Origin of the sequence: uncultured Bradyrhizobium sp. (assembly GCF_936943645.1) — a bacterium.
In the GTDB taxonomy this organism is placed as follows: Bacteria; Pseudomonadota; Alphaproteobacteria; order Rhizobiales; family Xanthobacteraceae; genus Bradyrhizobium.
In genome coordinates, this window is the sequence record NZ_CAKZJO010000050.1 from 54,589 (window position 1) to 109,339 (window position 54,751).

Genomic DNA, 54,751 nt, shown 5'->3' on the forward strand with positions numbered 1-54,751 from the left:
TCGCCTCCAGCGTGGTGAAGACGTCGGCGCGGTTGCCGATGTCGATCACCTGCAGCGCGCTCATGGCATCGATGACCGCGCCCGGCCCGACCGGCATGCCTGCAGAACGCAGCGCGCGGGCGAAGCCGACGATGTTGTCGGCGAACTGCTCGGTTTGCTCAGGAGCAAGGTGGTTAATGGCCATGGTCGTTCCCATCTTCCCGTCATTCCGGGGCGCCGCGCGAGCGGCGAGCCCGGAATCCATAACCACGATCGGGAGTATGGATTCCGGGCTCGCGTTACGCGCGCCCCGGAATGACGGGAGAAATTGTGAGGCGCGTCAATTCTCGCTCGTCGCTTCCTTCAGCACCTTCTGCAAGGTGTCGCCCTGCATGCGGGTGATGTCGTCCTGGTACTTGAGCAGCGCGCCCAGCGTGTCGCCGACCACTTGCGGGGTGAGCGAGCGGGCATCCAGCTCCGACAAGGCGGTCGCCCAGTCGATGGTCTCGGCAACACCGGGCGACTTGTAGAAGTCCTGGTTGCGCAAAGCCTGCACGAAGCGCACGACCTGCTGCGACAGTTTTGCGGAGATGCCGGGCACGCGCGTCTTGACGATCGCAAGCTCGCGCTCGGCCGCGGGATAATCGACCCAATGGTAGAGACAGCGCCGCTTCAGCGCGTCGTGAATTTCGCGGGTGCGATTGGACGTGATGATGACGATCGGCGGGCTCGGCGCCTTCACCGTGCCGAATTCGGGGATGGTCACCTGGAAGTCGCTGAGGATTTCGAGCAGGTAGGCCTCGAACGCTTCGTCCGCACGGTCGAGTTCGTCGATCAGCAGCACCGGCGGTCCGGCGACGTCGGGCTCGAGCGCCTGCAGCAGCGGCCGCTTGATCATGTAGCGGTCGGCGAAGATGTCGGAGGAGAGTTGGTCACGATCGGTGTCGCCGGCGGCTTCCGCCATTCGGATCGCGATCATCTGCGCCGCGCTATTCCACTCGTAGACCGCGGAGGAGACGTCGAGGCCCTCGTAGCACTGCAGGCGGATCAGCTTCCGCCCCAGCGCCGCCGACAGCACCTTTGCAATCTCGGTCTTGCCGACGCCGGCTTCGCCTTCCAGGAACAGCGGCCGGCCCATGCGCAGCGAGAGGTATGTCACCGTCGCCAGCGATCGCTCGGCGAGATAGCCGCGCGACGTCAGGAGTTCGAGCATCGCATCGACCGATGCCGGCAAAGCGCCGGAAGAATTGGTCGCTGAAGTCATGAAAAAGCCAGTCTCGCTACGCCCTCACCGGGACAGGTTTTGCCGTGGCGTGAGGTTCACTCACTCCTTGGCATTGGCGGCGTCGAGGGCACGCCGCGTCAGCACCCCGATGAGATGCGCGCGGTATTCGGCGCTGCCATGGATGTCGCTGTTGAGACCTTCCGCCGGCACGTCGATGCCTTCGATCGCTTTCGACGCGAAACGCTTCTTGAGGGCTTCCTCGAATGCCTCGACGCGGAACACGCCCTCGGAGCCGGCGCCGGTCACGGCAACCCGCACGTCCGACGGACGCCGCGCCACGAACACGCCGACCAGCGCATAGCGCGATGCCTGGTTGCGGAACTTGATGTAGGCCGCCTTCTTCGGCAGCGGGAACATCACCTTGGTGATGATCTCGTCAGCTTCCAGCGCGGTCGAGAACAGGCCCTGGAAATATTCCTCGGCCTTCAGGCGGCGCTTGTTGGTGACGATGGTCGCGCCGAGCGCGAGCACGGCCGCCGGGTAATCCGCGGTCGGATCGTTGTTGGCGAGCGAGCCGCCGATCGTGCCCTTGTGGCGCACGGCGGGATCACCGATCTGGCTCGCGAGATTCGCCAGCGCCGGGATGGCTTCACCGACGATCGCGGAGCTCGCGACCTCGGCGTGCTTGGCGGTGGCGCCGATCACGAGCGAACGGCCCTTCATCTCGATCGTGTTGAGCCCCTCGATATGGGAGAGGTCGACCAGATGGGGCGGGCTGGCGAGACGCTGCTTCATGACGGGAATCAGCGTGTGGCCGCCGGCGATCACCTTGGCGTCTTCGTTCTTCACCAGGAGATTGGCGGCCTGCCGCACGGTCCCGGGGCGATGATATTTGAATTCGTACATCTGAATGTCCTGGTCGCGGGAGGCGCGTTACGCGAGATCGGATTTCGCCATCGCCTTGGCGCCGGCGGAGATCGAGGTGACGATGTTCTGGTAGCCGGTGCAGCGGCAGAGATTGCCTTCCAGTTCTTCCCGGATCGTATGGTCGTCCAGCTCGTGGCCCTTGCGGTGCACGATGTCGATCGCGGTCATGATCATGCCTGGCGTGCAGAAGCCGCACTGCAGGCCATGATGCTCGCGGAAGGCTTCCTGCATCGGATGCAGCGGCGCGCCGTCGGCGGCCAGTCCCTCGATCGTCTTGACCTCGTGGCCGTCGGCCATCACGGCAAGCGTGGTGCAGGACTTCACGGCCTTGCCGTCGAGATGCACGACGCAGGCGCCGCACTGCGAGGTGTCGCAGCCGACATGGGTGCCGGTCAGGTGCAGATTCTCGCGCAGAAACTGCACCAGAAGCGTGCGGGGATCGACGTTGGCCGTGACAGGATTGCCGTTCACGATGAGGGAGATTTTTGCCATAAGCACTCTCTATCAGCACCCCGACGGGTCCCGTCGAAGCGGTTCTTATAATTATTCCAACCCATCATATGGGCCATTATGCCCCGGGGCAACATCGCCCGGGATGCAAGGCGCCATGCCGAAGGCGCCGTGCTAAAGCTATTGGACCTTCAGCTCTGTACGGCCTTGGCGAAGTTCGTGAAAAACTCGTCGGCCAGCTTCTTGGCGGCGCCGTTGATGAGGCGCTGGCCGAGCTGCGCCAACTTGCCGCCGATCTGCGCCTCGACCTCGTAGGAGAGCAGCGTGCCGCCGTCCTTCTCCGCGAGCTTGACCCCCGCGCCGCCCTTGGCGAAGCCGGCGACCCCGCCCTCGCCCTCACCGGAGATCTTGTAGCCGTTCGGCGGGTCGAGATCGCTGAGCGTGACCTTGCCCTTGAAGCGGGCCGACACCGGGCCGACCTTCATTTTCGCGGTCGCACGAAAGCCGCCATCGTCGGTCTTCTCGAGCTCTTCGCAGCCGGGGATACAGGCCTTCAGCACCTCGGGATCGTTGAGCTTGGCCCACACGGCCTCGCGCGACGCCGCAAGCTGGACTTCGCCGTTCATCGTCATGGCCATGAGAATGCCTCCCGGATCGCGTAACTATAGTGCTGATCAAGTAACGCAGGGACGCGGCAAAGGAAAGGGCGGCGCCCGGCCACGTGCAATGCATATTCGCAACTGCAAAAAGCCGTGTGCGGGCACTGGGGGATTGGCACGGCCCGGCCATGATGATTAGGTCGCGCGCAACATGAGCACATCCCTCTCTCCCCTGCTCGCACCGATGCTGTCGAGCGCCGCCATGCGGGCGATCTGTGACGACCGGTCTACCCTGCAGAACATGCTTGATTTCGAGGCAGCCTTGGCCCGCGCCGAAGCCGCCACGGGTATGATTCCCGCATCGGCCGTGGGGCCGATCGAGGCCGCGTGCAAGGCCGATCACCTCGACATGGCCGCGCTGGCCGAGGCCGCGACACGATCGGGCAATCTCGCGATTCCGCTGGTCAAGATGCTGACCGCCGCTGTCGGCAAGGCCGACAAGGAGGCCGCGCGTTACGTGCATTGGGGCGCCACCAGCCAGGACGTGATCGACACCGCGACCATGCTCACGCTGCGCGCCGGCATCGATGCGCTGGACGCCGATCTCAGCCGCGCGATCAAGGGCTTTGCAGCGCTGGCGCGCAGCCATCGCAATACTGCGATGGTGGCCCGGACCTGGCTTCAGCACGCGCTGCCGATGCCGTTCGGCCTCAAGGCCGCCGAATATGCCTCAAGCCTCGCCCGCGCCCGCTGCCGGCTGCGACGGCTGCGGCGGGAGGGCCTCGCGCTGCAGTTCGGCGGCGCCGCCGGCACGCTCGCCGCCCTCGGCGACAAGGGCCTTGCCGTGGCGGAGCGCCTCGCGCGGGAGCTCGACCTGCCGCTGCCGGAAGCGCCCTGGCACACCCATCGCGACCGGATCGCGGAAGCCGCGTCCTGCCTGGCGATCCTGACTGGTAGCTGCGGCAAGATCGCGCGCGACGTCTCGCTGCTGATGCAGACCGACGTCGCCGAAGCGTTCGAGCCGGCGGGCGAAGGCCGCGGCGGCTCCTCGACCATGCCGCACAAGCGCAACCCGGTCGCCGCCGCAAGCGCGCTCGGCGCGGCCACGATGGCTCCGCAGCTTGCGGCGACGATCTTCGCGGCCCAGGTGCAGGACCACGAGCGCAGCGCCGGCCCCTGGCACGCGGAATGGCCGACGCTGCCGCAGTTGATGCTGGTCGCCTCCGGCGCGGTGGCCGCCATTGTCGACATCGCCGAGGGCCTGGACGTCGACGCCGCGCGCATGCGCAGCAATCTCGATGCGACGCACGGGCTGATCATGGCGGAGGCGGTCACCTTCGCGCTGGCGGAAACAATCGGCAAGAGCGATGCGCATCATCTCGTCGAAGCCGCCAGCAAGCGCGCGGTCGCGGAGAAGAAGCATCTGCGCGAGGTGCTGTCGGCTGATTCGCAGGTCACCGCGCAGCTCTCGCCGGAAAAAATTGCGGCATTGTTCGAGCCGATGGCCTATCAAGGGGCTTCCCAAGCCCTGATCGACCGGCTGCTCGCCAGCCTCGACCGCGAATAAGAACCGCACAAGACGACGGAGACGCCGCATGCCCATGATCGATGCCGACGGATGCCTGCTCAACGTCTCCGTCGAGGGCCGCGACGGTGGACCGACCCTGATGCTGTCCAATTCGCTCGGCTGCACGTTGCAGATGTGGGAGCCGCAGATGAAGGCGCTGACGCAGGTGTTCCGTGTCATCCGCTACGACCGCCGCGGCCACGGCAAATCCCAGGTGCCGCCCGCCCCCTATACGATGGAGCGCTTCGGCCGCGACGTGCTCGCGATCCTCGATGATCTCAACATCGAGAAGGTGCACTGGTGCGGCCTGTCGATGGGCGGCATGGTCGGGCAATGGCTCGGCGCCAATGCCCCTGAAAGATTCGGCAAGCTCATCCTCGCCAACACCTCCTGCTATTATGCCGAGCCGACCAAATGGCTGGAGCGCATCGACGCCGTGAAGAAAGGCGGCATCGCCGCGGTCGCCGACGCCGTGATCGCAGGCTGGCTGACGCAGGATTTCCGCGAGCGCGAGCCCGACATCACCGCGAAGATGAAGTCGATGCTGCTCGCCTCGCCGGTCGAAGGGTATCTCGCCTGCTGCGAGGCACTGTCGACGCTCGACCAGCGCGCGCTGCTGCCCAAGATCAAGAGCCCGACGCTGGTGATCGCCGGCCGCCACGACATGGCGACACCGATCTCCGCGGGAGAGCTGATCCGCTCGAACATTCCCGGCGCCAGCATGACCATCATCGACGCCGCGCACATTTCCAATGTCGAGCAGCCGCACGCATTCACCGACGCGGTGGTGGGCTTCTTGACGCAGCGCTAGCAGCAACAACCGTCATTGCGAGGAGCCCGCGTCAAATTGCGAAGCAATTTGCGCTGGCGACGAAGCAATCCAGAAATCCCTCGGCGGAAGCACTCTGGATTGCTTCGCCACGCTCGCAATGACGGAGAGGAGGATAGAATGGACGACCAGAAGCGCCGCGATGCCGGCATGAACGTTCGCCGCAAGGTGCTGGGGAATGCCTGGGTCGACAAGTCGATCGCGAACCGCAATGCGTTCAACACCGACTTCCAGGACCTGATCACGCGCTATGCCTGGGGCGAGATCTGGACCCGCCCCCATTTCGACGAGCGCACGCGGCGGGTGCTGGTGATCGGCACCATGGTCGCGCTCGGGCAATGGGACGAATTCCGCCTGCACGTTCGCGCGGCACTCGCCGAGGGCGGCTTCACGCCCGAGGACATCAAGGAAATCCTGCTCCAGCAGGCGATCTATTGCGGCGTGCCGGCTGCCAACCACGCCGTGAAGGAAGCCTCAGCGATTGTGCAGGAGCTCGGCCTGCTCAAGAGCTAGCGGCTGAAGACTTGCCGGCTGAAGACTTGCCGGGTGAAGACTTGCCGGCGCAGCGGCCTCGACGGTCTTCGGCGTCGCCACCGGCTTCTCGATCACGAGCACAATAGCGGCACCGAGCAGCAGCAGCAGCTCGGTGGCGTGCAGCCGAAGCGCAGCCATCTCGCCGACCTTCGAGGCCATCACCATGCTGGCAAACGAGAGCAGGCTGCCGATCGCGAGCGCAATGCCGAGCGCCTCGTCGCTGCCGCCATTCTTCCGCGTGCGGGGAATGCAGAGCAGCGCGAGATAAATCACGAAAAACGCCACCACGGTCAGCCGTCCCAGTGCCAGCAACCAGGCGGCGCGCACTGTGTCCATCCCCGCCATCTGGAGATGATCGCTGAGGTAAAGCGCAACGGCGACGCTCGGCCGCTCGTAGAGCCCGTGCACCGGTGCCACGATGATATTGAAGGCGACGAGGGTCCAGACGGGAATGAAATAGGCTGCCAGCAGCGCGCCGTTGACCGAGCCGATCCGCCAATTCCTGAACATGCCGCTTCCCGCTTGATCTGGCCGAAGGCCTTCGACGGAAGGCAGCGGCTTCGCCGGAGCTAACTCGCATCAGACTGTGGCGGCAATTTAAACCCTTTGTTTACCTTAACCGGGCCCCGGGGACGCCATCATTCCGGGATGGTGCGTCAGCCCCCGGAATCTCGAGATTCCCCAGGGACGGCTCCTCAAGCCGTCCCGGAATGACGCAGTGAGACGCAAAAGAAAAAAGGCCCCGCCTTTCGGCGGGGCCCGTCACCCTCATCACTCCTGGGCTCCCAAACTAATTGTCCTGATCGCGCTGGCCGCCCTGCTGCTGGCCGGGCTTGTCGCCCTGGCGCATCGGGTCGTTCTGCTGCTGCTGTCCGGGTTTCTGACCGCCGCCCTGCTGCTGCCCGGGGCGCTGCTGGCCGGGGTTCTGACTCTGCTGGCCCGGATTCTGGTTCTGCTGCTTCGTCATGCGGGGAACTCCCTTGTTGGACGTCAGAGACGAGATAACTGCCGCCATCCATATTGGTTGCCCCAGGGAACCCTGTTCCTCGCAGATGCGGAACCGAAAGCGCCAAATGACCTCTGTACAAGACCTTCTGCCGAGGCGCTGACCTGTTGCAGCCGCCAGTTCCCTCCTGTTACAAAACCGCAAGAATGCTTAGGGGCTGCCGGGGCCCAAGAAACTGCCCAATAGACCCACTCTCCTAAGAGCTCTCCCTTTTGAGCCCGCCTCAGGTTTGGTACGGCAGCCCATGGATTATTTCGCCCAGCAGCTCATCAACGGCCTCGTGCTCGGCTCCATCTACGGCCTGATCGCGATCGGCTATACGATGGTCTACGGCATCGTCGGCATGATCAACTTCGCCCATGGCGACGTCTTCATGATCGGCGGCTTCATCGCCCTGATCACCTTCCTGATCCTGATCTCGCTTGGGCTGACCGCAATCCCGCTGATCCTGCTCGTGGTGCTTCTGGTGTCGATGGCGATCACCGCACTCTATGGCTGGACCATCGAGCGCATCGCCTACCGGCCGCTGCGCCATTCGTTCCGCCTCGCCCCGATGCTGTCGGCGATCGGCATGTCGTTCGTCCTGACCAACTATTCGCAGGTTGCGCAAGGCGCGCGCGTCAAGCCGATCCCGCCCTTCATCACCGGCGGCTACACGCTGCATGAGAGCACGGACGGTTTCGTGATCCAGCTTTCCAACATCCAGATCATGGTGGTCGTCACCACCATCGTGCTGCTGGCGCTGTTCACCTGGCTGGTGTCGAAGACCCGGCTCGGGCGCGACATGCGCGCCTGCGAGCAGGACCAGACCATGGCGGCGCTGCTCGGCGTCGACGTCGACCGCACCATTTCCATGACCTTCGTGATCGGTGCGGCGCTCGCCGCCGTCGCGGGCCTGATGTACCTGCTCTATTACGGTCTCGTCGATTTCTTCATGGGCTTCGTCGCGGGCATCAAGGCGTTCACCGCCGCCGTGCTCGGCGGCATCGGCTCGCTGCCCGGCGCCATGCTCGGGGGCCTTGCGATCGGCCTGATCGAGACATTCTGGTCGGCCTACTTCTCGGTCGAATACAAGGACGTCGCGGCGTTCTCGATCCTGATCGTCGTGCTGATTTTCATGCCGACCGGCCTGCTCGGTCGTCCCGAAGTCGAAAAAGTCTGACGGACGCGCGCGTGAAAGCTCCCTCGACCCATACGGCCAAAACTGCAACGGGCATCCCCGCCCTCCTCAAGACCGCCTTCATCAACGCCCTCGTCGCGCTGGTGCTGTTCTCGCTGATGGTCGGCATCCGCACCGAGGCGGGCGCCTCCGGCCAGCTCACCTATTGGACGCGCTTCGGCGATCTCGCCTCCCTCGTCGCGGCGGTGTTCGGCGGCTCGATCGTGATCGAGCTGCTGCGGCAATGGATCGGCCCGATCGGCGCCGAGAAACTGGTGCCGCCGGCGGTGCGGAGCGGCATGTCGTTCCTCGGCCGCTTCGTCGCGCCGGCGCTCCTGATCTTCACGCTGCTGGTGCCGGTGATCTTCTATAACCAGCGCTACATTCTCGACCTCGCGATCCTCGTGCTCACCTATGTCATGCTGGGCTGGGGATTGAATGTCGTGGTCGGGCTCGCCGGCCTGCTCGATCTTGGTTACGTCGCCTTCTACGCGGTCGGCGCCTATTCCTATGGACTGCTTGCGACCAATTTCGGCTGGTCGTTCTGGATCTGCCTGCCGCTGGCCGGCATCCTCGCCGCATTCTGGGGCGTCCTGCTCGGCTTTCCGGTGCTGCGCCTGCGCGGCGACTATCTCGCCATCGTGACTCTCGCCTTCGGCGAGATCATCCGCCTCGTCATCATCAACTGGCAGGATCTGACCGGAGGCCCCAACGGCGTCTCCGGCATTCCCCGCCCGTCCTTCTTCGGCATCCCGCTCGACAACAGCGACGACGGCCTCGCCGCCAAGCTCGGCATCGAGTATTCGCCGACCCACCGCATCATCTTCCTGTTCTATCTGATCCTGGCGCTCGCGCTGCTCACCAACTGGGCGACGATCCGCCTGCGCCGCCTGCCGATCGGGCGGGCCTGGGAAGCCTTGCGCGAGGACGAGGTCGCCTGCCGCGCCCTCGGCATCAACACCACGACCACCAAGCTCACGGCGTTCGCGACGGGTGCGATGTTCGGCGGCTTCGCCGGCGCGTTCTTCGCCACCCGCCAGGGCTTCATCAGCCCGGAATCCTTCACCTTCCAAGAATCGGCGCTGGTGCTCGCCATCGTCGTCCTCGGCGGCATGGGCTCGCAGCTCGGTGTCGCGCTTGCGGCACTCGCCATGATCGGCGGCTTCGAATTGTTCCGGAGCCTCGAGGGCTATCGCATGCTGGTGTTCGGCATGGCCATGGTGCTGATCATGATCTGGCGGCCGCGCGGCTTGATCGGCCATCGCGCCCCGACCGTCTATCTGACCAAGGCACAGGCGATCTCCTCCGACCTCGTCAAGGAAGGTCACGGATGAGCGGCGACAAAATTCTCAACGTCGACCGGCTCACCATGCGCTTCGGCGGCATCGTCGCCGTGCAGGACCTGTCATTCTCGGCGGCGCGCAAGAAGATCACCGCGCTGATCGGACCGAACGGCGCCGGCAAGACCACGGTGTTCAACTGCATCACCGGCTTCTACAAGCCGAGCGGCGGCACCATTCGCCTCACCCATGACGACGGCCGGACGGTCGCGCTGGAGCGCCTGAACGATTTCCGCATTGCCAAGCAGGCCAAGGTCGCCCGCACCTTCCAGAACATCCGGTTGTTTCCCGGCATGACCGCGCTGGAAAACCTGATGGTGGCGCAGCACAACGCCCTGATGCGCGCCTCCGGCTTCACCTTCCTCGGCCTCGTCGGTGCGCCCGGCTATCGCGACGCCGAGAAGCGCGCGATCGACCTGGCCACCGACTGGCTCAAGCGGGTCAATCTGCTCGACCGTGCCGACGATGCCGCCGGCAATTTCGCCTATGGCGACCAGCGCCGGCTCGAGATCGCACGCGCGATGTGCACCGAGCCTGCGCTGCTGTGCCTGGACGAGCCCGCCGCCGGCCTCAATGCGCGCGAGAGCGCGGCCTTGAGCGAGCTCCTGCTCTCGATCCGCGACGAGCTTGGCACCTCGATCCTCCTGATCGAGCACGACATGTCGGTGGTGATGGAGATCTCCGACCACATCGTGGTGATGGATCATGGCGTCAAGATCGCGGAAGGCACCCCGCGCGAGGTCCGCGACGATACCAAGGTGATCGCCGCCTATCTCGGCGCCGACGAGGAAGAGGCGGCCGCTGTGATGGAGGGCGGTTCGTGACGTCCGCGCCCTCTCCTCTGCTCGCGATCCGTGGCCTGCGCGCCGCCTACGGCAAGATCGAGGCGCTGAAGGGCGTCGACGTCGAGATCAACTCCGGCGAGATCGTGGCGCTGATCGGCGCCAACGGCGCCGGCAAGTCGACGCTGATGATGACGATCTTCGGCAAGCCGCGCGCCCGCGCCGGCCAGATCCTGTACGAAGGCCGCGACATCACCGACGTGCCAACCCACGAGATCGCGCATTTGCGCATCGCGCAATCGCCGGAGGGCCGCCGCATCTTCCCGCGCATGAGCGTCGCGGAAAACCTGCAGATGGGGGCGGACGCCACCGAGTGCACCGAGGCCGAACGCGAAGCGACGCTGCAGCGCGTCTTCACGCTGTTCCCGCGGCTGAAGGAACGCTACGCCCAGCGTGGCGGAACCCTGTCCGGCGGCGAACAGCAGATGCTGGCGATCGGCCGTGCCTTGATGAGCCGTCCCCGCCTGCTCCTGCTCGACGAGCCCTCGCTGGGCCTCGCCCCGCTGATCGCCCGCCAGATCTTCGATGCGATCCGCACCCTGAACCGGCAGGACGGGCTGACCGTGCTGATCGTCGAGCAGAACGCCAACCACGCCCTCAAGCTCGCCCACCGCGGCTATGTCATGGTCAATGGCCTGATCACGCTGGCCGGCACAGGTGCCGAATTGTTGCAGCGCCCCGAGATACGCGCCGCCTATCTGGAAGGCGGCCGGCACGGCTGACCGAGCGGCGGGCCTCCCCGCATGCGGCCGAATGTGGCGAGATATCTGCGCCAATGCCCGTATTTTGCCGGTGACTTCTCCTCGAATTCATTCAAGAATGGCGCCGGTTTGAACCGGGCATGCCCGGCAATGTCCACAGGCGACCACCCGCGAGGTATCTCATGAAATCACTGAAGCTCATCGGTCTGGCATTCGGCGCATCGCTCGCACTGTCGAGCGCGGCATTCGCGCAGGATGTCACCGTCGCAGTCGCAGGTCCGATGACCGGCGGCGAGTCCGCCTTCGGCCGCCAGATGAAGAACGGCGCCGAGATGGCCGTGGCTGATATCAACGCCGCCGGCGGCGTCAACGGCAAGAAACTCGCGCTTTCCGTCGAGGACGACGCCTGCGATCCGAAGCAGGCGCGCTCGATCGCCGAAAAGATCGCCGGTGCAAAAATCCCGTTCGTGGCCGGCCACTATTGCTCATCGTCGTCGATCCCCGCTTCCGAGGCCTATGCCGACGGCAACGTTCTGCAGATCACCCCGGCCTCGACCAACCCGCTGTTCACCGAGCGCAAGCTCTGGAACGTGGCGCGCGTCTGCGGCCGTGACGATCAGCAGGGCCTGATCGCGGCGCAGTACATTGCCAAGAACTTCAAAGGCAAGAACATCGCGATCCTCAACGACAAGACCACCTACGGCAAGGGTCTTGCCGACGAGACCAAGAAGGCGCTCAACAAGGCCGGCGTCACCGAGAAGATGTACGAGTCCTATAACAAGGGCGACAAGGACTTCAACGCGATCGTCTCCCGCCTGAAGCGCGACAACATCGACCTCGTCTATGTCGGCGGATACCATCAGGAGAGCGGCCTGATCCTGCGTCAGATGCGCGACCAGGGTCTCAAGACCGTGCTGATGGCCGGCGACGCGCTCGCCGACAAGGAGTACGCCTCCATCACCGGCCCCGCCGGCGAAGGCACGCTGTTCACCTTCGGCCCCGATCCGCGCAACAAGCCGACCGCGAAGAAGATCGTCGAGGCCTTCAAGGCCAAGAACATCGATCCCGAGGGCTATACCCTCTACACCTACGCGGCGATGCAGGTGTGGTCGCAGGCGGCCAAGAAGGCCGGCACCACCGACGCCAAGAAGGTCATGGAAGCGATGAAGGCCGGCAAGTGGGACACCGTGATCGGTCCGATCGAGTATGACGCCAAGGGCGACATCAAGCAGATCGACTACGTCGTCTACAAGTGGGACGCCAAGGGCGGCTACGCCGAGATCAGCGGCAACGGCACCTGAGCGCGGCGCAGGGCCTCGGGCCCGTCATGCGAACCTCGTCAACGCCCCGGCTTGCCCCGGGGCGTTTTCGTTCGCGGCAGGATCAGACGGCTGCGGGCAGCTCGCCGGCGGCCGCGGCCTGGGCCTTGCGAAGCGCCTGCAGGAGATCGTTCGGTCGAAACGGCTTTTGCAGGCAGATCACGTTGGCGAGGTGGGGCGACTGTTCCATGAAATCCAGCGCCGTCATTCCGGACACCGCAACGATGGGAAGCCCCGGCGCGCGCTCTCGCAGGGCAGCGATGACGTCGACGCCGCTGATGTCGCCCAGGAAAATATCGACGATCGCCGCGTCAAACGGGCTTTCCGCGAAGGTTTTCAGCCCGGCCGCGCCATTGTCGGCCTCGGCAACCTCGTAATGGTTGACCCGGAGCACGATGGCGACCATCGCGCGCACGTCCTTCTGGTCGTCGATGATGAGAACGCGAGGCATGGGAACAACTCCCGCAGATCGCTCAAATGGTATGATTCAAACCTGGAACCCGGCACCATGGCAGGGCATTATGACACCGCTAAGTAAAGCGCATCTTACCTGATCCCTATTCCGCGTTCCCATCCAAATTAAGTAAGCTGTAACCTTCGGTTGAGTCGTCGCTGCAACATTTCACGACACGCGCCCGGAACGGGCTACCGTGCAGGTCGTGGAGGTCGAGACTACCGTTGGAACTGCGGAGATGCTCAAAACGGGTCTGCACGAGATGAATGCGCCTGCGATTGACCGAAGCACCTTTCTTTCGACCCTGCCGGCTACGCCGGCCGACCGCATCGCGGCCTTCTGGATCGTCGGCATTTCCTCGATCCTCTTTGCATTGGCCGTCCCGTTTGCCGGTATCCCGTTACTTCCAGTCCCCGCCTTTGTCGCGAGCTATCAATCGGCCTTGGCGGTCAGCGACATCGTCACCGCCGTGCTGCTGCTGTCGCAATTTTCAGTGTTGCGGACCCATGCGCTGTTGTGGCTGTCGAGCGGCTACCTGTTCACCGCCGCAGCGGCGCTGGTGCACGCCCTCACCTTCCCCGGTCTGTTCACGCCGACCGGCCTGTTTGGCGCGGGTAGCCAAACCACCGTGTGGCTCTACATGATCTGGCACGGCGGCTTTCCGCTCTTCGTCCTCGGCTACGCCTGGCTGAAGGAAAAGGACGGCGGCCCCAGGGTCAGAGGTGCGACGCGGAACGCGATTTGCGCCATCGTGCTCGGGGTGGTCGCGGCCATGGGGGCCTTCACCTGGATCGTCACCGGCCAGCACGATGTGTTGCCGGTGCTGCTTCGCGAGGGCCGTTACACTGCGACCATGATCGGGGTCGTGTCCTTCGTGTGGTCGCTGAGCTTTGCCGCCCTCGTTTCGCTGTGGTTCCGGCGTCCGCATTCGGTGATCGACATCTGGCTCATGGTCGTGATGTGCGCGTGGCTGTTCGACATCGCACTGTCTGCAATCGTCAACGTCGCGCGTTTCGATCTCGGTTTCTACGCCGGCCGTCTCTATGGCCTCGGCGCGTCGAGCTTCGTGCTCGCGGTGCTGCTGATCGAGAACGTTCGCCTTCAGGCCCGGACCGTGGGTCTCGTCGGCAGGCTGCGCGAGCAATCGGCATCGGATCGGGACTTCTACGGCAAGCGGCTGGCGCTCTATGGCGCCGTCGTCGAATCCTCCAACGATGCCATCATCACCCAGTCGCTCAACGGCGTGGTCACCGGCTGGAACCGCGCCGCCGAGCACCTGTTCGGCTATTCCGCGGCGGAGGCCATCGGCAAGCCGATCGACATCATCGTACCGAACGATCGCAAGCCGGAAGTCAGGAGCATTCTCAACCGCATCAGCGGCAACGAATCGATCGCCCAGCACGAGACGGTGCGAATCAGAAAGGACGGTCGCGAGATCGATGTCGTCCTCAACGTCTCGCCACTGAGGGCGGAGGACGGGCAAATCATCGGCGCCTCCAAGATTGCCCACGACATCACCGAGGAGAAGCAATCCAGGGAAAAGCTTCGCCGGGAGATCGAGGAGCGCCAGCGCATCTTCGAGACCTCGCAGGACCTGATCCTGGTCACCGACGGCTTCGGCAATTTCATCCAGGTCAGCCCGAGCGTGAAGGACATCCTCGGCTTCAGCCCGGATGACATGATCGGACACAGCGCGACCGATTTCATCCACGCCGACGATCTCGACAAGACGCGTGAGGAGATGCGCGCGGCGCGGCGCGGTGCGGTCAAGCGCAGCTTCGAGGCTCGCTACTATCACTACGACGGTCACGAGGTCACGCTGAACTGGATGGGCACCTGGTCGGAGCCGGTGAAGCGCCATTTCTTCATCGGACGAGATCTGACGGAGAAGCAGGCCGCCGAGGCTCAATTCCGCCAGGTGCAGAAGATGGACTCCATCGGCCAGTTGACCGGCGGTGTCGCTCACGACTTCAACAACGTGCTGACCGTCATCACCGGCACTATCGGCATCCTGGCCGACGCCGTAGCCGACCGCCCCGAGCTCGCTGCCATCACCAAGCTGATCGACGATGCCGCCGAGCGCGGCGCGCAGTTGACCAAGCATCTGCTCGCCTTCGCCCGCAAGCAGCCGCTCCAGCCGCGTGAGATCGACGTCAACGCGCTGGCGCTCGAAGCGGCCAAGCTGCTGCACCCCACCCTGGGCGAGCAGATCACCATCGTGCCGCAGCTCACCGAGGATGCATGGCCGACGCTGGTCGACCCCGGCCAGCTGTCCACGGCGATCCTCAATCTCGCGCTGAACGCCCGGGACGCCATGCCCGAGGGCGGCACCCTGGTGCTGGAGACCCGCAACATATTCCTCGACGACGGCTATGCCAGCATGAACCCGGACGTCGTTGCCGGCAATTACGTGATGATTGCCGTCAGCGACACCGGCTCCGGAATCCCGCCCGAGCTGATTGACCGCGTGTTCGACCCCTTCTTCACCACCAAGGAGGTCGGCAAGGGCACCGGGCTCGGTCTCAGCATGGTGTTCGGCTTCGTCAAGCAATCGGGCGGCCACATCAAGATCTACAGCGAGCAGGGCCACGGCACGAGCGTGAAGATCTACCTGCCGCGCTCGAGCGGCGTGCAGGAGACCGAGATCGAGGCGTTGCAGAATGCGCCCATCACCGGCGGCAACGAGAAGATCCTGATCGTCGAAGACGATGCGCTGGTCCGGCAATATGTGGTGACCCAGGTCAAGAGCCTCGGCTACACCGCGCTCGAGGCCGCCAACGGCGCGGAGGCCCTGATCATCATCGACAGCGACAAGACCATCGACCTGCTCTTCACCGACATCATCATGCCTGGCAACATGAACGGCCGTCAGCTGGCCGACGAAGCCGCCCGGCGCCGCCCCGATCTCAAGACGCTGTTCACCTCGGGCTATACCGAGAATGCCATCGTCCATCACGGCCGGCTCGATTCCGGCGTGCTGCTGCTGGCGAAGCCCTACCGCAAGTCCGAGCTCGCCAAGATGCTCAGGACGGCCCTCGCCAGTTGAGCCGGCAGCATCCCTGCGCTATCGCTGGTGATCGTAGCGCATGGAGTGCCGGCCTTGAAAAATTTGCTCACCGATATCGCCGGTGTCCGCGTCGGCCATGCCGAGGACGCCAAAGTCGCCTCCGGCGCCACCGCGATCATTTTCGACCAACCGGCCATCGCCGCCATCGACGTCCGGGGCGGAGCCCCCGGCACGCGGGAGGATGCGCTGCTCGATCTTGCCAGCACGCAGGAACGCGTCGATGCGATCGCACTGTCCGGCGGCTCTGCCTTCGGGATCGAGGCCGGCGGCGGCGTGCAGGCCCGGCTCGCCGAGCAGGGCCGCGGTCTTAATGTCCGCGGTGCGCTGATCCCGCTCGTGCCGGGTGCGATCCTGTTCGACCTGCTCAACGGCGGCAACAAGTCCTGGGGCCGCTTCGCGCCGTATCGCGATCTCGGCTATGCTGCGGCGACGGCCGCAGGTGACGACTTCGCTCTCGGCAGCGTCGGCGCGGGCCTGGGAGCCACCACCGCGACCTTCAAGGGCGGGCTCGGGTCGGCTTCGGCGGTTCTCGCCAACGGCATCAAGGTCGCCGCGATCATGGTCGTCAATGCGGTCGGCAGCACGACCGTCGGCGAAGGGCCGTGGTTCTGGGCGGCGCCGTTCGAGGAGAACGGCGAGTTCGGCGGACGTGGCCTGCCGCCCAAATTCACGCCGGACATGCTGGCGATGCGCATCAAGGGCGGTCCCGCCGCGAGCGCGCGCGAGAACACCACGATCGGTGCCGTCGTCACAGATGCGACCCTGACCAAGGCCCAGGCCAAGCGGCTCGCGATGATCGCGCATACCGGAATGGCCCGCGCGATCTATCCGGTGCATGCCCCGACCGACGGCGACGTGCTGTTCGCGGCTGCGACCGGTGAGAAGCCGATCGAGCCGCTGGTCGGCCTCACCGAGCTCGGCACCGTCGCCGCCAACGTGGTCGCGCGCGCCATTGCACGGGGCGTGTGCAACGCAACCGCGCTGCCGTTTACAGGTGCGCAAGCGGCGTGGAAGGATCGGTTCGGCGGCTGACCAGAGGGCGATCCAGACATCAGGTGTCATCGCCCGGCGAAGACCGGGCGGTCCAGTATTGCAGATGAAATCGATGGGCCGCAGCGTACTGGAAGCCCCGGTCAAGCCGGAGCATGACAGCATCACAAATCGAGAGAAGGCGTCACACGCTCATCGACATGGACGAGCCGGCCGTCGCTGAGGCGCCCTGGCCCTGCCCGCCCTGCTGCTGCATCAATTGCGCGAACAAATCGTAAGCCGAATTACGGGGAGTGTTCGCGCCCGGCACCGTCGTCGACATCTTGAAGCCGTCGGCATAGGTGACGGTGGTTGTGGTCGAGCCGTCGGCGGCCGTCGTCGTGGTCGAGGTCGATCCGCCGCCGGACTTCGACGAGGAATCCGATCCATCGCCCGAGCCGCCGGCACCTTGCGCGTGATGGTGACCATGGTGACCGCTCTTCAGCGCCTTCGACATTTCGTCCAGGCTCACATTGCCGTCCGCATTCGAGTCCAGCTTGGAGAACACGTCGTCGGCCTGCGCGAGGTTGGTCCCGCCGGCGCCCAGCGCGTCCTCGAACTCGGATTTGGTGATGCTGCCGTCGCCGTCCGCATCGATCTGGGAGAACAGGTCCTTGAGGGCGGCGTCCCGGCTGTTCGACGTCGAGGAGGTCGAGCTCGCAGAGGTCGAGGCCGCCGCGCTGCTGGCGCCATCAGTCGATTGGCTCTGCGCGGCGATCAGCGCGCTCATGGTCTCCGGCGAAATCTGCGCGCAATTGCCCGAGTTGACCGAGGAGGTGGCGCCGCTGGTCGTGCTGCTGTTGCCGCTGTCGATCGCAAACGGATTGGTCGCGCCCTGCGCGGACCCCGTCTTGTGCGTCGAAGAAGACGATTTCGAGTTCGTCAGTGACTGGATCGCGTCGAGGGCGCTCGAGACGGCACCAAGGGCGAACAACATTGCACAACTCCAACCAATGCGGCATGCCGCGGCCAATGTTCTGCAGGTGAAGTCAGCAAGCGTCGTGCCAGCGCGAAAAGTTCAATGAAATCCGCCGCTGCCGCGCCCTGGGCGGCCCGGATACATCGGCAATTCGTGCCGGTCGCGGCAGAAATTTCCGCCCACAGGAAGCACGCCTCCCCTGCATTGCCCGCCATGGAGGCCCATGTTAGGCGAGGCCCATCTTTCACGGCTGCCTTTCGGGAAACCGCGCCATGACCCAAGCCTTCGCCCCTCGCCCCCTGGCCATCGCACCTTCGATCCTGGCCTCGGATTTCTCCAGGCTCGGCGAGGAGGTGCGCAGCGTCGACGCCGCCGGTGCCGACTGGATCCATCTCGATGTGATGGATGGTCACTTCGTTCCCAACATTTCCTACGGCCCCGACGTGATCAAGGCGATGCGCCCGCACACCAAGAAGGTGTTCGACGCGCATCTGATGATCTCGCCCTGCGATCCCTATCTGGAGGCGTTCGCGAAAGCCGGCTGCGACCACATCACCGTGCATGCGGAGGCCGGTCCGCATTTGCACCGCTCGCTGCAGGCGATCCGCGTGCTCGGCAAGAAGGCCGGCGTCTCGCTCAATCCCGGCACGCCGATCAGCGTGCTCGAATACGTCCTCGACCTCGTCGACCTCGTGCTGGTGATGTCGGTCAATCCCGGCTTCGGCGGCCAGGCCTTCATCCCCTCCGCGATCTCCAAGATCCGCGACATCCGCGCGATGACCGCGGGACGCCCGATCGACATCGAGGTCGACGGCGGCGTCGGCCCGGATGTTGCCGGCGCGCTCGCCGCGGCGGGCGCCAACGCCTTCGTCGCCGGCACGTCCGTGTTCAGAGGCGGCACGCTGGATGCGTACAAGACCAACATCGCCGCGATCCGCAACGCCGCGCTCGGAGCCCGCGGCGAAGCTATTTGAGCTAGATCAAACGCGCACGCGAACGACCGGAATTTTCCGCGGCTTTTACGGGTGTTGCAGCGCGCAATGCCTAAAATTGCAACCTTGATCCGTACTCATCCGGACTTCACTGATTCGCGCAAATCACCGCAAGTGACTCCTGCCTGCTTTTGACGGGAGCACATCATGGCAACGACCCTGATCTGGACTGGTGTAGCGTTGTGGCTCGGGTTCAATGTGGCGGTTGCAGCTCGCAGCCTCTATGTGGCGCAACCGGTGAAGATCGCGGCTCCTGCCCGCATCATCCACCTTCGTCGCCGCCGGGGCTGAGCATCATGCAGATCGCCCTCGTGAAGCGTCAACCGAAACGCAGGTGCCGCATTCCGCGCCGCCCGCATCCGGGCCTCGATTACTTCTTCGGCCGCCTCGAGCGCACCGATGGCACGGTGGACGACGATGCGGGGCTCGACACGACGGACCTCGACCAAACCTTTCTCTCTCAACGCCGACACTGACTACTTCCGGACCGCCCCATGAAACCGCACTGCCCGAACTGCCTGAAGGAAATGACCAAGGCATCCGCCTCGCGCAACCTGTTCAATTGCGAGCCCTGCCGCGAGATCATCCAGTATTTCGGCGGTAGCGCGGATCACGGCGAGCCCGGCCCGCAATTCTCCTGGCCGATCCGCCGCAAGCGCGTCGCCCACAGCGCGCACGCGGCTTGAAGCGGGCGCCGAAAGCGCAGCTTTATCCGGCCGCCTCTTCAGCGCCGGCGTCCCCGACATCCCCTGCCATCCGCGGCGGCCGTACCACGGTGACCGTGCAACTCGCCTCCGAGGCCACCTTGGCCGAGACGCTGCCGAGCAGCGTGCGGCGGAACGAGCTCTGCCGCGCGCCGATGATGACGTGGTCGACCTGATTGACCTCGGCGAACTCCAGCAACGCGGCGGCGGGATCGACGGCCTCCAGCACATGAACCGATAGCCGGCTCTCATCCAATTTGAGGGGCGTCGCCCAATGCCTGAGCGCGACGAGGCGGTCGATATGCTTGTTGGAGCCCTGCTCGTCCAGGGTTCGGTCGATCGCGATCCGGTTCAGCTTGAGCACGTTGACGCAGGCAAGCCGCGCCGACGGCAAGGTGGCGAGGATGCGCTCGGTGGTCACGCGCAGCGCCTCGTTCAGCTCTGCCGCGCCCTCCACCGTATCGAGCGCGACGGCGAGGATCGGGCTCGACGCGATTTGGGCGGCGACATCCGATTTCGCGCGCGGCGCCATGACGCCCAGATTGAAGCGGCGGCGCCAGGCGACGCTGAGCGGATCGCGCTTGAGCCGTTCCGCGCGCTTGGTGAGCTTGACCTGGTCCGGATGGGCGAGATCGAAGGCGAGCTGGGACGCCGTCGGGTAGCGCCACACCGGCTCGATCTCGAGACAGCGCAGCACGATTTCCTGGAGCCAGGGCGGGTAGTCGGCGCGCAAGCTTCGCGGCGGATGCGGATCGCGCCATAGCCGGCGTCGCATCGCGCGCAACGTCTCGCCCTCGCCGAACGGCCGCTCGCCGGTCGTGAAGAAGTAAAGCAGCACGCCAAGCGAAAACAGATCGCTACGCGGATCGTCGCGCACTCCCGACAGCCGCTCGGGCGCCATGTAGGGCGCGGTGCCGTAAGGCAGGCGGAATTCCTCCTGCAACAGATCCGGCAAATGGTTGTGGTGCGACAGGCCGTAATCGATCAGCACCGCCTCGCCGCTCTCGCGGAACATGATGCTGCTCGGCTTGATGTCGTGATGGATCACGTTCTGCCGGTGCAGATCAGCGAGCGCGGTCGCGATCCTGGCGACGAGCTGCCGCGCCTCGTCATAGGGTAGCGGCAGGTCGGGCAGCCGCTTGTAGAGCGTGGTCCCGGAGATCCGCTCGATCACGACATAGGCCTGGTGCGCGAAATCGCCGGTGCCGAAACAGGTCGGGACGTGCGGCCCCGCCAGTCGCGGCAGGATCATCATCTCCATCTCGAAGGAGACGATCGCGGCGGGGTCCTCACCCTCCGACACCCGCGGTATCTTCATCAGCAGGGGCACGTCGAGGCCGGGATGGGTGACCGTCCACAGCGTCGCCATGCCGCCGGCGTGAACGCATTCGCCGATGGTGTAACCATCGATCACCGCGCCGGACTTGACCAGTGATTTCGGCATCGGCCCCTAGCGCCCCTGCGACAGCCGGTCTGCGAGCCAATGCGGCAGGCCGTTGTCGCGGATCCTACCCGCCGCGGTCGCGATGTCATAGGGCGCGCGGCAATAGGTAATCTGGCACGACTCGGTATCGAACAACACGAAAGCCGCCGACGGATCGCCGTCGCGAGGCTGGCCGACCGAGCCCATGACCGCGAGCCATTGCCGTCCGCGCAACAGTTGCACGGGGACGTCGGTCTTCGGTGTGAAGCTCGTCATCTTCGCCGTCACCGACATCGAATAGAGCGCGGGACGATGGATATGACCGCAGAACGTGACATGGGCGGGCGTCGCGATCAGGCTCTTGGCAGCGTCCACCGTCGAGCGGACATAGTGCCAGCGCTGGGGACTCGAGGCTTCCGAATGCACGAACAGGCGATCGCTGTCCTCGACCAGCATCGGCAAATCGCTCAGGAACCGGCGCTGCGAGGTGTCGAGGCGGCCACGCGTCCATTCGATCGCGACCTGGGCCTCCGCGTTCATCGTCTCCGCCGATGAATTGACCGCCTGATCGTGATTGCCGCGCACGGCAATTGCCCCCTGGGCGACGAGCTCCATCGCGGTATCCACCACCCATTCGGGATCGGCGCCATAACCGACGAAATCACCGAGCAGGACAAACCGCTCCGCGCCCTTCGCACGGGCCACCTTCAGGCAGGCCTCGAAGGCTTGCCGGTTGCCGTGGATATCTGAAAAGACAGCGAGAAGCACGCACCCTCCACCCTCCAATTCTTATTGAAGGCCGATAAGGCCAAATTGAGGGATGTCAACAGGATGCGCCAGCACCGGGCGGTTGACCAGCGCCCGGCGGCACCATGGTGAAGGGCCTATTGCTCGTCTTTCGGCGGCATCCGGGGCGGCGGTATCGGCGTGAAGACGGCGCCTTGCGCGCCGGCTGGTGGGGCCAAGAACTCGCCGGTCGAGGAATCGCCGCCGGTGGTCTCCAGAATGGTCTTGGGCGTCACGTATTCCCGGACCATGTCGATGAGGCTGCCATCGCCACCGCCGAAATCCGCTGCGCGGCCGCCTTGCGGATGGCCGAGAGCGATCTCGTTCTCCGCGGCATGGGTCTTGTCGGCAAGGGCATCATTGTAGGGCACGCGGAACGCCCGCGGGATACCGCTCGGGCGATTGTCCTCGTCGAGCTGCTCGACCCACAGATAGATCGAGCCGGGATCGCCCTGAAGCGAATGCGGCTCGACGATGCGCGACTTCAGCAGCTTGAAGCTGGTCGGCAGCCGGTCGGAACTGGCCCATCCGAGCAGCCCGCGCATTTCGGTGAAGCTGACGACATAGAAGGCGCTGGTCACGACCACCGCGACCGCCTTCAGCGACCAGTGCAGCCGCGCATAGACCAGCACGACCAGCAGCAGCGCGCCGATCACGGCGTAGGCCACCGACAGCGTGAGGATGACCGTCTGCAGGTTAATCACGGCGGATCCTCACGGGGTTCTTGCTCACGCCGGTCCTCGGGTCGAGATCGGCGCCGTTGCGCCAGCTGCTGCGGAACGTCTCGAGCAGCGATTTCGGCCGCTGGCTTACGTCGATGACCTTGCCCTCGCCATCGAGCCGGAATCGCACGGCGGTCTTCTCGTCGCCGGTATGGTCGAGCGTGAACTTGTTGTCGAAGACCACCTGCGCGGTCGGATTGAGCTTCTGCACCTTCACATTTGCCGTCACCGGCTCCCCGGTCGTGGCGACGAAATGCGAGACGTTCACCGTGTATTCGCCGGGGACGATGCCGCGCAGCGTGACGATCTCCTCGCGGATGGGCGAGGCGATCTTCTTGCCGGCGACCATGATGAAGTCGTTGGCTCCGCCGCGATCATCGCGGTCGAGCGTGAGGAAGCCGGCTTCGCGGTGACGATACCAGGCGATGTTGCCGGCGGGATCCTGTACGAAGAGGTCGAGATCGTCGGGGTGGTTGTCCGGCCAGTCCAGCGTGATGATGAACTCGGCCTTGGAGTCGATCTTGCCTTCCTTGGCGTCCGGAGAGACCGCGAGCAGCGCCAGGAAGAACAGGAACGCGATCACCTGGAGCGCCTTGAACAGCATCACACCCAGCGGATCGAACGGCTCCTCGCGCGGATAGAGACCGAAATCATCCATCATGGCGTCCCGGCACCTTTGCGCTCAAGCACCGGCGTCACATAGGTCTCGGTCAGCACCACCGCATCCGAGAACACCCGCTGGGTCGCGGCATCCAGCATGTAGTACTGGATGCGGACCAGGATCGAGCCGACGAGCCCCGCCAGCGTGGTGTACATGGCAACCGCCATGCCGTCGCTCATCAGCCCCATCGAGGAGCGCATCGCCACCTTGTCGGCCGCATCCAGCCCCGCGATCGGCGCCAGCATGATGATGAAGCCGATGATGGTGCCGAGCAGCCCGAGCTTCATCAGCGTGTCCGAAACGAAGGCGCCAAACCCGTTGGAGCCGCGCAGGCGATCGGCGAGCGTGCGCAGCAGCAGGGTCTGGTCGACGGGGCGATAATCCTGCGCGGCAGCCTTGGTCACCAGGCTCTCGATGTGATCGCGCACCAGCCCGCGCGGCAGCGCCGTCGCACGCGCATCGAGCACCTGGCCGCCGTCAGGCGCCGCGAGGGCCTCGCGGCAACGCCGCGCCGCCGCCCCCTCCCGCGCGATCGCCCGCGTGCGCAGGAAGCAGTGGCCGCAGGTGAGGATGTAGAGCACCGCGATGACGCTGGAGATGTAGGTGCGGTCCGAGGTCAGCATCAGGTGGATCAGGCCGAACCGCCACAGCAGCACGACGGCGAAGATCGAGAGCCCGGTGAAGATCATCCAGAACAGCAGCGCACTGCGCTCGGATGGGTCGGTCGTTACAGGCGCGATCGGTCCAATCGTAATCGAACTCATGCTGCACCGCTCCTCGCTCGCAACGTTCAGCCTATCAAGATTCCAGCCCAATTAGATCAAAGCCATCGCGCCCGGTCCAAAGACCCATGCCCAATCCGGCTTGGGAAATTTGCCCGAGCTGCAATCCTGCCACACCCTGCAATTGGCAAGGCGCGGCGGCGTTGTTAGGCTGAGCCTATCAAACGTTGAGGGTGATCGCATGCGCCTCGTGCTTCAGCTTGTCGCCCGTCTGCTGCTCATCGTGGCTCTGTGCCTGGGAGCTGCGACCGTATGGGCCACGTTCGACGCCTATCGCAGCGTCGACCGGGCGACTGCGGCCTCCGCGCAGCGGGTCGCACAGGCGCTTCAGGCCTTGTACTGGCATGAATTCTTGCTGCGCAGCAGCAGGACGCGCGAGCAGCTCCTGCCGGTTCCGGAATGGCGCACGCTGGAGACGATGAAGCTAATTTCGCCTGGCGTCTGCGTCGAGTTCCAGCCGGCCATCGCATTTGAGAAGCCGCTCTGCGGCCAGAGCGAGGGGCTGGGCAAGACCCCGCCGCGCTGGTTCGCATCGATCGTGCCGATCTTTCTCGGCAGCCACGCCGAAGTGGTGCGGCCGGTCAGCCCCCGCGCCGCCTCGGCCGGAACGGTGGTGGCGACGCCGGACGCCGCGGCCGCGATCTCGCTGGCCTGGGAGTACATCCTCAACGTGATCGACGTCGCGCTGTTGATGGCGGCGGCAATTGCGCTGCTGGCTTCGCTGGCGATCGCGCACGCGCTGGCACCGGCGCAGGCGATCGTGACCGCCTTGCAGCGCATGGCGCGCGGCCAGTATCGCAGCAAGCTGCCAAGGTTCCGCTCCATGGAGCTGGCGATGATCGGCAACGCCGTCGGCGAGCTCGGCGGCCGGCTGGAGGAGGCCACCGAGCAGCGCGCGGCGCTGACACGGCGCCTGATCGAAATCCGCGACGACGAGCGCCGCGCCCTCGCCCGCGAGCTGCACGACGAGTTCGGACAAAACCTGTCCGCAATCCTTGCCTTCGCCAACACCATCGAGACCGCAAGCGCTAAAGACAGCAAGAACGATGGCATCGCACAGGATGCCCGCATGATCTCGCAGGCCACCCATCACCTGATGGCCTCGCTGCGCGATGCGCTGAAGCGGCTGCGCAACCCCCTGCCCGAGGAGCTCGGCCTCGAGGCCAGCCTCGTCAATCTCGTCGACAGCTGGCGCTCGCAGAGCGCGGCACGGCCGACCATCCAGCTCGATCTCAGGGGCGACCTGACCGATGTGCGCGGGCCCGCGGCCACCACTGCCTATCGCGTGGCACAGGAATGCCTGACCAACGCACTGCGTCACAGTGCAGCGCGCGAGATCTCCTTGCGGATCGAACGGCGAGCCGGGGAGGACGACGCCCTGCTGATCCGCGTCGAGGACGACGGCGGCGGCGATGCGGAGCGCGTCTCGCGATCGGCCGGCTTCGGCCTCACCGGCATCCGCGAGCGCGTTACGGCGGCCGGCGGTTCGCTGTCGATCCTGCCCGCCCGCGGCGGCCTCAGCGTCGCCGCCACCATCCCGCTGGCCGCATGAGGCCGGCATGAGCGAAGTGGCGGCAACAGGCATCTCCGTGCTGCTGGTCGACGACCATCCGATCGTCCGGCAAGGCTACCGGCGCGTGCTGGAAAGCCAGGGCGATCTCCATGTCGTCGCGGAAGCCGACAATGCCGCGGACGCCTACGGCGCCTTCAAGACGCATGACCCTGACGTCGTCGTGCTCGATATCTCGATGCCGGGCGCGAGCGGGCTTGAGGCGATCCGCAACATCCGCGCGCGCAGCCCGCGGGCGCGCATCCTGGTTTTCACCATGCACAACGAGGCCGTGCTGGTGAAATCGGCGTTCAGCGCCGGCGCCAGCGGCTTCGTCACCAAGAGCAGCGAGCCGTCCGCCGTGGTCGGCGCCATCCGCGCCGTCGCCCGCGGCGAGCGCGCCATGAGCGACGACATCGCGCATATTCTGGCCGAGGACAGTCTGTCGGCGGGTTCAGTGCTGGATCAACTGGGCGAACGCGAAATCGAGATCCTGCGCCAGTTCGCCGGTGGCGCCACCACCGAGCAGATCGCGGCGCACCTCAATCTCAGTGTGAAGACGGTGCAGAACTATCACTATCTGATCAAGACCAAGACCGGCGCCCGCACCGATGCGCAGCTGGTACGGCTCGCCGCAACCTGCGGGCTGACGAGGATTTAGCAGCAGGCTTGCTGCATTGCTTCGAATGACCTGAAATTTCTCAATCTGCCGCGTGAATTGGAACAGAGCCTATTCCGTACCGGTTAGCAGCAGAGCGAAGGAGTACAGGGTCATGAGTAAGGGTCATCACAAGGCAGTCGTCGCCCCCTCGATCATCACCGTCGGCGAGCTCATCGACGAGCTCTGCCGCCTGCCGGATACCGCGATCGTCCATTTCCGCTGCCCCATGCTCGGTCAGGAGCTGGCCTTCGAGCGTCTTCGAAAGCGGTCGAAGGACGACGTCGAGATCGCGATCAATGCCTATCCGGAGAGTCCGCCGGTCGTCCCGTCATCAGACGGCGCTTTCCGCGCACGAAAGCCTTCGCCGTCGCTCGGCGACGGCGCCCTGCTTCACAAAGCGAGAGGTTGATCGGGCTCGGCGTATCGAACGGCGTCGGCGGCCTAGCAGACTTTCAATCCGCGCAGCACCAGCGCCAGGGTCGCATCGACGCGCGCCGGCAGATCGGCGTCCTTCCACTCGTCGGCATGGGCCGGATGATGGAAACGGCTGGTGGCATCGAAAATCGCACGCGCCGTCACCTTGGCGTCGGCGACACTGAACTCGCCCTGCTTGACGCCGTCGGCCAGGATCGCCGCGATCTGGTCGATCATGGTGTCCTTGTGGCACTTCACGGCCGCACAGGCTTCGCGTGCCAGTGTCAGATAGGTTTCGAACATTTCGGGATCGTCAAGCACGCGCGAACGCTTGGCGGCGAACAGCGTGCGCAGCCAGCGGTCGAGCCTGTCGGCCGCCGGGCCCTGCTCCCTGGCGATCGCCAGGAGTGGCGCATCGATGCGATCAAGCCAGCGTTTGGCAACGGCCTCGCGCAGCGAGGCCTTGCTCGGGAAATGGCGGTAGACGCTGCCGTGGCTCACATCGAGCGCACGGGCCACGTCGACCACGGTGGCCTTGGCAAGCCCAAAGCGCCTGAGCACGTCCTCGGTGACTTCGAGGATCCGCTCCGGCGTCAAGACAACGGCTTCATTCATGCCAGCACCATGTTCCCGTTCAGGGCTCAGTTACTCCGGCAGTAGGGCTGCTTCCGAAGCGCCCGTAGCCGGTCGGTTCGGAAAGCCTATGCCTTAATGAGGCAGTTTTGCAGCCTGCGCCGCGATCTGGCGCGCCACCAGCAAATTGAGCCAATGCCCAATCACGCCGGTAAAATTGAGGATTTCGGTCGTCATCGTCTTAAGTCTCCATTCGTCCGCGGGTCCCCGTTCTTCAATCCGCCCTTCGAACCGAGCTTGGCTCTGATGTCGGGCTCCCCGGGGCTTGTCGCGGGACGCCCAATCGGAGCATCCAGAGACAAGTATACACATCTCGATGACAGATTTCAATATCTGTCAGTCAATGATCCGTGATTGACAGTTAATATTTGCGGCCAAGTCTATGCCCCCTTGCCAGCCGGCCGGTGGATAGCTCGGCGATCCCACTCTCCCGGGGCCCAGACCGTTTGTTTCGCCCTGCCTGCTCTGTTAAATCACGGCGTAAAAAGCATTTTGGCCGGCGCTTCCCCTTTCGGACCGCCCGCCCACCTTCCTGGAGCCGTCAGATGATCCCCCGCTATACCCGCCCGGAAATGGCCTCGATCTGGGAGCCGCAGACCCGGTTCAAGATCTGGTTCGAGATCGAGGCGCATGCGGCGGACGCCCTTGCCGAGCTCGGGACCATCCCCAAGGAGGCCGCCAAGACGGTCTGGGCCAAGGCCAAGGACGCCACTTTCGACGTCGCCCGCATTGACGAGATCGAGCGCGAGACCAAGCACGACGTCATCGCCTTCCTCACCCACCTCGCCGAGATCGTCGGCCCCGAGGCGCGCTTCGTGCATCAGGGCATGACCTCCTCCGACGTGCTCGACACCTGCCTCAACGTCCAGCTCACCCGCGCGGCCGATCTTCTGCTTGCCGACCTCGACAAGGTGCTGGCCGCCCTGAAGAAGCGCGCCTTCGAGCACAAGATGACGCCGACCATCGGCCGCAGCCACGGCATCCATGCCGAGCCCGTCACCTTCGGCCTCAAGCTCGCTTATGCCTATGCCGAGTTCACGCGCGCCAAGGAGCGCCTGATCGCGGCGCGGAAGGAGGTCGCGACCTGCGCGATCTCCGGCGCCGTCGGCACCTTCGCGCAGATCGATCCGCGCGTCGAAGAGCACGTGGCGAAGGCCATGGGCCTCGTTCCCGAGCCGATCTCGACCCAGGTGATCCCGCGCGACCGCCATGCGATGTATTTCTCGACGCTCGGCGTGATCGCCTCCTCGGTCGAGCGCATCGCCGTAGAGATCCGCCACATGCAGCGCACCGAGGTGCTGGAGGCCGAAGAGTTCTTCTCCGAGGGGCAGAAGGGCTCCTCCGCCATGCCGCACAAGCGCAACCCGGTGCTGTCGGAGAACCTCACCGGTCTCTCCCGCATGGTGCGCGCCTATGTCACGCCGGCGCTGGAGAACGTCGTGCTTTGGCACGAGCGCGACATCTCGCACTCCTCGGCCGAGCGCATGATGGGCCCGGACGCGACCGTGACGCTCGACTTCGCGCTGGTGCGCCTCGCCGGCCTGATCGACAAGCTCCTGGTCTATCCCGCCAACATGCAGAAGAACCTCGACCGCCTCGGTGGCCTCGTGCACTCGCAGCGCGTTCTGCTGGCGCTGACGCAGAAGGGCGCGAGCCGCGAGGATTCCTACAAGCTCGTGCAGCGCAACGCGATGCCGGTCTGGCGGGGCGAAGGCGACTTCCTCCAGCTCCTGAAGAAGGACGCGGAAGTGAGGAAATATCTCAGCGATGCCGAGCTCGAGGAGCTGTTCGACCTCGGCTATCACCTCAAGCACGTCGACACGATCTTCAAGCGCGTGTTCGGGGAGAGCTGAGCACCGCTTGCGTCGCCCGGGAGCCGCGCATGCGGCTGCCGGGGTACGTGCGATGGCGGTCTATAGCCGCTTCTGCAGCCATTTCACCAGCGCAGGGCTGCCGATGGCGGCAGTGCTGAAGGCGCACATGTTGCCGTCGACATAGCCCGCGCGGCCGCGCCCCTGGACGTAGCGTTTGCTGAAGAAGAAAGTGTGCAGCTTGTTGCCGGCCTCATCGAGGAAGACCAGCTGCCAACGCAGATCGGGCTGGTAGGACAACCGTGCCGGCGTCAGCGCATTGACCGCTGCCGCCAATTCAGTCGCATCGCGCGGGTTCATGACCAGCGTCTTGCGTTCGCTCGAATAGCTCGCAAAGTGCTCGGGCGAAATCGGAATGCTGGCGAGCAGGCGATCGGAGATTTTCAGAAGGTCGATCCGTTTGATCTGACCCGCCTGGATCTTCTGGCTGACCGATGCGATCGCGGCCGTTGCGGAGCCGATATCGCAGGCAAGGGCCGGGCTGGCCATGAGCGCGAGGCAGGCCGCCAGCACCAGACTATTGCGTCCAAACTTCATGGCTTGCCCCGTCCCCTATTGCGGCCTCATCTTATAGTCGCCGAACGTCACCGCGAAAGCCCGGCGACCATTTGCGGACCGCGATGGCGCGGAGTACGCTTGCCGTCGTCGCCCCTGCAAACACAGAAGAAACGGACCCTTCCCATGCCCATCGTCAACCGCGTTGCCGCCCTCTCCGACGAAATGGCCGCCTGGCGCCATGACTTCCACGAGAACCCGGAATTGCTCTACGAAGTCCACCGCACCGCCGGCATCGTCGCCGACAAGCTGCGCGAGTTCGGCTGCGACGAGGTGGTGACGGGCATCGGCCGCACCGGCGTGGTCGGCGTGATCCGCGGCCGCAAGTCGGCATCCGGCAAGACCATTGGGCTCCGCGCCGACATGGACGCCCTGCCGATCATGGAGACCTCAGGCGTGCCTTACGCCTCGAAAGTCCCCGGCAAGATGCACGCCTGCGGCCATGACGGCCACACCGCGATGCTGCTGGGGGCCGCCAAATATCTCGCAGAGACGCGCAATTTCGACGGCACCGCGATCATGATCTTCCAGCCCGCCGAGGAAGGCGGCGGCGGCGGCAAGGCCATGGTCGAGGACGGGCTGATGACGCGCTGGAACATCCAGGAGGTCTACGGCATGCACAACATGCCCGGCCTGCCCGAAGGCCATTTCGCCACGACCCCCGGCGCGATGCTCGCCTCCTCCGACAACATCCAGATCACGGTCCACGGCAAGGGCGGCCATGCCGGCGCCGGCCCGCACAAATCGGTCGACAGCGTGCTGATCGGCTCGCAGATCGTGAATGCATTGCAATCGATCGTGGCGCGCAACGTCGATCCGCTGAAGTCGGCGGTCATCTCGATCACGCAATTCCATTCCGGCACGGCCTTCAACATCATCCCGGAGGTCGCCGAGCTCGGCGGCACCGTGCGCACGCTCGACCCCGAAGTGCGCGATCTCGTCGAGCGCCGCATCGGTGAAGTCGCCGACAGCGTCGCCCGCGCCTATGGCGGCTCGGCCGAGACGAAATACACGCGGATGTATCCGGTGACCATGAACCATGCGCGCGAGGCCGGCCTTGCCGCCGACGTCGCCCGCGACATCGTCGGCACTGAGCGCGTCAACGACAAGTTCATCCCGATGATGGGCGCCGAGGATTTCTCCTTCATGCTGGAAGCGCGCCCCGGCGCGATGGTGCTGGTCGGCATGGGCGACGGCAACGAATGCCACCACCCGGCCTACGTCTTCAACGACAACATCCTGGGTCACGGCGCCTCGTTCTGGGTGCGCATGATCGAGACGCGGATGCCGGCGTAGACAATATGTGAGGCGCAGATCTCGTAGGGTGGGCACGGCGCGTTGCGCCTTTGCCCACCCGACGAATGTGCTGCTCGTTGCCCGGGTGAGCAAAAGCGCCCCCGCGCACAGCTGGATTGCCGGGTACTGCTTCCGGCCATCCGGGCCACCATCGGGTAAAAGCAGCTACGCCTGCACCACCTCGTGCCGCATCACGAACGGCGCGAGCAGCTTGTGCACCTCGCCGGCAACCGCATCGCGCTGGTCCGCCGGCAGGCCGGCAAGCGTAACGGTTGCGATCGACCCGTGGCTGCCATGGGCGCCGACCTTGACCTTGCAATCGATGCCGCGCTCGACCAGCGGCGTGAGCACCTTGGTGAACACACGCTCGGCCGCGTCCCAGCGCAGCTGCGGCTTGAACACCTTGCCGACGCCCGTCACCGGCATCGGGTCGATCGGAATGACCTGCACCGGAACAGCGGCGCGCTCCGGCGTACGCTCGCGCACCCACGTCTCCAATTCGCCCGGCTCGACGGTCGCGCCGGGTTTCAACTGCACGTAACCAACCGGCAGTTCGCCTGCGTAGGCGTCGGGCTGACCGACCACGGCGGCAAAGCCGACCGCGGGGTGGCGGAACATGATCTCCTCGATCGGGGCCGGGTCGATGTTGTGGCCGCCGCGGATCACGAGGTCCTTGGCGCGGCCGGTGATCCAGAGATAGCCGTCGGCATCGAGGCGGCCGAGATCGCCGGAATTGACCCAGACCTCGTCGACGAAGGCACCCTTGTTGTGCTCGTCGTTGAGATAGCCGCCGAACACGCCGGGTCCGGCCATGATGACGACACCGATTTCGTCAGGCTTGCAGTCGCGGATCAGGCGGCCGTCGGCATCGAGTTGCACGATGCGCACGCGCGCGTAGGGCATGGGCAGGCCGACCGAGCCGAGCCGGATCGGCCGGCCCGGATAGGCGAGCGTGTGCACGCTCGATGTCTCGGTCATGCCGTAGACTTCGACCACCGACAGCTTGAGCTTGTCCTGGATCGCCGAGCCGACCGCTACGGGGATCGCCGAGCCGCCACCGGCGGCATATTTCAGGCTGGAGATGTCGGCATTACCCGGCGGGACTGCCAGCGTCGCGGCGAGCACCGTCGGCACGCTCGACAGCGCCTCGGGCTTGAAGCGCTCGACCAGTCCCCAGATGTTCTTCACCGCATTCGGATTGCGCCAGCCGCTCGGCGACAGCACGACCAGTGAGCCGCCGCTCGACAGCGTCAGCAGCACCTGCGTCAGCGATCCCCCGACGTGAAACAGCGGCATGCCGAACAGCAGGTTCGAACCGGGCTTGGACTTCAGCAGCAGATTGAGCGCCCAGGCCTGGTAAACCTGATTGGTGTGAGTATGCCGCACCAGCTTCGGCGTGCCGGTGGTGCCGCCGGTATGGAAATAGGCGGCGATGTCGCTGCCGAGAATCTTGCGCCCGCTGATAAGCCGATCCGACGGCTGCTGCTTGATCAGATCATTGAAGGCGAAGACGCCCTTGTCCGGATCGCCGCCGCCGAACACCTGCACGATTGCCTTGAGGTGCTTCAGTTGCGGGCGGATCTGCTCGACCTTCTGCCAGATATCGGTGCCGGGCATTGGGCCGAGGGCGACCAGGATCTTGGTGTTCGCAGCCTCCAGGATCTCCGCGATCTGGTGCGGCTCCAGCAGCGGATTGACGGGATTGGCGATGCCTGCCGCCTCCGCGCCGAACAGCGTCACGAAGGCATCGGGCACCAGCGGCAGCATGAAGCTGATGACGTCGCCCTTCTCCGCGCCGAGCGCGTGAAACATGTTGGCGGCCTGCGTGACGCGCGCGATGAAATCGCGGTACGTGACAACCTGCGGCGTGTCGGCGGGATCGGCGTTCTGCAGAAACTGGATCGCCGCCCCATCAGGATTGCGCGCCGCACCCAATTTGATCGCGTCGTAGGTGCTCTCGGCCGCAATGCGCTCCGCGTAAGGGACCTGCTCGATAGCGCGGACTTCCGCGTCCGTCAACAGATCCGGATAGTCGTTGCCGATGAGCCGATCGAGCGCGTGGATGCCCGCCATGGAATTCCGTCCTCCCTCAGATGCAAATCCCGGCCGCCCTGTCTTTTGACATTTTTGGTTCGGCGAGGTCTCGACCGATGGCCGGCCGAGCGGAAACAGAATGATGGATGATCGAGCGTTCGTCCATGGCCCAGCGGCCGTGGCGATCAAACTCGCCCGAGAGGCCATTGAACCTCCGCGCCCGGTTCGGGGACCAAGAACAGGCATCGGATTCGCCTGGCAGCGTCCTGCCGCAAGACTCGAGGTGATCATGACGAGGCCCCAGCGAAGCCGCAATCGAGCGCTGATCGTCACGGTCGCCATGGCAGCCGTCATGGCCCTGCCCCGGGCCACGCTCGCCGAGGACAGTCAGCTCGACAAGATGCGGGCCAGGATCGCAGCGTTCGTCGGCGACAAGATGGAAAAGCTCGGCGGCTCGCGCATCGTCTACAAGGTCGATACCGACGGCCTGCGCGCGAGCGTGATCACGGATTTGCGCGACGACGTCTACAAGACCCTGCGCGAGAACAAGATCGCCTTCTCCGGACTTGCGATCCGCGATGGCGGCGTCGAACTCAAGATCGCGGACGCAAGAGCCCGCGAGCTGCTCGCGCGCAAGCTCGCCTCAGCTGCGGAGGGATTGCCGTCGCATGCGCTCACCGTCACGGATGGTAGCGACGGACTGGTCCGGCTGGCACCGACCGAGGCCGCTTCCGCAGCGCAGCTGCGCGATCTCGTCGAAGATTCCGTCGCCATGATCGAACAACGCCTCAAGGATTCAGGCATCAGGCTCGCCAGCGTCCAGCCCGACGGCACCGACCGCATCCGCATCTTCTTGCCGGGCGAAATGAACGCCGAGCAGACCACTGCGATCTTTGCCCGGAAGATCAAGGTGAGCTTCCGCCTCGTCGACCTTTCGATGCCGGGCGAGCAGGCGCGATCCGGCACGCCGCCAGCGGGCAGCGAAGTCCTGTTCGGCTTCAAGGACAAGCTCCCCTATCTGGTGGCCAAGGACAGCGCGCTCGAGGGTGACGACATCAGCTATGCGGGCCCGGGCTTTGCGAACGGCACGAAGGAACCGATCGCCACGTTCCGCTTCAACGGCCGCGGCACGCGGCGCTTCGCCCACGTTACCGCAGAGAATGTCGGAAGGCCCTTCGCCATCGTGCTCGACGACAAGGTGGTTTCCGCTCCCGTGATCCGCGAGCCCATCACCGGCGGCTCGGGTCAGATCTCCGGCAACTTTACCCTGGAGGAAGCGAGCAGCGTCGCCATGTTGCTCCGCGCCGGCTCGCTCCCCGGTCACCTTGACCTCGTCGAACAGCGGGTCCTGCAGCCTGCCGCCAAGCCGTAAGGCGCCGATCGGACCGCGCGCGCCAGGCTGGCCGGGGGCATGCAAGGTTCATTCAAGACCGGAGCCCGTGCCGCCAGTTCCGAATCACGGGCGCTTCAAGGTCATACGCACAACCAACGGGCAATTGCCGAAACGCCCGATCAGGCTAAAATTTGCCTCTTGCGGCATGACGGCTGAAGGCGTCATTCAAGCGGTCGTCATTCGATTTCGGCTATACCAATACGGACCAGGACTGAAGGCCTTACGCGGGGTTAGTACCATGCCGTCCGGCAGCGCAGACATCTCCTCGATCCTCGACCGCATTCTCGAAGCGGCCACGGACAATTTCAGGATCGCGAAGATCCTGGTCCAGATGGGACTCGATCCCAACGACGTCACCTGGGATGCGATCTTCAACCGGCTGCTGGAGATCTTCGTCCACAACATCACGCTCGCCAATATGTTCGCCGTGGTCGGGGCGGTCTTCTTCGTCGCCACTCTCTTGATGCGCACGATGGTCCCGCTGCGCGTCGCCAACATGATCGGCTGCGCGTTCTTTGCCATCTTCGGCGCGCTCTCCGCCAACGTCGCGACGTTCCTGCTCTATCTCCTGATGCTCCCGATCAACGCCCTGCGCCTGCGACAGATGCTCAAGCTGGTCAAGAAGGCGCGCCATGCCGCCGAGGGCGACATGTCGATCGAGTGGCTCAAGCCGTTCATGACCGAACGCAAATATCGCCGCGGCGACACGCTGTTCAAGCTGGGCGATCCCGCCAAGGAGATGCTCCTCACCGTCACCGGCAAGTTCCTGGTCAAGGAAATCAACGTCGAGATTATGCCCGGCGCGTTGATGGGAGAACTCGGTTTCCTCACGCCGGACAACCGGCGCACCGGAACGATCGAATGCATCGAGGACGGACAGGTGCTGACGATCACCTATGACCGGCTGCTCGAGATCTACTTCCAGGATCCGCAGTTCGGCTATTACTTCCTGGTGCTGACCAGCCAGCGCCTGCTGCAGAACATCGATCGCCTGCAGAAGCAGCTCAACGCAGCGCGGGCTCCCACCACCAACAGGATCGCGTGATCGCCGCTCAGCTCAGCAGCAACGCCATGCCGGGATCGCCCTTCTCCATCGCGCAGCGATAGGCCGGACGGCCGCCGATGCGGCCGAGATATTCGACCACGTTCGGGCAGCGCTGGACATCATAGGGCTGAAAGTAACGCATCGTGGTGAGCGAGAACACCGTCATGATGTCGGCGGTGGTGAAGGCGCTGCCCGCAAGATATTCGACCTCGCCAAGCCTGGCGTCGAGAAGGTCGTAAGCGCGATCGAGGCGCCCCTTCATCGCGCGCAGTGTCGGGTTGTCCTGGGCGAGCTCAAGCCGGCCTAGAATCATCATCCGCCCCATGCCGGGTTGCAGGGTGCCGTTGGCGAAATGAAGCCAATACAGAAACTGCGCGAAGGCTGGATCACTTGGGCCGAGCACGAGCCGGCCATTGCCGTATTTGGCAACGATATAGTCGACGACCGCGCCGGATTCGGCGAGCACGAGATCGCCATCGGTGATCACGGGCGCCGCCCCGATCGGATGCAGCGCCTTGTAGTCGGGCGGCGCAAGCATGGTGACGGGATCGCGGGCATAGCGCTTCAGCTCGTAAGGAATTCCAAGCTCTTCGCAGAGCCAGACGACGCGCTCGGACTGCGACCTGCCGAGATGATGGACGGTGAGCATGACGCCTCCTGCGCGCGCAAATTGGACCAGCCAGAAGGCATCCTATCGCCTCACGCCAAGAAAGTGCGCGCCGCGCCTCCCTCTCCCCCCGGAATTTTGCGGATATGACGGGACAGGCACGAAATCAACCGGGCCAAACGGGTTCTGGGTGCCGTCGCCGCAAAACCGCCCCAAAAACCGAATGGTAACCATGCAGGGCTAGGGTGACCGTGTGACCAATTCTCCGACGATCCTGGTATTCGATTCCGGCCTTGGCGGGCTCACGGTGCTGCGCGAGGTCGTGGCGGCGCGCTCCGATGCCCATTTCGTCTACGTCGCCGACGATGCCTTCTTCCCTTACGGCCACCACAGCGAGGACGAGATCATCGCCCGTGTCGTGCCGCTGATGGGGGAGCTGATCGGCACGCATGACCCCGACCTCGTCGTCATCGCCTGCAACACGGCGTCTACCCTGGTCCTGTCTCACCTGCGCGCCGCTTATTCCGTGCCCTTCGTCGGCACCGTGCCGGCGATCAAGCCGGCCTGCGCGCAGTCGCGGACCCGCCGCGTCTCGGTGCTCGGCACCAAGGGCACGGTCAAGCGCGAATACACCAAGGCGCTGATCCGAGATTTCGCGCAAGGATGCGAGGTGACGCTGGTCGGCTCGCCCGAGCTCGCCTCGCTCGCGGAAGCCGCGCTGGGCGGCGCTTCCGTCAGCGACAACGACATCCTTGCCGAGCTCGCTCCCTGCTTCGTCGGCGATGCCGAGGACGCCGGCGCGCGCACCGACACCGTCGTGCTCGCCTGCACCCATTATCCGCTGCTGCTCGACCGGATGAAGAAGCTGGCACCCTGGCCCGTCGACTGGATCGATCCGGCACCGGCGATCGCCCGCCGCGTCTCGGATCTGCTGGGTGCGCGCAGCGGCGACATCGCGCAGGCCGGCGCCGAGATGATCTTTACCTCCAACCGCGTGCACGGCCTTTCGGCCACGCTGACGCCGTTCTTCGGCGGCCGCGCGTTGGCATGAGCTTGCGCTGCGACGGCGCGCTGCTAGGTTTCGCCGTCGCCCCCTAGCCGCAGGCCTTCCGATGCCAGTCCCGTCCGCGCCGCTCAACCGTCTCCGCCAGCTCTGGCGCGAGGGCCGTCCCGCCTTCGGCGCGATCGCGACCATCCCCAGCGTGCAGATGGTGCAGATCATGGCGCGCTCGCTCGACTGGATCATCGTCGATCTCGAGCACGGACCGATCGGTCTCACCGAAGCGCATGCGATGATCGCGGCGACCACGGGCACGCCGTGCACGCCCCTGGTGCGGATCGCGGCCAACGAGCCGTGGCTTGCGAAGGCCCCGATGGACATCGGTGCCTTCGGCATCAACTTTCCGATGATCACGAACCGTGCGGAAGCGGAGAAGGCGGTGCGCAGCGTGCGCTATCCGCCGCGCGGCGATCGGCTCTGGGGTCCGTTCCACGCTCCGTTCCGCTGGGGCCAGTCGATGCCGGATTACATGGCCTCGGCCGATGACGAGATGATCTGCATGGTCACCATCGAGCATGTCGAGGCCGTCAACCGCATCGACGAGATCATGGCCACACCCGGTATCGACGTCGCGGTGATCGGCCCCGGCGATCTCGCGACGTCCATCAACAAGCGCGGCCAGATGGACGATCCGGAGCTGCTGGAGCTGGTCGCACGGGCCGAGGCCGGCATCCTCAGAAGCGGCGTGCCGATCGGCGGCGTCGCTCGCACCGCCGATCAGGCCAACGCCCTCATCGACCGCGGCTACCGCGCGATCGCGCTTGGCTTCGACTGGTCGCTATTCCAGCGCGGCATCATGGCCGCGTTCGACGGGATCAGGCGCTAAACGAGCAGACGACCACCTTGCCGGGAACTGCCGCGCTGCTAGGGTCGTTCCCGGGAGGAAAACAACCATGCTCAAGAAGACTTTGCTCGCTCTTTCCCTTGCAGGACTTGCCTTTACAGGACTTGCCTTTGCCGCTTTCGCCCAGCAGCCCGGCATCAAGCGCACCCCGCTCCAGAAGGTCGAGTTTCCGGAGGGCTATAATACCATCACCGCCATCGCAGAAGTCCCGGCAGGCGGTGCCGCCGGACGCCATACCCATCCGGGTATCGAGACCGGCTACGTGCTCGAAGGCGAGCTCAATCTCCTCGTCGATGGCCAGCCCGAGAAGACCCTGAAAGCCGGCGATTCCTACCAGATCCCGGCTGGCGTGGTGCACGACGCCAAGGCTCATGGCGACAAGGCCATGAAAGTGCTGGGGGTTTACGTCGTCGACAAGACCAAGCCGCTGGCCTCCCCGGCCCCCTGATGCGGCGAACCGATCGGCCCCAGGCCGGTTGGTTCGTGCTAGATGGCGAACGGGACAGCCGTTGGCCGCCTCATTTTTCATCCGCGGGAACCGAAAGAGCGATGCGCGGGACGCCAAAAACCATTTCGCTGCCGCGCCGCCTGATCTGCGACCTCATGCGCGCGTCGATGGACGTGCCGTTCGTGTCGCTGTCCCGTTCGCTCCATATCCGCCCCCTGCTGGAGGCCCGTGCCGGGGCGGCCGCACCGGCCGGCTGGGCGGCGATGTTCGTCAAGGCTTTCGCCCTGGTCGCCAGGGAGGAGCCGGTCCTGCGCACGGTCTACGCCAAGTGGCCCTGGCCGACGCTCTACGAGCTGCCCAAAAGCGTAGCGCTGGTCGCCATTGCCCGGGTCGAGGACGGCGAGGAATGCGTCATGCCGCAGCGAATCGCGGCCCCCGAGACCATGGCCCTGGCCGCGGTCGATGCCGAGATCCGGCGCGGCAAGACGGCGCCGATCGAGGACGTCCCGATGTTCCGCAAGATCATGCGGGCCACACGCCTGCCATGGCCGCTGCGGCGCCTATCCTGGGCGATTGGCCTCAATTTCGGCCGGCAGCGCGGCAACTGGTTCGGCAGCTTCGCGGTGAGCTCGGTGGCCGCTTATGGCGGCGGCGAACTCCATCCGGTCACGCCCGGCCCCTTCATCGTCAGCTACGGGGTGGTCGAGGGCGACCAGACCATCCACGTCGTGATCCGCTGGGATCACCGGGTCACCGACGCCGCCCCGATCGCCCGGGTCCTGACCCGGCTGGAACAGGTCCTGAACACTGAAATCGCTGCCGAATTGCGGGCGGCGGGACCAAAGCCGATCCGGGCCGTCGGGACCTGATTCCGGGTCCATTCGCATTGACAGAGAACCCCAAACTCCCCTAAAAGCCGCCTGCTCGCGGGCCGATTTCGGCCCGCGAAGCGTTTCGCGACCCGTGGTCGGCTCCCTCTAGCTTTGGGGATCGGACCTGTCGGTGCCGGGCCTGGCCCGTCACACAGGAGGGCGCGTTTCCTCAAACCATGCAACCGAAGAGGACGCGATGACTAAGCGCAGTGAGGCGAAGTACAAGATCGATCGCCGTATGGGCCAGAACATCTGGGGCCGCCCGAAAAGCCCCGTGAACCGCCGCGAGTACGGCCCCGGCCAGCACGGCCAGCGCCGCAAGGGCAAGCTCTCCGACTTCGGCGTGCAGCTGCGCGCCAAGCAGAAGCTGAAGGGCTATTACGCCAACATTTCCGAGCGCCAGTTCCACGGCATCTACGTGGAAGCCAGCCGCCTCAAGGGTGACACCGGCGAGAACCTGATCGGCCTGCTCGAGCGTCGTCTCGACGCGGTCGTGTACCGCGCCAAATTCGTCTCCACGATCTTCGCCGCCCGCCAGTTCATCAACCACGGCCACATCAAGGTGAACGGCCGCAAGGTCAACATCTCGAGCTACCAGCTCAAGGTCGGCGACGTGATCGAGGTCAAGGAAGCTTCCAAGCAGCTCGCCCACGTCCTCGAAGCCAGTCAGCTGCCCGAGCGTGACACCCCAGACTATCTCGAAGTCGACCATGGCAAGATGACCGCGAAGTACGTGCGCATCCCCGGCCTCTCCGACGTGCCGTTCCCGGTGCAGATGGAGCCGCATCTGGTCGTCGAATTCTATTCGCGCTGATCATTTCGGCAGAACAATCGCTCAAAGGCCCCGGTTTCCGGGGCCTTTTTGTTTGAGCCAACCATTCCCAAATCTCAAGCTATCTGTGTTATGATTGCACATCGCGGAGTTGAGCATGACTCGTCTTCTGGAGGAGGCCTTCAGCAAGGTTTCCGGCCTGCCCGATTCAGAACAGGACGAACTGGCGCGGACCCTGCTTGAGCTTGCCGGGGTCGATCAGCCACCAGTCCAGCTGACAGCTGCCGAAGAGGCAGATCTCGCCGAGGCCGAAGCCGAAATCGCTCGCGGCGAGCTGGCCAGCGCCCACGAAGTCCGCGCGATGTGGGCCAAGCACGGGCTGTGAAGGTCCGCTATACGAAGCGGGCGCTCGCCCAAATCGACCAAGTTCTGACCTACATCGAGGCGCGCTCGCCCCAAGGCGCAGGCCACGTGCGCGACCGCATCGTCGCTCTCATAGCATTGCTCGAGACCTCCCCGTACGCAGGGCGAACAACTACGCATGCATACGTCCGTCGCTTGCCCGTCAACCCTTATCCCTATCTGATCGGTTATCGTGTGACCGCGACAGAAATCGATATTATGCGATTTCGTCACGCCGCTCGGCGTCCACCCAGAGCTCGCTGACCGCGAGCGAATGCCATTCCTTTCAGGGAGCAAGTTGATGCTCTACACCCCTCCCCCCGTCGATCCCAAGGCGCCGCCGGTGCGCATCAATCTGCTGTCGGACACGCAGACCAAGCCGACGGCTGGGATGCGCGAGGCGATGGCGCGGGCGGAGGTCGGTGACGAGCAGGTCGGCGACGATCCGACCGTGAACGCGCTGTGCGAGCGCGTGGCGGATCTGCTCGGCAAGGAAGCTGCGGTGTACATGCCCTCGGGCACGATGTGCAATGTCACCGCGACGCTGGTGCATTGCCGCCCCGGCGACGAGATCCTGGCGCACGAGACCGCACACATCATCGCCCGCGAAGGCGGCGCGCATGCTGCGATCGGCGGCTTCCAGGTGACGCAGCTGAAGGGCCCCGACGGCCAGTTCACGCCGGAGACGTTCCGCAAGGCGCTGCATCCGCGCACGCGCTACCAGCCGCCGCAGACGGTCGTCAGCGTCGAGCAGACCGCCAATATCGGCGGCGGCACGATCTGGAAGAAGGCGGCGCTCGACGAGATCGTGGCGATCGCCAAGCAGCACGGCCTCGTCACCCACATGGACGGTGCGCGCCTGCTCAACGCCACGGTGGCCAGCGGCATCTCCCCGCGCGACATGACCGCCGGCTGGGACTCGGCCTGGATCGATTTCTCCAAGGGTCTGGGCGCGCCGATCGGCGGCGTGCTCGCGGGCTCGCGCGCCTTCATCGATGCGGTCTGGCAGTGGAAGCAGCGGCTCGGCGGCTCGATGCGACAGGCTGGAATCTGCGCGGCCGCCTGCATCTACGCGCTCGACCATCACGTCGAGCGCCTCGCCGACGACCACGCCAATGCACGCGCCTTGGCGCGCGGGCTGTCGCAGATCGCAGGCATCGAGGTCCAGGAGCCCGAGACCAATCTCGTATTTTTCAAGCCCGACGGCGCCGGCATTGCCGGCGACAAGATGGTCGCGGCGCTGCGCCAGCGCGGCGTGACGCTTGCGATGATGGACGGCCGCATCCGCGCCTGCACCCATCTCGACGTCAATGCGGCCCAGGTCGAGGAGACGATCGGGTACGTGCGCGAGATCGTGCGCGGGGCGTAGCTACCGCCCCATCGCCTGATAGATCAGCGTCTTCAGCGCCAATTGAATCCGGCCGCGCTGCGAGGGCGCCTGCACCATGAAGATCCCGAACAGATCGTCTTCGGGATCGATGAAGAAGAAGGTGCCGCCGACGCCGTCCCAGCGATATTCGCCCAGCGGCCATGACGTGCCTGATGGCACTGACGTGCGCACGGCGAAGCCGAGGCCGAAGCCGGAACTGGCGCCCGGATAATAATTCTGGTCGCGCGCGATGCTGGTTTCCGGCCCGACATGATCCGACGCCATCAGCGCAACGGTCTCGGGCTTGAGATAGCGGCGTCCTTCATAGGTGCCGCCGTTCAGCAGCATCTGGGCGAAACGGGCATAGTCGCCGACCGTGCCGACCATGCCGGCGCCGCCCGATTCCCATCTCACGGGCCGCCTGACGTCACGCACCCGCGTCGACGCGCTGATGCTGCGGTCCTCCGGCATCGGCTCGGCGATATCAGGAAACCTGGCGGGATCGGCGACGAAGAACGCCGTCTCGTTCATACCGAGCGGATCGAGCAGCCTTTCCTTCTCGAACTGAAACAGCGTCTTTCCCGAGATCACCTCGACGACGCGGCCGAGCACGTCGGTGGCAAAGCCGTAATCCCACTCAGTGCCCGGCTGCTCGGCGAGCGGCAGCGTTGCGAGCTTCGCAACGAAATCGGCGTTGGATAGATCGCTGTTGAAGAGATCGGCCGCAGCATAGAGCTCGCGCACGCCACTGCCGCCGTAAGGCAGACCGGCGGTATGACGCAACAGGTCCTTGATCGTGACGGGACGCTGCGGCGGCTCCAGCGAGAGCGTGACCTTACCTCCGTCGCCCCTCCTCTCGACGCCGACCTTCATATCGGCAAAGGCCGGAATGTACTTTGCGACGGGATCGTCGAGCGAGAGCTTGCCGTCTTCGACCAGCATCATCGCCATGACTGACGTGATCGGCTTCGACATCGAATAGAGCCGGAAGATCGTGTCCGCGCTCATCGGCTTCCCGGTGGCGACGTCGCGGACGCCGAAATTCGCATAATAGACCAGCTTGCCGTGCTGCTGCAGCAGCAGGATGGCCCCGGGGATCCTCCCGGTCGCAACCTCGTTGTTGATGTAGTCGGCAACCTTCGCCAGCCCTTCGGCCGAGAGCGTACGGGCACTGCGGGCTTCGGAGCCGGCCTTCGCGCCGGCCACTCCGAGCAGAAGAACGAGCACCACGATGAGCGCGCGGCGCCCGCTCATGTCACTTCTCCATGGCTTCATAGACCAGCAGCTTCAGCGTCCGCTGCACGCGCTGGCGCTCGGTCGGGGTCTGCTCCAGCAGGACGAAGAACATGTCCTGCTTGGGATCGATCACGAAATAGCAGCCGGAAGCGCCGTCCCATTTCAGCTCGCCGAGATCGCCGGGCGGCGGCGGTTTTGCATTGCCCGGATCGGTGCGGACGGCAAGGCCGAGACCGAAGCCAAAACCGTCGCCGGGAAAGTAGAAATAGTCGCGGTCGACGCCCGAGCCCGGTCCGATCTGGTCGGTCGTCATCAGCTTGAACGTCTCGGGCTTGAGAACGGTCTTGCCGTCGAGGCTGCCGCCATTGAGCAGCATCTGCGCGAAGCGCTGGTAATCCGCCATGGTCGTCACCATGCCGCCGCTGGCGAACTGGATCTTCTTGACCACGGTAGGATCGTTGATGCGACCGACGCGGAAGTCCGCATCGTTCGGCACCGGCTGTGCAAGCAGCTTCTGTTTTTCGGGGGCGGTGACGAAGAAGCCGGTATCGACCATGCCGAGCGGATCAAGCAGCTTCTCGCGCATGATGTCGATCAGCGGCTTGCCGGCCGCGATCTCCATCACGCGCGCCAGGACGTCGGTGGAATGACCGTATTGCCAGAGCGCGCCCGGCTGGTTGTGCAGCGGCAGCTTGGCGATGCGCTCTGCAAACTCGGCGAGGTCGAAATCGCCGGCGTAGATGTTGGCCTCGCGATAAGCCTTGCGGACCAGGCTGTCGCCGTAGAAGCCATAGGTGATGCCCGAGGTGTGCGTCATCAGGTCGTGCACCGTCATCGGCCGGTTGGGCGGCACCAGCTCGAGCGATTTGGTGCCGTCCTCGGCCTTCTTCTCGACGCCGACCTTCACATTGGCGAAAGACGGGATGTATTTCGAGACGGGATCATCGAGCTTGATCTTGCCGTCTTCGATCAATTGCATTGCGACCACCGAGGTGATCGCCTTGCTCATCGAGAACAGGCGGAAGATGGTCTTGTCCGTGATCGGCGCCTTGCTGACAACGTCCTGCACGCCGAAGGCTTCGTGATAGACCGGCTTGCCGTGCTGCTGGATCAGGATGGTTGCGCCGGCGATCTTGCCGGTCGCGACCTCGTTCTTGAAGAACTCGCTCACTTTGGCGAGCTTGTTCTGGTTGAAATGCGCGCCGGCCGGAATCTCGTAGGTGCCTTCCGCCCGCGCCAGCGACATCGCACTGAGCGATAGCAATGCACCCCACATCAATGAGCGCAGTCTAAAATGAAAAATCATATCCCCTCCCCGGAACATGGTCCGGCGAGTGTACCGGCCGCGTGATCAGGCACAAGGGCCGCTGTATCGCTCCATCGCCTCGGCATGCAGCTTGGCACTCGGCTCGGCGAAGCAGCAGAACACCACGCGCGTAACGGTCGGCGCGGCAGAGAGGCCTTCGATCGTCGTGCGCATGGCGATGTCGGCGGCCCGGCCGGCGGGGAAACGGAAAATGCCGGTCGAAATCGCGGGGAAAGCCACGGAAGTCAGCTTGTGCTCCCCGCACAGCTCCATCGAACGGCGATAGCAGGAGGCGAGCAGATCGTCCTCGCCCAACGTGCCACCGTTCCAGACCGGTCCGACGGTGTGGATCACATGGGCGGCCTTGAGCCGGTAGCCTTTGGTGATCTTGGCGTCGCCCGTCTTGCAGCCATGGAGCAAGCGGCATTCGGCAACCAGATCGGGGCCGGCGGCCCGATGGATCGCGCCGTCCACGCCGCCCCCGCCAAGGAGCGACGTGTTGGCGGCGTTGACGATGGCGTCAACGCTCAGCGTGGTGATATCGGCGACGATGACCTCGAGCTCGGCGCCGCCCATCCGGCGCGTCAGCACGGTCACGTCATCAGGCCGCGACGACGACGCCCTTGTCGGAGAAGAGCTGCTGCAGTTCGCCGGCCTGGAACATCTCGCGGACGATGTCGCAACCGCCCACGAACTCGCCCTTCACATAGAGCTGCGGAATGGTCGGCCAGTTGGAGAAGGTCTTGATGCCGTTGCGCAGTTCGGCGGATTCGAGGACGTTGAGGCCCTTATAACCGACGCCGATATGATCGAGGATCTGGACGACCTGGCCGGAGAACCCGCACTGCGGAAATTGCGGCGTGCCCTTCATGAAAAGCACCACGTCGTTCGACTTCACTTCGTTGGCGATGAATTCCTCAATGCTCATCTCGATGTCCTTCCGGGGCGGAGCCCTCACCAATCATCTCGGGCCGGCTCAGCCGATCTAACCCGATACCTGCCCATATATGTAGCCCAAACCGTTGTGCATCCAAAGTAAAATGGCGGCGACGAGGTCCCCGGCAGCCGGTTTGCCCCAGCCGGGTCCATAGGCTGATGACATCAATATCATCGCCGGAGAGGACTTTCATACCGTAACGGAGCCCCTATCTAGGACGAACCCGGTTTTTGGAACCGGGCAACGCCAACAACGTTCTCTTGTCCTGTCTGGAGAAAAACGTGACGAAACAAGCCTCCGCCACGGCCACCGCCCCGCTTTCGTCACCGTCCGGTCAGGGCAGCCTCGCCCAGAGGCTTCAGGACGCCTTTATCGCCGTCCGTCATGAGACCGAACGCCGGGCCGCGCCGCTCTCGCCGGAGGACCAGCAGATCCAATCCATGCCCGATGCCAGCCCGGCGAAATGGCACCGGGCCCACACCACCTGGTTCTGGGAGCAATTCCTGCTCGGCGAGCACGCGGCCGGCTATCGGCCCTTCCACCCCGATTTCGCATTCCTGTTCAATTCCTATTACGTCAGCGCCGGCCCCCGCCATGCCCGCAATCATCGCGGCGACATCACCCGTCCCAGTGCCGATCAGGTCGGGGCCTACCGGCAATATGTCGATGCGGCCGTCGTGAAATTCTTCGGCGAGGCCGGTGCCGATAAGCTGCGCGAAATCGCGCCGCTGGTCGAGGTCGGGCTCAACCATGAGCAGCAGCATCAGGAATTGATGTTCTCCGATATCCTGCACGCCTTCGCGCAGAATCCGGTCTATCCGGCCTACGACGCTGACTGGCGCTTCCCCTCGGCAACGCGCGCCGGCGAGGACTGGCAGGCGCTGAACGAAGGCATCCACACGGTCGGTCATGCCGATGACGGCTTTCATTTCGACAACGAGAGGCCGGCGCATCGCGCCCTGGTCGGCCCGGTCAAGATCGCACGCAATCTCGTCACCAATGCCGAATGGCTGGCTTTCATGCGCGACGGCGGTTACCGGCGTGCGACGCTCTGGCTGATGGACGGCTTTGCCGCCGCCAGCAAGGAAGACTGGCAGGCCCCCGGCTATTGGCGCGAGGTCGACGGCGCATGGCAGGTGATGACGCTGGCCGGCCTCAAGCCGGTTGATCCCGCAGCACCAGTTTGCCACGTCAGCTATTACGAGGCCGACGCCTATGCGCGCTGGGCCGGAAAGCACCTGCCGACCGAGATGGAATGGGAGGTCGCCGCGCGTTCAGGTCAGCTCAACGACGCCTTCGGCATCGTCTGGCAATGGACCCGCAGCTCGTACTCACCCTACCCCGGCTACCGCGCCGTCGAGGGCGCGCTCGGGGAGTACAACGGCAAGTTCATGGTCAACCAATTGGTCTTGCGCGGCTCCTCGCTTGCAACTCCGGAAGGCCACAGCCGTATCACTTATCGAAACTTCTTCTACCCGCACCACCGCTGGCAGTTCACCGGACTGCGGCTCGCCGACTACGAGTAGACTTTCATCCGACGACAAATGCGCGCCGGACAGCGCGTTCAGGAGAGTATCATGAATGTGCACGCCAGCGCTTTGGCCGAAGCCCATCTCCCCGACGAGCAGACCACCGCTTTCGCCCGCGAGGCGATCGAGGATCTCTCACAGCAGCCGAAAAAACTGTCGCCGAAATATTTCTATGACGCGACGGGATCGGAGCTGTTCGAGGCGATCACGAAGCTGCCGGAATATTATCCGACACGGACAGAGCTTGCGATCCTGAAGGAGCGCGGCAACGAGATCGCAAAGATCATTCCCGAGCACGCCGCGCTGGTCGAGTTCGGCGCCGGCGCGACCACGAAGGTCCGCCTGCTGCTGGGCCAATGCAAGTTCGCGGCCTATGTGCCCGTCGATATCTCCGGCGATTTCCTGAAGGCTCAGGCCAACGGCCTGAAGCGGGACTTCCCTGCGCTCGGCATCTACCCGGTCGCTGCCGACTTCACCACGCCGTTCGAGCTGCCCAAGGCAGTCGCGTCCCTGCCCAAGGTCGGGTTCTTCCCGGGCTCGACCATCGGCAATTTCGAACCGCACGAGGCGCAGGCCTTCCTGAAGAGTGCGCGTCGGATCCTCGGCAAGGGTGCGCAGATGATCATCGGCGCCGACCTCGAGAAGGACGAGCGCGTGCTGTTCGACGCCTATAACGACGCCGCCGGCGTCACCGCGCGCTTCAACCTCAATGTGCTCGTGCGCATCAACCGCGAGCTCGGCGGCAATTTCGATCTTTCGGCGTTCACCCATCGCGCGATCTACAATCGCGAGCGGCACCGCATCGAGATGCATCTGTTCAGCAAGAAGAACCAGACCGTGCGCCTCCTGGGCACGACCTTCTCGTTCCGGACCGGCGAGAGCATCCACACCGAGAACAGCTACAAATACAGCATCGAGCGTTTCGCCGCGCTGGCGCAGGGCGCCGGCTGGCGCGTGCGCGAGAGCTGGACGGATGCGGCCGGAATGTTCTCGGTGCATGCGCTGGAGGTTGCTGAGTAAGACTTCGCACCGAAGGACGAGGCGCTTGCTCAGGCCGCTCCAGGGCTCAGTGCGCCTCGGCCTTTTCGTCCTTCGACCCCAGCGACACCGACTCCCACACCGCCACCACGACCATGATCGCGCTCGTTGCGACCGACAACCAGAGCGGTGAGAGATCGGCGGCGAACCACCACAGCACCGCGAGCAGGATGATGCCGATGCCGTGCGAGAGCTGGAGGAAGCCGCGAATCGAGTGCTTGAACAGGATGGTGCCGACCAGGAACACCAACGGGCCGCCGATCGTGCTGACGATGGTGCGGACGTCCGAATGCCCTGAGGGATGCTTCAGCACCAGTTCGTCCGAGACTGCGGTCAGGATGATGCCCGCGACGATCGGCAGGTGCAGATAGGTATAGGCAAGCCGCGCCAACCGGCCGGATTCGGTGGATTTCGAGATCCACTCGGAGCCGGCCTCGGCGCCCTTGTGGAAATAGATCCACCACATCGCGATGCTGCCGACCAGCGCCGAGACGAAGGCCAGGATGTTGTCCGCAGTCCATTCCAGCTCGGCAAAGGTCGCGCCATTGACGACGACGGCCTCGCCGAGCGCAATGATGACGAAGAGCGAGCAGCGCTCCGCCATGTGGCCGCCTTCGACGGCCCAGGCCTCGACCGAGGAGAAGCCGAGCCTGGGGACCCAGAAGCGGGCCGCAGGCGAGATGTATTCGATCGTCAGGGCGACGATCCAGAACCACAGCCGGGCCTCGTCGTGAGCGAAGCCGCCGAGAATCCAGAACACTGCGGAGATGCAGAGCCAGACCAGGATGCGGATCGCATTGTGCCGGACCGCCGTCCGGTGCCGCGGCGTTGCGAACATCCAGAACGCGGTGCGCCCCACTTGCATGGTCGCATAGGCAATCGCAAACCACAGGCCCCGCCCCTCGAAAGCCGTCGGGATCGTCGTCGACAGCATGAGGCCGCCCAGCATCATTGCAAACAGCAGGATGCGGACCGGCGTCAGCTCTGGATTGAGCCAGTTGGTGACCCAGGCCGTGTAGACCCACACCCACCACACCGCCAGAAACAGCATCGTGACATGGACGGCACCGAGCGGTGTAAAATGGTGCAGCAGCGTATGCGACACCTGCGTGACCGCGAAGACGAAGACGAGGTCGAAGAACAGCTCGACATTGGTGACGCGGCTGTGCTGGTTGGGCACGATGACGCGAAACATCGCGCCGCGCGGATTGTCCGCAGCCATCATCGTCCCCCGTTGCGCTGGTCAGGTCAGGAGCAGCTTCGTCACGTACCGGGTACGCCGGTTTGCAGCGCCAGCGCATGCAACACGCCGCCCATCTGGCCGCGTAGGGATTGATAGACGATCTGGTGCTGCTGGACGCGGGACTTGCCGCGGAAGGATTCCGAGATCACGGTCGCGGCATAGTGATCGCCGTCGCCGGCGAGGTCACGGATGGTCACCTCGGCATCGGGGATCGCCGCCTTGATCATCGCCTCGATATCGTGGGCGTCCATGGGCATTCGGGTCTAGCTCCTGTCTCGGCTCATAGCCATGTCGTCGAATCACTCACCGGGGTCCCCTCGCCGGTCGAGGCCAAACTTAGCGTGAACGGCCTTCTACGTCACGCACTCAGGCACTATATCCCTGATCCCATCAGGATAAAGGCACGACAAAGTGCCGCGCGCGGCAGATCGATCGAAAAGGCGTGAAATCATGAAACTTCCAGGGCCGGACCACCCCATCACCATCACCCCGAATCCCCGGCGCGTCCGCGTCACGGCAGGCGACATCGTAATCGCCGAGACCAACAAGGCGCTGACCTTGAAAGAGGCCAAATATCCGGCAGTGCAATATGTGCCGCGAGAGGATACCAACATGGCGCTGCTGGAGCGCACCGAGCGGACCACCCATTGCCCCTACAAGGGCGACGCCAGCTATTACAGCGTCAAGGCCGACGGCAAGACGCTGGACAACGCGATCTGGACCTACGAGACGCCCTTCCCCGCGATGACGGAGATATCGGGTCACCTCGCCTTCTACCCGGACAAGGTGAAGATCGAGGAAGTGGGGTAGAGACCGGCACAGGTCTCTCCGTCATGGCCGGGCAACGTCCCGGCCATTCACGTTCTTGGCTGCTGATGATCGGCAATTTCGTTTAAGCCCGGGACAAGCCAGGCCGATAATGCTGGCGCAGTCGCTACGCCCTGAAGATCGTGAGCCCCAATATCAGCAGCAGCAGGAAGATCACCACGAAGACATAGAACAGGAAGCGGGCGACATCGGCAGAGGCGGCCGAGATACCAGTGAAGCCGAGCACGCCGGCCACGATCGAGATCAGCAGGAAAATCAGCGCCCATTTCAGGATTGTCATCACCAGCTCCGCAATTGGTGCCGCTTGCCCGCGGCCCTCACGCCCTTTTCGCGGACGCTAACTTCGCTGCATGGAACTGGTTCCTAGGGGTGTCAGGCTTGAAGACCTGCTCAAACGAGGCTTGCTGAATCCGGTTCCCGGCGGCACAGTCGCGCCCGGGAGCAGGAGCGCGGGGCGGCCATGACCACGATGTCACATTCAGCGACGATCGGCGCGGAAGCGCATGCCGCGCCGAAGAGCAAATCGCGCAACCTGTCGCTCGATCGCGCCCGAACCTTCCTGACGCTCGTGGTGCTGCTGCATCATGCCGTGATCCCCTACACGCATTTCGGTCACACCGATCCGGCCTCCTTCGCCGGTTTCGACATGATCGTGCTCGCCACCGACAGCTTCTTCATGGCGATGTTCTTCTTCCTGTCGGGCCTGTTCACCTGGCCCGGCATCGCGCGCAAGGCCCCCTCGGTGTTCCTGCGCGACCGCCTGCTGCGGCTGGGGCTGCCGTTCGCGATCGCGGCCCTCACCGTGATCCCACTCGCCTATTACGCCATCGCGCTGCGGGCCGAGCCCGAGCTGACCTTCGCTGCGTTCTGGTGGAAGACGGTGACGGCGGGCCCGTGGCCGAGCGGCCCGATCTGGTTCGTATGGGTGCTGCTTGCCTTCGACCTGACGGCAAGCCTGCTCTACCGCGTCTCGGCGCATCTGGTCGATCCCGGCAACCGCGTGTCGCTGCGCGGATTTCAGCAGCCCGTCTTGTTCTGGCTGATGCTCGTCGCCGTCAGCCTCATCGTCTATCCGCCGGCGCTGCTCCATTTCGGGACCAACAAATGGTTCGAGTTCGGACCGTTCTCGGTGCAGGCGAGCCGCATTCTGCTCTATTTCACCTACTTCTTCATCGGTGCCAGCGTCGGTGCGGCGAATTTCGACCGCGGCATTCTCGGGGCTGACGGCCAGTTGCCGAGGAGCCGCTGGTCGTGGGTGATCATCACGCTGGTCCCGTACTGCCTGATGTGGTGCATGATCTACATCAAGCGCGAGATCCTCGGTAATCCCGATCACCTGCCATACTGGTACCATTTGTTCTACGGCACGTTCTTCGTGCTGTTCTCGGCCTCGATCCTGCTCGCGATCCTCGCCTTCTTCCTGCATTCGAGGACGCCGGGGCCGACCCTGCTCGACCGCATGCAGGCGGATGCCTACGGCATCTTCCTGGTGCACTACCCGATCGCGCTCTGGATCCAATACGTGCTGTTCGACTACAGCCTGCCGGCGATCGTGAAGGCCGCTATCGGCTTCGTGCTCACGGTGATTTTGAGCTGGGGCCTGACGGCGGCATTACGGAAGATTCCGGGCGCGTCGCACGTGTTGTGAGGCTCCAGCTACGGCACCTGCCACACTCTCCGCCGTCATCCTGAGGTGCGAACCTTGCGATGCATTTGCATCGCGAGGTGAGGCCTCGAAGGATGGACCACGGGCGCTTGCAGCCGTCCTTCGAGGCGCGCAAGAGCGCGCACCTCAGGATGACGGTTGAGCTTGTCGCAACGAAGAAATCGCAGGGAGCCAACGAGCCTAGGAAAGTAACGCCTACGCCGCCTTACCGCCCATGTAGTCCGGCAGCCAGCCCTCGTGCGACCTGCGCAGCGCATCGATCGCAACAGGCGCTTCGCCGGTGATCGCGATGGCGTCGCCGCCGGTGGTGCCGATGCGCACGCAAGGCACCTCGCAGCCGCGCATCTTGGCGAGCACGCGGCCGGCTTCGGTTTCCGGCACGGTGACGAGATAGCGCGCCTGGTCCTCGCCGAACCAATAGGCCTGCGAGACCAGCGAGGTCGGCGCTGCCAGGAGCTTGGCCCCGATGCCGCTCGCCATCGCCATCTCGGCAAGCGCGATGAGGAGGCCACCGTCGGAGAGGTCGTGCACCGCAGTCGCAGTCCCCGCATGGATCATGCCGCGCACGCAATCGCCGTTGCGCTTCTCGGCGGCGAGATCGACCGGCGGGGGCGCGCCCTCCTCGCGACCGCAGATGTCGCGCAGGTAGACGGACTGGCCGAGCCAGCCATGGGTCTCGCCGACCAGCAGGATCGCCTCGCCCTCGGCCTTGAAGGCGAGCGACGCCGACTTGGTGAAGTCGTCGAGCAGACCGACGCCGCCGATCGAGGGCGTAGGCAGGATCGCGCGGCCGTTGGTCTCGTTGTAGAGCGAGACGTTGCCGGAGACGACGGGGAAGTCGAGCGTGCGGCAGGCTTCCGAAATGCCCTTCAGGCAGCCGACGAACTGGCCCATGATCTCCGGTCGCTCAGGATTGCCGAAATTGAGATTGTCGGTGATCGCGAGCGGCTTGCCGCCGACCGCTGTGATGTTGCGCCAAGCCTCGGCCACCGCCTGCTTGCCGCCCTCGAACGGATCGGCCTCGCAATAGCGCGGCGTGACGTCGACGGTCAGCGCGAGGCCCTTCGGCCCGTCCTCGACGCGCACCACGGCGGCATCGCCGCCGGGACGCTGCATGGTATTGCCCAGGATGACGTGGTCGTACTGCTCCCAGACCCAGCGCTTGCTGCACATGTCCGGCGTGCCGATCAGCTTCTCCAGCGCGGCTCCGAGCGCCATCGGCGCCGGCACGTCGCGGGCATGCACGACCGGTAGCGCGGCGGAGGGAACGTGCGGCCGGTCGTAGAGCGGCGCCTCGTCGCCGAGCTCCTTGATCGGCAGATCCGCCATGACGTCGCCGCCATGCTTGACCACGAAGCGCTTGCTCGGCGTGGTGTAGCCGACCACGGCGAAGTCGAGGCCCCACTTCTTGAAGATCGCCTCGGCTTCCTTCTCCTTCTCGGGCTTGAGCACCATGAGCATGCGCTCCTGGCTCTCCGAGAGCATCATCTCGTAGGCGCTCATGCCGGTCTCGCGGGTCGGCACCGCGTCGAGATCGAGGTCGACGCCAAGATCGCCCTTGGCGCCCATTTCCACGGCCGAGCAGGTCAGGCCCGCCGCGCCCATGTCCTGGATGGCGATGACGCAGCCCTTCTCCATGATTTCGAGGCACGCCTCGAGCAGCAGCTTTTCGGCGAAGGGATCGCCGACCTGCACGGTCGGGCGCTTCTCTTCGGACTTGTCGTCGAACTCGGCCGAGGCCATCGAGGCGCCGTGGATGCCGTCGCGCCCGGTCTTGGAGCCGAGATAGACGATCGGCATGTTCACGCCGGAGGCGGCCGCATAGAAGATCTTGTCGGCATCGGCGAGGCCGACCGCCATCGCGTTGACGAGGATGTTGCCGTCATAGCGGGTGTGGAAGCGGACCTGGCCGCCGACCGTCGGCACGCCGAAGGAGTTGCCGTAGCCGCCGACGCCGGCAACGACGCCGGACACGAGATGCCGGGTCTTGGCATGCTCGGGGGCGCCAAAGCTCAGCGCGTTCAGGCAGGCGATCGGGCGCGCGCCCATGGTGAAGACGTCGCGCAGAATGCCGCCGACGCCAGTGGTCGCGCCCTGGTAGGGCTCGATGTAGCTCGGGTGGTTGTGGCTCTCCATCTTGAAGACCACCGCCTGGCCGTCGCCGATGTCGATCACGCCGGCATTCTCGCCCGGGCCCTGGATCACCCAGGGCGCCTTGGTCGGCAGGCCCTTGAGATGGATGCGAGAGGATTTGTACGAGCAGTGCTCGTTCCACATTGCCGAGAAGATGCCGAGCTCGGTGAAGGTCGGCTCGCGCCCGATCAGCTTCAGGATGCGCTCGTATTCGTCGGGCTTGAGCCCGTGGGCGGCAACCAGTTCGGGGGTGATCTTGGGTTCGTTCTTCATGGCTTCAGGGGCTTTCGGCGGCGGTTTGGCCGTTCTTAGGAACATCCGGGGCTCGCGAAAAGCCCTTTATGGCCCATTTTCCCGCTGTCCCACGTTTTGCAGACGGGGGCGGCGGGAACAGGAATTGCACGGCGCGGACGGATCGGATTTAAGGGCTAAAGACCCGCAATTGAAGGCCCATTTCCTTGCACGAATTGACCAAAGCGCCCCCGCCCCGCCGGCCCGACCTCCACATCGCCACCGAGGGCGAATTTGTGGGCTGGCGGACCTGGATTCGCGACAGTTTTGAAGCCCATGTCGGCCCCTTCTGGCACCGGATCGAGGCCGACGGCAACGTCCGCAGCGCCTTCCGGGTCGAGAAGAAGCACCTCAACGGCTCCGGCAACGTCCACGGCGGCTGCTACATGGCCTTTGCCGACTACTCCCTGTTCGCGATCGCCACCCATGTCCTGGACAGCCGGGCGGTGACGACCAATTTTGCCTGCGAATTCCTCGATGCGGCACGCGAGGGCGAACTGATCGAGTGCGCCGGCGAGGTCACCCGCGCCGGCGGCTCGCTGATCTTCCTGCGCGGCAAGATGACGTCCGGCGACCGGGTGCTGCTGACCTTTTCCGGCACGATCAAGCGGATGAAGCGGAAGGCGCTCCCTCAGCCAAACGCATAGCTCGGCGCCTTCCCTTTTCGCGCGCCCTCGCCCAGACTTCCCGGCAAGCGCTTATC

60 protein-coding genes (1 of these 60 cut by a window edge) are annotated in these 54,751 nt (G+C 64.8%); 34 read left to right on the plus strand and 26 right to left on the minus strand.

Features of this window, described 5'->3' with window-relative positions:
- The 5 genes from Q0743_RS09175 to Q0743_RS09195 form a co-directional block, all read right to left on the minus strand.
- A protein-coding gene (locus tag Q0743_RS09175) for a VWA domain-containing protein (protein WP_298241216.1) crosses the window boundary here: on the minus strand, positions 1 to 184 show its beginning. It extends 1,019 nt beyond the left edge of the window; 184 of the gene's 1,203 nt are visible here — the first part of the coding sequence; it begins with the start codon at positions 182 to 184; the stop codon falls past the left edge of the window.
- Positions 185 to 319: 135 nt separating this feature from the next.
- The gene (locus Q0743_RS09180; protein ID WP_298241217.1) at positions 320 to 1,243 is read right to left on the minus strand and encodes a MoxR family ATPase; all 924 of its coding nucleotides are present in this window, start codon (positions 1,241 to 1,243) and stop codon (positions 320 to 322) included.
- Between the two features lie 60 nt (positions 1,244 to 1,303).
- Positions 1,304 to 2,110, minus strand: coding sequence for a xanthine dehydrogenase family protein subunit M (locus Q0743_RS09185; protein WP_097658278.1), 807 nt, complete (start codon positions 2,108 to 2,110; stop codon positions 1,304 to 1,306).
- 27 nt (positions 2,111 to 2,137) lie between these two features.
- Positions 2,138 to 2,623 (minus strand): (2Fe-2S)-binding protein, encoded by a 486-nt coding sequence (locus tag Q0743_RS09190; RefSeq protein ID WP_097658276.1) that lies wholly within the window; start codon positions 2,621 to 2,623, stop codon positions 2,138 to 2,140.
- Positions 2,624 to 2,772: 149 nt separating this feature from the next.
- Complete coding sequence (locus Q0743_RS09195; protein WP_298241218.1) at positions 2,773 to 3,219, minus strand: carbon monoxide dehydrogenase subunit G; 447 nt, start codon at positions 3,217 to 3,219, stop codon at positions 2,773 to 2,775.
- Between the two features lie 172 nt (positions 3,220 to 3,391).
- On the opposite strand from Q0743_RS09195, the gene Q0743_RS09200 reads away from it, so the two are divergent.
- The 3 genes from Q0743_RS09200 (at position 3,392) to Q0743_RS09210 (ending at position 6,089) form a co-directional block, all read left to right on the plus strand.
- Complete coding sequence (locus tag Q0743_RS09200; RefSeq protein ID WP_298241219.1) at positions 3,392 to 4,747, plus strand: 3-carboxy-cis,cis-muconate cycloisomerase; 1,356 nt, start codon at positions 3,392 to 3,394, stop codon at positions 4,745 to 4,747.
- Between the two features lie 28 nt (positions 4,748 to 4,775).
- Positions 4,776 to 5,558 (plus strand): 3-oxoadipate enol-lactonase, encoded by a 783-nt coding sequence (gene pcaD / locus Q0743_RS09205; protein WP_298241220.1) that lies wholly within the window; start codon positions 4,776 to 4,778, stop codon positions 5,556 to 5,558.
- Between the two features lie 138 nt (positions 5,559 to 5,696).
- The gene (locus tag Q0743_RS09210) at positions 5,697 to 6,089 is read left to right on the plus strand and encodes a carboxymuconolactone decarboxylase family protein (RefSeq protein WP_097658268.1); all 393 of its coding nucleotides are present in this window, start codon (positions 5,697 to 5,699) and stop codon (positions 6,087 to 6,089) included.
- On the opposite strand, the gene Q0743_RS09215 is transcribed toward Q0743_RS09210, so the two are convergent.
- The gene (locus tag Q0743_RS09215; RefSeq protein WP_298241221.1) at positions 6,051 to 6,620 is read right to left on the minus strand and encodes a hypothetical protein; all 570 of its coding nucleotides are present in this window, start codon (positions 6,618 to 6,620) and stop codon (positions 6,051 to 6,053) included. The two genes, Q0743_RS09210 and Q0743_RS09215, sit on opposite strands and share 39 nt — an antisense overlap.
- Positions 6,621 to 6,900: 280 nt before the next feature.
- A complete protein-coding gene (locus Q0743_RS09220; RefSeq protein ID WP_198963828.1) occupies positions 6,901 to 7,077 on the minus strand; it encodes a hypothetical protein in 177 nt (58 codons plus the stop codon).
- Between the two features lie 283 nt (positions 7,078 to 7,360).
- Here Q0743_RS09220 and Q0743_RS09225 point away from each other — a divergent pair, with 283 nt between their 5' ends.
- From Q0743_RS09225 to Q0743_RS09245, 5 genes are all read left to right on the plus strand, one after another.
- Positions 7,361 to 8,278 carry a branched-chain amino acid ABC transporter permease LivH gene (locus Q0743_RS09225; RefSeq protein WP_298241222.1) on the plus strand — a complete coding sequence of 306 codons (918 nt, stop codon included), beginning with the start codon at positions 7,361 to 7,363 and terminating at the stop codon, positions 8,276 to 8,278.
- Positions 8,279 to 8,289: 11 nt separating this feature from the next.
- On the plus strand, positions 8,290 to 9,609 hold the full coding sequence (livM, locus tag Q0743_RS09230) for a high-affinity branched-chain amino acid ABC transporter permease LivM (RefSeq protein WP_298241223.1): 1,320 nt from the start codon (positions 8,290 to 8,292) through the stop codon (positions 9,607 to 9,609).
- Entirely contained in the window at positions 9,606 to 10,439 is an 834-nt protein-coding gene (locus Q0743_RS09235) for an ABC transporter ATP-binding protein (protein ID WP_298241224.1), read from the plus strand. Before livM ends, Q0743_RS09235 begins: the two co-directional genes overlap by 4 nt.
- Complete coding sequence (locus Q0743_RS09240; protein WP_298241225.1) at positions 10,436 to 11,179, plus strand: ABC transporter ATP-binding protein; 744 nt, start codon at positions 10,436 to 10,438, stop codon at positions 11,177 to 11,179. Before Q0743_RS09235 ends, Q0743_RS09240 begins: the two co-directional genes overlap by 4 nt.
- Positions 11,180 to 11,340: 161 nt before the next feature.
- Positions 11,341 to 12,459, plus strand: a complete 1,119-nt coding sequence (locus tag Q0743_RS09245; RefSeq protein ID WP_298241226.1) for a branched-chain amino acid ABC transporter substrate-binding protein — start codon at positions 11,341 to 11,343, stop codon at positions 12,457 to 12,459.
- 82 nt (positions 12,460 to 12,541) lie between these two features.
- On the opposite strand, the gene Q0743_RS09250 is transcribed toward Q0743_RS09245, so the two are convergent.
- The gene (locus Q0743_RS09250; RefSeq protein ID WP_298241227.1) at positions 12,542 to 12,928 is read right to left on the minus strand and encodes a response regulator; all 387 of its coding nucleotides are present in this window, start codon (positions 12,926 to 12,928) and stop codon (positions 12,542 to 12,544) included.
- Between the two features lie 241 nt (positions 12,929 to 13,169).
- Between Q0743_RS09250 and Q0743_RS09255 the strand changes: the two genes are divergently transcribed.
- Both Q0743_RS09255 and Q0743_RS09260 read left to right on the plus strand, forming a co-directional pair.
- Positions 13,170 to 15,977, plus strand: coding sequence for a PAS domain S-box protein (locus tag Q0743_RS09255; protein ID WP_298241228.1), 2,808 nt, complete (start codon positions 13,170 to 13,172; stop codon positions 15,975 to 15,977).
- Positions 15,978 to 16,031: 54 nt separating this feature from the next.
- Positions 16,032 to 17,030 (plus strand): P1 family peptidase, encoded by a 999-nt coding sequence (locus tag Q0743_RS09260; protein ID WP_298241229.1) that lies wholly within the window; start codon positions 16,032 to 16,034, stop codon positions 17,028 to 17,030.
- A 142-nt stretch (positions 17,031 to 17,172) separates the two neighbouring features.
- Here the strand turns inward: Q0743_RS09260 and Q0743_RS09265 are convergent, their stop codons facing one another.
- The gene (locus Q0743_RS09265) at positions 17,173 to 17,964 is read right to left on the minus strand and encodes an EF-hand domain-containing protein (protein WP_298241230.1); all 792 of its coding nucleotides are present in this window, start codon (positions 17,962 to 17,964) and stop codon (positions 17,173 to 17,175) included.
- Positions 17,965 to 18,218: 254 nt separating this feature from the next.
- On the opposite strand from Q0743_RS09265, the gene rpe reads away from it, so the two are divergent.
- From rpe to Q0743_RS09285, 4 genes are all read left to right on the plus strand, one after another.
- Positions 18,219 to 18,920, plus strand: a complete 702-nt coding sequence (gene rpe, locus Q0743_RS09270; protein ID WP_298241231.1) for a ribulose-phosphate 3-epimerase — start codon at positions 18,219 to 18,221, stop codon at positions 18,918 to 18,920.
- Between the two features lie 165 nt (positions 18,921 to 19,085).
- Complete coding sequence (locus Q0743_RS09275) at positions 19,086 to 19,229, plus strand: hypothetical protein (protein WP_298241232.1); 144 nt, start codon at positions 19,086 to 19,088, stop codon at positions 19,227 to 19,229.
- A gap of 5 nt (positions 19,230 to 19,234) precedes the next feature.
- Positions 19,235 to 19,414, plus strand: coding sequence for a hypothetical protein (locus tag Q0743_RS09280; protein WP_298241233.1), 180 nt, complete (start codon positions 19,235 to 19,237; stop codon positions 19,412 to 19,414).
- 18 nt (positions 19,415 to 19,432) lie between these two features.
- The gene (locus Q0743_RS09285; protein ID WP_298241234.1) at positions 19,433 to 19,624 is read left to right on the plus strand and encodes a hypothetical protein; all 192 of its coding nucleotides are present in this window, start codon (positions 19,433 to 19,435) and stop codon (positions 19,622 to 19,624) included.
- Between the two features lie 22 nt (positions 19,625 to 19,646).
- On the opposite strand, the gene Q0743_RS09290 is transcribed toward Q0743_RS09285, so the two are convergent.
- The 5 genes from Q0743_RS09290 to Q0743_RS09310 form a co-directional block, all read right to left on the minus strand.
- Positions 19,647 to 21,086: a bifunctional serine/threonine-protein kinase/universal stress protein gene (locus tag Q0743_RS09290; RefSeq protein ID WP_298241235.1), complete on the minus strand. Its 1,440-nt coding sequence runs from the start codon at positions 21,084 to 21,086 to the stop codon at positions 19,647 to 19,649.
- A gap of 6 nt (positions 21,087 to 21,092) precedes the next feature.
- Entirely contained in the window at positions 21,093 to 21,833 is a 741-nt protein-coding gene (locus Q0743_RS09295) for a metallophosphoesterase family protein (RefSeq protein WP_298241236.1), read from the minus strand.
- Positions 21,834 to 21,949: 116 nt separating this feature from the next.
- Positions 21,950 to 22,555 carry a hypothetical protein gene (locus Q0743_RS09300; protein WP_298241237.1) on the minus strand — a complete coding sequence of 202 codons (606 nt, stop codon included), beginning with the start codon at positions 22,553 to 22,555 and terminating at the stop codon, positions 21,950 to 21,952.
- Positions 22,548 to 23,234, minus strand: coding sequence for a hypothetical protein (locus tag Q0743_RS09305; protein WP_298241238.1), 687 nt, complete (start codon positions 23,232 to 23,234; stop codon positions 22,548 to 22,550). The genes Q0743_RS09300 and Q0743_RS09305 overlap by 8 nt, the downstream gene beginning before the upstream one ends.
- Positions 23,231 to 23,998 (minus strand): MotA/TolQ/ExbB proton channel family protein, encoded by a 768-nt coding sequence (locus tag Q0743_RS09310; protein ID WP_298241239.1) that lies wholly within the window; start codon positions 23,996 to 23,998, stop codon positions 23,231 to 23,233. Before Q0743_RS09310 ends, Q0743_RS09305 begins: the two co-directional genes overlap by 4 nt.
- Before the next feature lie 199 nt (positions 23,999 to 24,197).
- Between Q0743_RS09310 and Q0743_RS09315 the strand changes: the two genes are divergently transcribed.
- The 3 genes from Q0743_RS09315 to Q0743_RS09325 all read left to right on the plus strand — a co-directional run bounded on the left by Q0743_RS09315 (position 24,198) and on the right by Q0743_RS09325 (position 26,635).
- Positions 24,198 to 25,568, plus strand: coding sequence for a histidine kinase (locus Q0743_RS09315; protein WP_298241240.1), 1,371 nt, complete (start codon positions 24,198 to 24,200; stop codon positions 25,566 to 25,568).
- A 7-nt stretch (positions 25,569 to 25,575) separates the two neighbouring features.
- Positions 25,576 to 26,226: a response regulator transcription factor gene (locus Q0743_RS09320; protein WP_298241241.1), complete on the plus strand. Its 651-nt coding sequence runs from the start codon at positions 25,576 to 25,578 to the stop codon at positions 26,224 to 26,226.
- 112 nt (positions 26,227 to 26,338) lie between these two features.
- Complete coding sequence (locus tag Q0743_RS09325) at positions 26,339 to 26,635, plus strand: hypothetical protein (protein ID WP_298241242.1); 297 nt, start codon at positions 26,339 to 26,341, stop codon at positions 26,633 to 26,635.
- 32 nt (positions 26,636 to 26,667) lie between these two features.
- Here the strand turns inward: Q0743_RS09325 and Q0743_RS09330 are convergent, their stop codons facing one another.
- Positions 26,668 to 27,255, minus strand: coding sequence for a TetR family transcriptional regulator (locus tag Q0743_RS09330; protein ID WP_298241243.1), 588 nt, complete (start codon positions 27,253 to 27,255; stop codon positions 26,668 to 26,670).
- A gap of 563 nt (positions 27,256 to 27,818) precedes the next feature.
- On the opposite strand from Q0743_RS09330, the gene purB reads away from it, so the two are divergent.
- Positions 27,819 to 29,126: an adenylosuccinate lyase gene (purB, locus tag Q0743_RS09335; protein ID WP_298241244.1), complete on the plus strand. Its 1,308-nt coding sequence runs from the start codon at positions 27,819 to 27,821 to the stop codon at positions 29,124 to 29,126.
- Positions 29,127 to 29,186: 60 nt separating this feature from the next.
- Here purB and Q0743_RS09340 read toward each other — a convergent pair whose 3' ends face one another.
- Positions 29,187 to 29,681, minus strand: coding sequence for a hypothetical protein (locus Q0743_RS09340; RefSeq protein ID WP_298241245.1), 495 nt, complete (start codon positions 29,679 to 29,681; stop codon positions 29,187 to 29,189).
- A 144-nt stretch (positions 29,682 to 29,825) separates the two neighbouring features.
- Between Q0743_RS09340 and Q0743_RS09345 the strand changes: the two genes are divergently transcribed.
- A complete protein-coding gene (locus Q0743_RS09345) occupies positions 29,826 to 30,995 on the plus strand; it encodes a M20 aminoacylase family protein (RefSeq protein ID WP_298241246.1) in 1,170 nt (389 codons plus the stop codon).
- A 165-nt stretch (positions 30,996 to 31,160) separates the two neighbouring features.
- Here Q0743_RS09345 and Q0743_RS09350 read toward each other — a convergent pair whose 3' ends face one another.
- Positions 31,161 to 33,068, minus strand: a complete 1,908-nt coding sequence (locus tag Q0743_RS09350) for an acyl-CoA synthetase (RefSeq protein ID WP_298241247.1) — start codon at positions 33,066 to 33,068, stop codon at positions 31,161 to 31,163.
- A gap of 250 nt (positions 33,069 to 33,318) precedes the next feature.
- Between Q0743_RS09350 and Q0743_RS09355 the strand changes: the two genes are divergently transcribed.
- Complete coding sequence (locus tag Q0743_RS09355; protein ID WP_298241248.1) at positions 33,319 to 34,401, plus strand: preprotein translocase subunit SecD; 1,083 nt, start codon at positions 33,319 to 33,321, stop codon at positions 34,399 to 34,401.
- A gap of 259 nt (positions 34,402 to 34,660) precedes the next feature.
- Entirely contained in the window at positions 34,661 to 35,467 is an 807-nt protein-coding gene (locus Q0743_RS09360) for a Crp/Fnr family transcriptional regulator (protein WP_298241249.1), read from the plus strand.
- Positions 35,468 to 35,474: 7 nt separating this feature from the next.
- Here the strand turns inward: Q0743_RS09360 and Q0743_RS09365 are convergent, their stop codons facing one another.
- Entirely contained in the window at positions 35,475 to 36,116 is a 642-nt protein-coding gene (locus Q0743_RS09365; protein ID WP_298241250.1) for a glutathione S-transferase family protein, read from the minus strand.
- Positions 36,117 to 36,327: 211 nt separating this feature from the next.
- On the opposite strand from Q0743_RS09365, the gene murI reads away from it, so the two are divergent.
- The 8 genes from murI (at position 36,328) to Q0743_RS09405 (ending at position 41,841) form a co-directional block, all read left to right on the plus strand.
- A complete protein-coding gene (murI, locus tag Q0743_RS09370) occupies positions 36,328 to 37,125 on the plus strand; it encodes a glutamate racemase (protein ID WP_298241251.1) in 798 nt (265 codons plus the stop codon).
- Between the two features lie 61 nt (positions 37,126 to 37,186).
- Positions 37,187 to 37,960 carry an aldolase/citrate lyase family protein gene (locus Q0743_RS09375; protein WP_298241252.1) on the plus strand — a complete coding sequence of 258 codons (774 nt, stop codon included), beginning with the start codon at positions 37,187 to 37,189 and terminating at the stop codon, positions 37,958 to 37,960.
- Positions 37,961 to 38,027: 67 nt separating this feature from the next.
- A complete protein-coding gene (locus Q0743_RS09380; RefSeq protein WP_298241253.1) occupies positions 38,028 to 38,426 on the plus strand; it encodes a cupin domain-containing protein in 399 nt (132 codons plus the stop codon).
- 101 nt (positions 38,427 to 38,527) lie between these two features.
- The gene (locus Q0743_RS09385) at positions 38,528 to 39,295 is read left to right on the plus strand and encodes an acyltransferase (RefSeq protein WP_298241254.1); all 768 of its coding nucleotides are present in this window, start codon (positions 38,528 to 38,530) and stop codon (positions 39,293 to 39,295) included.
- Positions 39,296 to 39,494: 199 nt separating this feature from the next.
- Positions 39,495 to 40,112 carry a 30S ribosomal protein S4 gene (rpsD, locus tag Q0743_RS09390; protein WP_014494148.1) on the plus strand — a complete coding sequence of 206 codons (618 nt, stop codon included), beginning with the start codon at positions 39,495 to 39,497 and terminating at the stop codon, positions 40,110 to 40,112.
- 115 nt (positions 40,113 to 40,227) lie between these two features.
- Positions 40,228 to 40,455 carry a hypothetical protein gene (locus tag Q0743_RS09395; protein ID WP_298241255.1) on the plus strand — a complete coding sequence of 76 codons (228 nt, stop codon included), beginning with the start codon at positions 40,228 to 40,230 and terminating at the stop codon, positions 40,453 to 40,455.
- Positions 40,452 to 40,736 (plus strand): type II toxin-antitoxin system RelE/ParE family toxin, encoded by a 285-nt coding sequence (locus Q0743_RS09400; RefSeq protein WP_298241256.1) that lies wholly within the window; start codon positions 40,452 to 40,454, stop codon positions 40,734 to 40,736. The genes Q0743_RS09395 and Q0743_RS09400 overlap by 4 nt, the downstream gene beginning before the upstream one ends.
- A 37-nt stretch (positions 40,737 to 40,773) precedes the next feature.
- Positions 40,774 to 41,841, plus strand: coding sequence for a threonine aldolase family protein (locus Q0743_RS09405; RefSeq protein ID WP_298241257.1), 1,068 nt, complete (start codon positions 40,774 to 40,776; stop codon positions 41,839 to 41,841).
- Here Q0743_RS09405 and Q0743_RS09410 read toward each other — a convergent pair whose 3' ends face one another.
- From Q0743_RS09410 to grxD, 4 genes are read right to left on the minus strand one after another with little or no spacing between them, the layout of a single operon-like run.
- Positions 41,842 to 43,095 (minus strand): serine hydrolase, encoded by a 1,254-nt coding sequence (locus Q0743_RS09410; RefSeq protein ID WP_298241258.1) that lies wholly within the window; start codon positions 43,093 to 43,095, stop codon positions 41,842 to 41,844.
- Position 43,096: 1 nt separating this feature from the next.
- Positions 43,097 to 44,383, minus strand: coding sequence for a serine hydrolase (locus tag Q0743_RS09415; RefSeq protein WP_298241259.1), 1,287 nt, complete (start codon positions 44,381 to 44,383; stop codon positions 43,097 to 43,099).
- Between the two features lie 45 nt (positions 44,384 to 44,428).
- A complete protein-coding gene (locus tag Q0743_RS09420; protein WP_298241260.1) occupies positions 44,429 to 44,980 on the minus strand; it encodes an O-acetyl-ADP-ribose deacetylase in 552 nt (183 codons plus the stop codon).
- A gap of 4 nt (positions 44,981 to 44,984) precedes the next feature.
- The gene (gene grxD, locus Q0743_RS09425) at positions 44,985 to 45,311 is read right to left on the minus strand and encodes a Grx4 family monothiol glutaredoxin (protein WP_174718880.1); all 327 of its coding nucleotides are present in this window, start codon (positions 45,309 to 45,311) and stop codon (positions 44,985 to 44,987) included.
- Positions 45,312 to 45,550: 239 nt separating this feature from the next.
- On the opposite strand from grxD, the gene egtB reads away from it, so the two are divergent.
- Both egtB and egtD read left to right on the plus strand, forming a co-directional pair.
- Positions 45,551 to 46,846 carry an ergothioneine biosynthesis protein EgtB gene (gene egtB, locus Q0743_RS09430; RefSeq protein ID WP_298241261.1) on the plus strand — a complete coding sequence of 432 codons (1,296 nt, stop codon included), beginning with the start codon at positions 45,551 to 45,553 and terminating at the stop codon, positions 46,844 to 46,846.
- 51 nt (positions 46,847 to 46,897) lie between these two features.
- Positions 46,898 to 47,869: an L-histidine N(alpha)-methyltransferase gene (gene egtD / locus Q0743_RS09435; RefSeq protein ID WP_298241262.1), complete on the plus strand. Its 972-nt coding sequence runs from the start codon at positions 46,898 to 46,900 to the stop codon at positions 47,867 to 47,869.
- A gap of 46 nt (positions 47,870 to 47,915) precedes the next feature.
- Here the strand turns inward: egtD and Q0743_RS09440 are convergent, their stop codons facing one another.
- Together Q0743_RS09440 and Q0743_RS09445 are read right to left on the minus strand one after the other, a co-directional pair.
- Positions 47,916 to 49,109, minus strand: a complete 1,194-nt coding sequence (locus Q0743_RS09440; protein WP_298241263.1) for a low temperature requirement protein A — start codon at positions 49,107 to 49,109, stop codon at positions 47,916 to 47,918.
- A 41-nt stretch (positions 49,110 to 49,150) separates the two neighbouring features.
- Positions 49,151 to 49,387 carry a BolA family protein gene (locus Q0743_RS09445; RefSeq protein WP_011088461.1) on the minus strand — a complete coding sequence of 79 codons (237 nt, stop codon included), beginning with the start codon at positions 49,385 to 49,387 and terminating at the stop codon, positions 49,151 to 49,153.
- A gap of 193 nt (positions 49,388 to 49,580) precedes the next feature.
- On the opposite strand from Q0743_RS09445, the gene Q0743_RS09450 reads away from it, so the two are divergent.
- Positions 49,581 to 49,940, plus strand: a complete 360-nt coding sequence (locus Q0743_RS09450) for a DUF427 domain-containing protein (RefSeq protein WP_298241264.1) — start codon at positions 49,581 to 49,583, stop codon at positions 49,938 to 49,940.
- A 124-nt stretch (positions 49,941 to 50,064) separates the two neighbouring features.
- On the opposite strand, the gene Q0743_RS09455 is transcribed toward Q0743_RS09450, so the two are convergent.
- Positions 50,065 to 50,238 (minus strand): DUF1328 domain-containing protein, encoded by a 174-nt coding sequence (locus Q0743_RS09455; RefSeq protein WP_298241265.1) that lies wholly within the window; start codon positions 50,236 to 50,238, stop codon positions 50,065 to 50,067.
- A 180-nt stretch (positions 50,239 to 50,418) separates the two neighbouring features.
- On the opposite strand from Q0743_RS09455, the gene Q0743_RS09460 reads away from it, so the two are divergent.
- Positions 50,419 to 51,606: an acyltransferase gene (locus Q0743_RS09460; RefSeq protein WP_298241266.1), complete on the plus strand. Its 1,188-nt coding sequence runs from the start codon at positions 50,419 to 50,421 to the stop codon at positions 51,604 to 51,606.
- A 213-nt stretch (positions 51,607 to 51,819) separates the two neighbouring features.
- On the opposite strand, the gene purL is transcribed toward Q0743_RS09460, so the two are convergent.
- Positions 51,820 to 54,030, minus strand: coding sequence for a phosphoribosylformylglycinamidine synthase subunit PurL (gene purL / locus Q0743_RS09465; protein ID WP_298241324.1), 2,211 nt, complete (start codon positions 54,028 to 54,030; stop codon positions 51,820 to 51,822).
- A gap of 185 nt (positions 54,031 to 54,215) precedes the next feature.
- Here purL and Q0743_RS09470 point away from each other — a divergent pair, with 185 nt between their 5' ends.
- Positions 54,216 to 54,695, plus strand: a complete 480-nt coding sequence (locus tag Q0743_RS09470; protein ID WP_298241267.1) for a PaaI family thioesterase — start codon at positions 54,216 to 54,218, stop codon at positions 54,693 to 54,695.
- The last annotated feature ends 56 nt before the right edge of the window (positions 54,696 to 54,751 follow it).

Bases quoted from the DNA above. Each gene is read 5' to 3' on its own strand.
- Q0743_RS09180 (WP_298241217.1), bottom strand. From the start codon at position 1,243: ATGACTTCAGCGACCAATTCTTCCGGCGCTTTGCCGGCATCGGTCGAT.
- Q0743_RS09185 (WP_097658278.1), bottom strand. From the start codon at position 2,110: ATGTACGAATTCAAATATCATCGCCCCGGGACCGTGCGGCAGGCCGCC.
- Q0743_RS09190 (WP_097658276.1), bottom strand. From the start codon at position 2,623: ATGGCAAAAATCTCCCTCATCGTGAACGGCAATCCTGTCACGGCCAAC.
- Q0743_RS09195 (WP_298241218.1), bottom strand. From the start codon at position 3,219: ATGGCCATGACGATGAACGGCGAAGTCCAGCTTGCGGCGTCGCGCGAG.
- Q0743_RS09200 (WP_298241219.1), top strand. From the start codon at position 3,392: ATGAGCACATCCCTCTCTCCCCTGCTCGCACCGATGCTGTCGAGCGCC.
- pcaD (WP_298241220.1), top strand. From the start codon at position 4,776: ATGCCCATGATCGATGCCGACGGATGCCTGCTCAACGTCTCCGTCGAG.
- Q0743_RS09210 (WP_097658268.1), top strand. From the start codon at position 5,697: ATGGACGACCAGAAGCGCCGCGATGCCGGCATGAACGTTCGCCGCAAG.
- Q0743_RS09215 (WP_298241221.1), bottom strand. From the start codon at position 6,620: ATGTTCAGGAATTGGCGGATCGGCTCGGTCAACGGCGCGCTGCTGGCA.
- Q0743_RS09220 (WP_198963828.1), bottom strand. From the start codon at position 7,077: ATGACGAAGCAGCAGAACCAGAATCCGGGCCAGCAGAGTCAGAACCCC.
- Q0743_RS09225 (WP_298241222.1), top strand. From the start codon at position 7,361: ATGGATTATTTCGCCCAGCAGCTCATCAACGGCCTCGTGCTCGGCTCC.
- Q0743_RS09235 (WP_298241224.1), top strand. From the start codon at position 9,606: ATGAGCGGCGACAAAATTCTCAACGTCGACCGGCTCACCATGCGCTTC.
- Q0743_RS09245 (WP_298241226.1), top strand. From the start codon at position 11,341: ATGAAATCACTGAAGCTCATCGGTCTGGCATTCGGCGCATCGCTCGCA.
- Q0743_RS09250 (WP_298241227.1), bottom strand. From the start codon at position 12,928: ATGCCTCGCGTTCTCATCATCGACGACCAGAAGGACGTGCGCGCGATG.
- Q0743_RS09255 (WP_298241228.1), top strand. From the start codon at position 13,170: ATGCTCAAAACGGGTCTGCACGAGATGAATGCGCCTGCGATTGACCGA.
- Q0743_RS09265 (WP_298241230.1), bottom strand. From the start codon at position 17,964: ATGTTGTTCGCCCTTGGTGCCGTCTCGAGCGCCCTCGACGCGATCCAG.
- rpe (WP_298241231.1), top strand. From the start codon at position 18,219: ATGACCCAAGCCTTCGCCCCTCGCCCCCTGGCCATCGCACCTTCGATC.
- Q0743_RS09275 (WP_298241232.1), top strand. From the start codon at position 19,086: ATGGCAACGACCCTGATCTGGACTGGTGTAGCGTTGTGGCTCGGGTTC.
- Q0743_RS09280 (WP_298241233.1), top strand. From the start codon at position 19,235: ATGCAGATCGCCCTCGTGAAGCGTCAACCGAAACGCAGGTGCCGCATT.
- Q0743_RS09285 (WP_298241234.1), top strand. From the start codon at position 19,433: ATGAAACCGCACTGCCCGAACTGCCTGAAGGAAATGACCAAGGCATCC.
- Q0743_RS09290 (WP_298241235.1), bottom strand. From the start codon at position 21,086: ATGCCGAAATCACTGGTCAAGTCCGGCGCGGTGATCGATGGTTACACC.
- Q0743_RS09305 (WP_298241238.1), bottom strand. From the start codon at position 23,234: ATGATGGATGATTTCGGTCTCTATCCGCGCGAGGAGCCGTTCGATCCG.
- Q0743_RS09310 (WP_298241239.1), bottom strand. From the start codon at position 23,998: ATGAGTTCGATTACGATTGGACCGATCGCGCCTGTAACGACCGACCCA.
- Q0743_RS09315 (WP_298241240.1), top strand. From the start codon at position 24,198: ATGCGCCTCGTGCTTCAGCTTGTCGCCCGTCTGCTGCTCATCGTGGCT.
- Q0743_RS09320 (WP_298241241.1), top strand. From the start codon at position 25,576: ATGAGCGAAGTGGCGGCAACAGGCATCTCCGTGCTGCTGGTCGACGAC.
- Q0743_RS09325 (WP_298241242.1), top strand. From the start codon at position 26,339: ATGAGTAAGGGTCATCACAAGGCAGTCGTCGCCCCCTCGATCATCACC.
- Q0743_RS09330 (WP_298241243.1), bottom strand. From the start codon at position 27,255: ATGAATGAAGCCGTTGTCTTGACGCCGGAGCGGATCCTCGAAGTCACC.
- purB (WP_298241244.1), top strand. From the start codon at position 27,819: ATGATCCCCCGCTATACCCGCCCGGAAATGGCCTCGATCTGGGAGCCG.
- Q0743_RS09340 (WP_298241245.1), bottom strand. From the start codon at position 29,681: ATGAAGTTTGGACGCAATAGTCTGGTGCTGGCGGCCTGCCTCGCGCTC.
- Q0743_RS09345 (WP_298241246.1), top strand. From the start codon at position 29,826: ATGCCCATCGTCAACCGCGTTGCCGCCCTCTCCGACGAAATGGCCGCC.
- Q0743_RS09350 (WP_298241247.1), bottom strand. From the start codon at position 33,068: ATGGCGGGCATCCACGCGCTCGATCGGCTCATCGGCAACGACTATCCG.
- Q0743_RS09355 (WP_298241248.1), top strand. From the start codon at position 33,319: ATGACGAGGCCCCAGCGAAGCCGCAATCGAGCGCTGATCGTCACGGTC.
- Q0743_RS09360 (WP_298241249.1), top strand. From the start codon at position 34,661: ATGCCGTCCGGCAGCGCAGACATCTCCTCGATCCTCGACCGCATTCTC.
- Q0743_RS09365 (WP_298241250.1), bottom strand. From the start codon at position 36,116: ATGCTCACCGTCCATCATCTCGGCAGGTCGCAGTCCGAGCGCGTCGTC.
- Q0743_RS09375 (WP_298241252.1), top strand. From the start codon at position 37,187: ATGCCAGTCCCGTCCGCGCCGCTCAACCGTCTCCGCCAGCTCTGGCGC.
- Q0743_RS09380 (WP_298241253.1), top strand. From the start codon at position 38,028: ATGCTCAAGAAGACTTTGCTCGCTCTTTCCCTTGCAGGACTTGCCTTT.
- Q0743_RS09385 (WP_298241254.1), top strand. From the start codon at position 38,528: ATGCGCGGGACGCCAAAAACCATTTCGCTGCCGCGCCGCCTGATCTGC.
- rpsD (WP_014494148.1), top strand. From the start codon at position 39,495: ATGACTAAGCGCAGTGAGGCGAAGTACAAGATCGATCGCCGTATGGGC.
- Q0743_RS09395 (WP_298241255.1), top strand. From the start codon at position 40,228: ATGACTCGTCTTCTGGAGGAGGCCTTCAGCAAGGTTTCCGGCCTGCCC.
- Q0743_RS09405 (WP_298241257.1), top strand. From the start codon at position 40,774: ATGCTCTACACCCCTCCCCCCGTCGATCCCAAGGCGCCGCCGGTGCGC.
- Q0743_RS09410 (WP_298241258.1), bottom strand. From the start codon at position 43,095: ATGAGCGGGCGCCGCGCGCTCATCGTGGTGCTCGTTCTTCTGCTCGGA.
- Q0743_RS09415 (WP_298241259.1), bottom strand. From the start codon at position 44,383: ATGATTTTTCATTTTAGACTGCGCTCATTGATGTGGGGTGCATTGCTA.
- grxD (WP_174718880.1), bottom strand. From the start codon at position 45,311: ATGAGCATTGAGGAATTCATCGCCAACGAAGTGAAGTCGAACGACGTG.
- egtD (WP_298241262.1), top strand. From the start codon at position 46,898: ATGAATGTGCACGCCAGCGCTTTGGCCGAAGCCCATCTCCCCGACGAG.
- Q0743_RS09440 (WP_298241263.1), bottom strand. From the start codon at position 49,109: ATGGCTGCGGACAATCCGCGCGGCGCGATGTTTCGCGTCATCGTGCCC.
- Q0743_RS09445 (WP_011088461.1), bottom strand. From the start codon at position 49,387: ATGCCCATGGACGCCCACGATATCGAGGCGATGATCAAGGCGGCGATC.
- Q0743_RS09450 (WP_298241264.1), top strand. From the start codon at position 49,581: ATGAAACTTCCAGGGCCGGACCACCCCATCACCATCACCCCGAATCCC.
- Q0743_RS09455 (WP_298241265.1), bottom strand. From the start codon at position 50,238: ATGACAATCCTGAAATGGGCGCTGATTTTCCTGCTGATCTCGATCGTG.
- Q0743_RS09460 (WP_298241266.1), top strand. From the start codon at position 50,419: ATGACCACGATGTCACATTCAGCGACGATCGGCGCGGAAGCGCATGCC.
- purL (WP_298241324.1), bottom strand. From the start codon at position 54,030: ATGAAGAACGAACCCAAGATCACCCCCGAACTGGTTGCCGCCCACGGG.